Genomic DNA, 56,504 nt, shown 5'->3' with positions numbered 1-56,504 from the left:
GAATTATAAAGCAAACCCCTTCGGATTGGTTGGCCGCCGCGGCCAATGTTATCATCAGGGTTTAGGCCAACCAGGAAGGCGGAACATATGAGGCTCGAAGCCATCCCCCTGGGCGCCGACGCGCCCAATGAAGTCAACGTGATCATCGAAGTGCCCACCGGCGGCGAGCCGATCAAATACGAATTCGACGAGGAGACCGGGGCGCTGGTGGTCGACCGTTTCCTCTACACCCCCATGCGCTATCCGGGCAACTACGGCTTCATCCCCAAGACCCTCTCCGGCGACGGCGACCCCTGCGACGTGCTGGTCGCCAACACCCGCGCCCTGGTGCCCGGCTCCATCATTGCCGTGCGCCCCATTGGCGTGCTGCTGATGGAAGACGAGGCCGGCCTCGATGAGAAGATCATCGCCGTGCCCGCCACCCACGTCACCCGCCGCTACGAACGCATCCAGGAAACCAGCGACCTGCCGGAGATCACCATCCAGCAGATCGAACACTTCTTCGCCCACTACAAAGACCTGGAAGACAACAAATGGGTCAAGGTGGTGCGCTGGGGCGACGCTGCCGAGGCCCGCAGTATGATCCAGGCCAGCGCAGAGCGCTACCAGGCGGAGATGCAAAGCAAAAGCAAGTGAGAACGCTGAGGTCAGAACGCAGAAGTTCTTACTTCTCAGTTCACACCTCTGCAATCTAACCTTCCTTTGACTTTATCCGTCCGGCGGTCACCCATATGTTCTATAGGTCTTTCGCCTCTTGTGCAGAGCTCAAGGGATACAAAAGGCTATAGAATTTTGGCAGTAATTGCGTCATCTCGTCAGGAAAGACCTCACTAGACGAAGTAGACAGGAATAATTTCACATCATTCTTTTCAACTTCTTCAGGAACAGCAGCCAAATCTCTAAATAGCAATCTGTACCAACAATAAAACTTAAAGAAATTGATGTTTAGCTGGGCGCACAAATTACCAATACCCTCTTGGCTTGAGTAAAGCAGGTGAAGCGCAAAATTACCCGCTTCCTCTTGGGCTAACTGAAAAATTGTTTCTGGCTTGGCATGTGCAAAATTACTAAGATAGCCCCACAATTCTTGTCCGGCATCACCCAAACCAAGTACGTTGAGCTTCCTATTCAGTTTCAGTATTTGACTAACTTTTAACTTGCCAGCAAGATAGTTAGGCACATCTTTCTCATGGAAGCTCAAATAAAAACTAACTTGGATTGCTTCTTCAACCACTCTTGCAATACTCATTGCCTCCTGTGTATAACCGAACAGCGCTAGTCGCATAGCAGCTTGGGACATTGTTAATATACGGGCAGCCAGTTGACGTACGACAAATTTTGAACTATCAAAGTTCAAAAACAGCTTCTCTTCTAAGATGAGCCACAAGTTATCTTGGCAAAGGTTGAAAATCTTAAGCGAGTCCGCTTGCGTAGCGAAGGACACTTCAAAAATTTTTTCTTCATCGATAGCAAGTCTTTCAGCAAATCGACCATTTAGCTTCCTCATTTACATCCTCCACAGCCTAATACATTTTCGAAGTCTGTTTTATAAAAACATTTTGTAAAAACAGTTTAAGATAAACTTACTTTAGCATTGCCATGACCGCAAAACAAGTCACTTCCAAGCAGCGCGTCGTAGACCACGGTGAAGTTTTCACCAACCCGCGTGAAGTCAACGCCATGCTCGACCTGGTGAAACAGGAAACCGAGCGCATCGACGCGCGCTTCCTGGAACCCGCCTGCGGCACGGGCAACTTCCTCGCCGAAGTCCTCGAGCGCAAGATGGCCGTGGTCGAAAAAAATTATGCCCGCAACCAACTGGACTACGAGCGCTACGCCGTGCTGGCTGTGTCCTCGGTCTATGGCATTGACATCCTCGAAGACAACGTGGCAGCCTGCCGCGAGCGGCTCTTCGAGATCGTAGACGGGCATTACAACCGGCTCTACGCCGCCACTGCCAAAGAGGACTTTCGCGCCGCAGTGCGCTTTGTGCTCTCCAAGAACATCGTTTGGGGCGACGCGCTGACCCTAAAAACCGTATCCGACCCCCCGCAGCCCATCCTGTTCTCCGAGTGGTCGGCGGTGAATGGCAGCCTGTTCAAGCGCCGTGAGTTTTCCTTTAAAGAGCTGATCAGCCAGGCCAGCATGCAGGAGTTGCCCTTATTCTCTGACATGGGCGAAGAGGTCTTCATCCCCCTGCCGGTGCACGAATATCCCCTGGCCCATTTCCTGAGGCTGGCCGATGCTGGCTGAACACAGCTACAACCCCGATGTGCTCAGTTGCCTCGCCAACCTGAGCAACGACGAAGTCTTCACCCCGCCGGGGCTGGCCAACCAGATGCTGGATCTGCTGCCCGCCGAGATCTGGCAGGACAAGAACGCCACCTTCTTGGACCCGGCCTGCAAAACCGGCATCTTCCTGCGGGAAATTGCCAAACGCCTGATGGTCGGTCTGGAGAACCAGATACCAGATCGCCAGGCCCGCATCGACCACATCTTCAAGAACCAGCTCTTCGGCATCGCCATCACCGAACTCACCGGTCTGCTGGCCCGCCGCAGCCTGTATTGCTCCAAATTCGCCAACGGCAAATATTCTGTTTCATATGCCTTCATCGATGAGCAAGGCAACCTCCGCTACCAACGCACCGAGCACAGCTGGAAGAACGGGCGCTGTGCCTTTTGCGGTGCGAGCCAAGGAGAATACGCCCGCAGTGAGGAACTGGAAACCCATGCTTATACATTCATTCACACGCTTGAGCCCCAGGAGATTTTCACCATGAAGTTCGATGTCATTATTGGCAACCCGCCTTATCAGCTAAGCGATGGTGGCTTTGGAACAAGCGCAACCCCTATCTACCAAAATTTTGTTACGCAGGCGAAAAAGCTAAATCCTAGATATTTATCCATGATCATCCCTGCTCGCTGGTATTCCGGGGGCAAAGGATTGGATGATTTTCGCAACGAGATGCTCAACGACAGGCGGTTAAGAAAGATCGTGGATATACCGGAGGCTTCCGACAGTTTTCCGGGTGTGCAAATCAAAGGCGGCGTTTGCTATTTCCTATGGGATCGTGACAACGAAGGAGACTGCACAGTCATCACCTCAAGGAAGGGGGAGCATGTCTCCACGATGGAAAGGCCCCTGCTTGAGGACGGAAGTTTAGTATTTGTTCGGTGGAACGAAGGAATTTCCATTTTAAAGAAAGTGGAAAGCCTTAGAGAAACTTCCCTTTCTCGGCAAATCAGTTCTTCGAAACCCTTCGGGCTAAGAACTTTCTTTAAGGCACCTCGAAACCAACCAACCAACCAACCAACCAACCAACCAACCATAAGATTATAAAACTGTATCAAAACGGGGGTATAGGCCATATTGAACGCAGCCTGATTACCAAAGGCACAGAGCTAATTGATAAGTGGAAAGTACTAATACCAGCCGCAGGTAGTGGGAGCGACAGCTTTCCCCACTTTATCCTGGGAAAACCATTCATCGCTGAACCAGGAAGTGCCTGTACTGAAACTTATGTTGTACTTGGAACTTACAAAACAAAGACTGAATGTGAAAATCTATGTGCGTATGTGAGAACAAAGTTCTTTAGATTCTTGGTGCTTCTCCACAAATCAACCCAGCACGCCACCGCGAGAGTCTATACCTTCGTCCCAACACAAGACCTCAGCGAATCCTGGACGGATGAGAAACTCTACAAAAAATACAAGCTGACCAAAGACGAGATCGCTTTCATCGACTCAATGATCCGCCCTATGGAGAATGGGGATGGCGGCTAAGCAATTCTTCCCGCCCCGCCCGCCGGGCAACCCGCGCATCTATGCGTACGAAGAAACCCACCCGGACTTCAAGTGTCTGCTGAAGGTCGGCTACACCACCGGCAGCGTGGAACAACGCGTCGCCCAACAATACCCCATCGTCCGCCCGGAAAAGACCTGGCGCATTCTGCTGGATGAAAGCGCCATGCGGAACGATGGTACAGCCTTCTCCGACCGGGATGTGCACCGCTATTTACTAGACAAGGGTTTCAAGAATCCTGATGGCGAATGGTTCCGCTGCACCTTGCGCGATGTGAAGGCCGCGCTGCTGGCTTTGCGCACTGGCGTCCAAAACGAAGACAACCGCACCCTGGATTTCGCCATGCGCCCGGAGCAGGAAGAAGCTGTGGCCACAACCGCAGCCTACTTCAAAAAAGAGTCCAGGCGAAATTCCGGCAAAACCCCGCATTTCTTATGGAACGCCAAAATGCGCTTTGGCAAGACCTTCGCCGCCTACCAGTTAGCCCAACGTATGGGCTGGAAGCGCGTGCTGGTGCTCACTTTCAAGCCCGCCGTGCAGCACGCCTGGGAAGAAGACCTGAAAACGCATATTGATTTCAAAGGCTGGCAGTTCATTTCTCGCAATGGCCTGCGCTATGAAGAAGCAGACAAAAAGAAGCCCTTTGTCTGCTTCGGCTCTTTTCAGGATTATCTGGGCCGCGACCCCGCCACTGGCGGCATCAAGCCCAAGAACGAATGGGTGCACACCATTCAGTGGGATTGCGTCATCCTCGATGAATACCACTTCGGCGCCTGGCGCGAGCGCGCCAAGGGACTCTTCGAAGCCGAAGACGGCGATGAATACGAATACGAACAGCAGCTGGAGCGTCTGGAACAAAGCCGCGACACGGTGGACGAGTTCGAGCAAATCATGCCCGTCACTACCGGCGCGTATCTTTACCTCTCCGGTACGCCTTTCCGTGCCATCACCACCGGCGAATTTATCGAAGAGCAAATCTACAACTGGACCTACGCCGACGAGCAGCGCGCCAAGACGAGCTGGAAAAATGCGAATAATCCTTATGCGGCCCTGCCGCGCATCGTGCTGCTCACCTATCGCCTGCCGGACACCATTCGCGAAATCGCGCTGCAGGGCGAGTTTAACGAATTTGACCTCAACACCTTCTTCTCGGCCAAAGGGCATGGCCCGGGAGCCAAGTTCCTCTATCAAGACGAAGTGCAAAAATGGCTGGACCTGATCCGCGGTGGCCTGATGGAAACCACCATGGACGATCTGAAGCTGGGGGCCAAGAAGCCGCCCATGCCTTTCTCTGATGTGCGCCTGCTCAACCTGCTTTCGCATACCTTTTGGTTCCTGCCCAACGTGGCCGCCTGCCACGCCATGCGCAACCTGCTGCGCCAAAAGCAAAACCGCTTTTATCACGACTATGAAATCATTGTCGCTGCCGGCAAAGAAGCCGGCATGGGCATGGCTGCCCTGGGGCCGGTGCACCAGGCCATGGATGAGCCGCTGCACACCCGCACCATCACGCTCTCCTGCGGCAAGCTGGCCACCGGCGTCACCGTGCGGCCCTGGACGGGCATCTTCATGCTACGCAACTCCTCCACGCCGGAGACCTACTTTCAGGCCGCCTTCCGCGTCCAGTCTCCCTGGACGATGAAGGTGGAAGACCGCCCCGGCGAAGAAAAGATCCTCAAGGAAGAATGCTACATCTTCGACTTCGCCCCGGAACGCGCTCTGCGCCAGATCGCCGAATACAGCAACCGCCTCAACGTCAACGAAACCAATCCGGAAAAGAAGGTCGCAGAATTTATCAGCTTCCTGCCCATCCTGGCATACGACGGCAGCACGATGCGCGAGGTCGACGCCGCCGGTGTGCTGGAAATGGCGATGAGCGGCACCACCGCCACCCTGCTGGCCCGCCGCTGGGAAAGCGCTTTGCTGGTCAATGTGGACAACGGCACGCTGGCCCGCCTGATGAACAATCCCAAGGCCATGCAAGCCCTCATGAGCATCGAAGGCTTCCGCAGCCTCAATCAGGATATCGAGACCATCATCAGCAAGTCCGAGGCGGTGCAAAAGGTCAAACGCGAAGCCAAAGACCGGGAGCTAACCGACAAGCAGAAACGCGAGCTGACCGAGCAGGAAAAAGAATATAAGAGCAAGCGCAGGCAAATTCAAGAGAAGCTCATAAAATTTGCCACGCGTATCCCCGTCTTCATGTACCTGACCGATTATCGCGAACGAGCGCTCAAGGATGTCATCACCCAGCTTGAGCCGGGCTTGTTTAAAAAGGTCACCGGCCTCAGCGTGGCCGACTTCGAGATGTTGGTCAGTTTAGGGCTGTTCAACAACGCCTTGATGAACGATGCAATTTGGAAATTCAAACGCTACGAAGACGCCAGCCTGGAATACACCGGCATCAACAAGCATGCCGATGAAGATGTTGGCCTGTACGACACCGTGCTCAGCCGCAAAGACTACACAGGCCAAATCTTCGAAAACCTATCCGAATACGCGTAATTCGCAGTGAACCTTAAAAATTTGCTAATCATTGCTGGGCAATAACATGACCCATTTGTGCTACAATTTTGGAGAGATAAGTTATTAAGACAAGAGGATGATTCAGGGGAGTAAAAATGAACGATAAACGAAAATATCAAAAGACAGTTGAGGCATTGTTGTATCTATGCAACAAGGACACTCGCCTTTATTGGGTGTTGAAAATGCTATGGCGTGCAGAGCAGTTACACCTGTCGCGCTATGGGATGCCGCTAATAAATGATAAATATATTGCGATGAGCCACGGGCCAGTTCCCAGCCTTGCCTATGATATTGCTAAAGATGCGCGAGGCGGTGATACATATTCGTTTGATAATCCTGACCCTCAAAAAGTTCTTGATGCTCCGGACAATCGAACGTTGAGCCCCAAGCGCCGCGCAGACACGCAGCGCCTAAGCGAAAGCGATATTGAATGTTTGGAAGAAGCATTCAAAGAGTTATCACCACTGTCCTTTGGAGCCATAAAAACCCTAAGCCATACACAAGCCTACAAAAGCGCTCAAGAAGACGATGTTATCCCATTTGACGAGTTTGTTAGAGAGCTAGAGAATGGAGAACAGCTTCTGGAATTGCTTGTTGAATCCTAAATCATTGCAGCCGTCATAGAAAGAGAAAGAATTTGCTTTCGGGGAAATCCAGAGCCGAGCTCCAAAAAACGAAAATTGTTCCCGGTGCAATAGTGCATGTGTTTTGCGCGTATCTGCCTAATCCCAAAAACAAGTTTCTTGTTATCGTTCATGTAAACCACGCAGATAATCTGATTTTAGGCATCCTAATTAACTCTCGGATACACCCTCTCATAGAAGCCAACCCCGATAGGCGAATGTGTCAGCTTGAATTGGATGTAAAGGTTTACACCTTTCTGGATGGGAATTCTTATCTTGATTGTTCTTATATCTATGATGGCCTTGAATATCAGGAATTGGCCAACCATCTTGCAGCAAACAACGATTTCAAAGGAATGTTGCGCGAAGACGAGTTGGTCGAACTTATCCAGCTTGTTCAGGCGGCTCGAACAATTCCACAGTATGACAAGGACTTGATTATGAAGTCCTTTGAATGAGAAGCTTCCTAAGTAAGGAGTTTTCTATTATTGCTTACTTGTGACCAGCCACTTTCCCTTGTAGCCCATGAATGGCTCATCCAAGTATGCAAATACACCTTTCATTCCGTTCCTTGACATCTGCGCCTTTTTCCCTTCACACGCTTCAAACCGCATTTAATAGGCCCACAGACACTCTACGCCCAACCAGCCAAGGGGGCTCAGCCATGACTTCCAAAGATGTAACATGTAATATTGCCCGCTCCCCGCAATATTATTATTACAACTTGGGGCGCAAAAGATATATTAATAGTCCAAAAAAAGCCCGCCCCAAACCAATTAATATATCTTCGCAGGAATTGGTATCAAGCTTGGAGAAGCTACGCTTCTCCAAGCTGCGAAGCAGCGCAGCTGACCGCTGAAAGCTGAGCTTGCCGCGGTAAAATACCCCCAATGGCCAACCACTCCCCCACTCGCGACCGCATCAAGCTCGACGACATTCAGCTCAGCAACGTCACTCCCATGCGCCGGCCCGACTGGATCCGCGTGCGCGCCCCCATGGGCGAAAGCTACGAGAACATCAAGCGCCTGATGCGCAGCAAAGCCCTGCACACCGTCTGCGAAGAGGCCATGTGCCCCAACATCGGCGAATGCTGGGGAGACGGCACCGCCACCTTCCTGATGCTCGGCGACGTCTGCACCCGCTCCTGCGGCTTCTGCGACATCAAGCGCGGCATGCCCAACGAGATGGACTGGGCCGAACCCCTCAGGGTAGCCCAGGCCGTCAAAGACATGGGCCTGCAGCACGCCGTCATCACCAGCGTCAACCGCGACGAGCGCGCCGACGGCGGCGCGCCCATCTTCGCCATGGTCATCAAGCGCATCCGCGCCATCCACCCCGGCTGCTCCATCGAAGTGCTCATCCCCGACTTCAAGGGCAGCGCCGAGGCGCTCAAGATCGTCATGGACGCCCGGCCTGAGATCCTCAACCACAACGTGGAAACCGTGCCGCGGCTCTTCAAGCAGGTGCAGCCGCAGGACAACTACGAATGGGCCGCCGCCACGCTCAGCAACGCCAAGAAGATGGACCCCGAAGTACTGACCAAGAGCGGCATCATGCTCGGCCTGGGCGAAACCATGGACGAGGTCAAGGCGGTGATGCGCGACCAGCGCGACTGGGGCGTGGACATCCTCACCCTGGGCCAATACTTGCAGCCCAGCAAAAAGCACCTGCCCATCGCCCGCTACTACACGCCGGAAGAATTCATGCACCTCAAGGAATACGGCCTGGGCATCGGCTTCCAGTGGGTCGAAAGCGGCCCGCTGGTGCGCAGCAGCTACCACGCCGCTGACCAGGTGCGCGCGCTGAGTGCCGTGCATCGCAAACTGTATGGGGAAGCGTCGTCTCCCGACCCTCATGGAGAATCGTTACCCGGCGCAGCCGGGTAGATTCTCCCGCGCTGCGCAGCAGCGCACCTCAAGCTATACGGCTCTTCGTAGGGGCGGGGTAACCCCGCCCCTACCCAATTGACCGTCATTGCTCAGATTTTGGGGGTTCTACAATGATGCTAACCAAATAGCCGCGGCAGATCCTCGATTTGGGCCCAGCCCTCGCCCTCGCTGACCCGCTCCACGCGCAATTCGCTGAAGTAATCATCCAGCACGGCGGCGCGTTCCTGCGCCAACGGTGGGATGCAGTAGTCTTCCTCTTCCCACACGGCCAGGCCATCCGCCCGCAAGCGGGCGTTGTCCAGGCCGTGGTGCAGCGAGACGCCGAAGGGCCGCATCGCCTCGATCTCGCCGCTGTCCAGCCGGCCGCGCAGGTCGGCCATTAGGGCTTCATCCGGCTTGGCAGTCACCAGGTAATAGGCCATCTCAAGCCTCCACCGTCTTCAGCAGTTCAGCCAATGGCATCTCCGCCAGGCTGCCCAGGCGCAAGTCAGCGTGGTCCAGCTGCAGTTGGGCGGTCACTTGGTTGGGCACCGCCACGCAGAAAATGCCCGCCGCCCGCGCCGCGGTCACACCGTTGGGCGAATCTTCGAAGACGATGGCTTCATCGGCGGCCACGCCCAGCGCGGACAGCGCTGCCAGGTACAGTTCGGGGTTGGGCTTGATCTGCTGCACGTCGTCGGCGGTCTTGATGGCATCAAAGCGCTGGTACAAGCCCAGGCGCGCCAGGTGGCCGCGCACCCAGTTCTCCGGCGAGCTGCTCGCTACCGCCCGGCGCAGCCCCAGCCGCTCTGAATCTTCCAGCAAGCTCAGCACCCCAGGCAGCACCTCCTGCTGGTCCAGGTCTTCCAAATATTCCTTACGCCGGCTGATCCAGATCTCGTCGCGGTCAATCGTCTGGCCGCTCAGCGTCTCCAAATGCACATAGGGATCAAAGTCGGACTCGGCGTCTCCGCCGACGATCTGTCCCCAATCCTGCACCGCCAGCTCACAGCCGTATTGGCGATAGACCCGTTGCCAGGAAAGATAATCGGGCCATTCCGTGTCCAGGATCAAACCATCGAAATCGAAGATGAGCGCCTTGATCATAGGCGGCAGTATACCCGAAAGAAAAAGCGCCCCTCACTGAGGGGCGCCTGGCTTGAAACACAGCCCAGAGGCTTAGAAGATCTTGAGCAGCGCCTGCGCCGCCCAGCCGAACAGCGGCTGCGCGAACAGGAACAGCACCACTGTCGCCACTGCCGTCGCGCCCGCCGTCCAGGCCAAACTCTTGTCCTGGTGCACCTTGGGCGTGCCCGGCTGCATATACATCACCACCACCAGGCGCAGGTAATAGTAGGCGGAGATCAGCGAGGTCAGCACGCCCACCAGCGCCAGGCCCACCTGGCCGGCTTCCAGCACCGTGCGGAACAGGTAAAACTTGCCAGCAAAGCCCAGCGTAGGCGGCACGCCGGTGAACGAGAGCATGAAGACCACCATCGCCGCCGCCAGACCGGGCGCCTTGCGCCCCAGGCCGGCATAGTCGGCAAATTCCAGGCCCTTGCCCCCTGCATGCTCCAGGGCCATCACCACCGCCCAGGAGCCGAAGCTGGCGAAGGCGAAGGCCAGCAGGTAGAACAAGACCGAAGCGACCAGGTCGAAGCGCGCCGCGTCGCTGCCATAGGCGCTCACGGCCATCAGCACGAAGCCCGCGTGCGAAATGCTGGAATAAGCCAGCATGCGCTTGACGTTGCTCTGTCTGATCGCCAGCAGGTTGCCCACCAGCAGGGTGGCCACCGCCAGCCCGCTCAGCACCGGGGTCAATTGGTCGCTGATACCCGGGAACAGCACCAGCAGCACGCGCAGCAGGGCGGCAAAGCCCGCCGCCTTGGCGCCCAGCGCCATAAACGCCGTGACCGATGTGGGCGAACCCTGGTACACGTCGGGGGTCCACATATGGAAAGGCACTGCCGCCACTTTGAAGCCCAGGCCCACCAGAATCAGGCCAGCGCCAACCGTCAAATACAGTGGCTGGGCGCCGCCGCTGCCCAATGCGGCCACAATGTCCGAGAAGCCGGTGCTGCCCGTGGCGCCGTACACCAGGGCCACGCCGTACAGCAGAAAGCCGCTGGCAAATGCGCCCAGCAGAAAGTACTTGAGACCGGCTTCTTCCGAACGTTCGTCCGGGCGGGCAATCGCCGCCAGAATATACAGCGGGATGGAGAGCAGTTCCAAAGCCAGGAAGACCAGCATCAGGTCACTGGCCGAGCCCATCAGCATCATGCCGCTGATCGAGAACAGCATCAGCACATAATACTCAGGCTTGGCCCAACCCATGCGCTGCATGTAGTTGGTCGAAAGCGCAATGGTCAGCAAGCCGCCCATGATCAGCAGCAGGCTGAGGAACGCGGAAAAGCCGTCCGCCACCAGCATGCCGCCAAAGGCATCCGCCTCCAGGCTGAACTGGAAGGCCACGAAGATGCCCGTCACCAGCAGGCCCAGGGCGGTCAGCCCCGGCATCAGGCCGGGGCCGGCTTTGCGGGCAAACACCGAGACCAACAGCAAGGCGCAGGCCCACGCCACCAGAATGATCTGGGGCAGCAGGACCTGAAAGTCGAGTGGGGTAAGCGTCGGCATGGTTAGCGCAGGGCCATTCCGCCGTCTGCAAACAAGCCCAGCAAATGCTCCACGGTCGGGTGCATCAGGTCAAAGAAGGGCTTGGGATACAAACCGATCCAAAAGATCAGCACCAACAGCGGGATCATCACCGCCAGTTCACGCCAATCCAGGTCTTTCAATTTCTCGTTGGCCTTCTTGGTCACCGGGCCCAGGAACATCTTCTGGAACATATGCAAGATGTAAACCGCCGCCAAGATCACGCCCACCGCCGCCAGGGCGGTGTACCACACCGAGCCCAGCACGCCGCCAGCCTGGCCGGCGCCCCAAGCGCCCAGCAAGATGGTGAACTCGCCCACGAAGCCGTTCAGGCCGGGCAAGCCCATTGAGGACAAGCTGACGATCAGTGACAGCACGGCAAACACCGGCATGATCTTCCACAAGCCGCCGAACTCATCCAGTTCACGCGTGTGACGGCGCTCATAAATAAAGCCGACCAAAAGGAACAAGGCACCGGTGCTGATGCCGTGGTTGATCATCTGCAGAATGGCGCCTTCAATACCCTGTGCATTGATGGCGAAGATGCCCAGCACGACGAAACCCAAGTGGCTGATGGAGGAATAGGCCACCAGCTTCTTGACGTCTTTCTGCGAATACGAAACGATGGCGCCGTAGATGATGCCGATCACCGCCAGGGTGGCCATGGCCGGGGCCAACTGCACCGCCGCCTGCGGAAACAGCGGCAGGTTGAAGCGCAGGAAGCCGTAAGTGCCCATCTTGAGCAATACGCCAGCCAGGATCACCGAGCCGGCCGTGGGGGCCTGGACGTGCGCATCCGGCAGCCAGGAATGCAGCGGCCACATCGGCACCTTGATGGCGAAAGCGGCCGCAAAGGCCAGGAACAGCCAGAACTGCGTCTCGCCGGGAATGTTGCCCAGTGCGATCAATTCCGGCACATAGAAGCTACCTTGGTTGATGCCCAGCCACAAGATCGCCAGCAGCATCAAGATAGAACCGGCCATCGTATACAGGAAGAACTTGACCGCTGCATACATGCGCTGCGCCCCACCCCAAATGCCGATCAGGAAGTACATCGGCACCAGGGTGAATTCCCAGAAAATATAGAAAAGGAAAAGATCCTGCGCCAGGAAGACGCCCAGCATGCCGGTCTCCAGCATCAGGAAGAAGACCATGAAGTCACGGGCGCGTTCCTCCACCGCTTTCCAGGTGGAGAGGATGGCGATCGGCGCCAGGAAAGTGGTCAGCAGCACCAGCAGGATACTGATGCCGTCAATCCCCAGCGCATAGCGGATGTTCCAGCCCGCCACCTGGATCCAGCTGACGTTGACCTCCATCTGCAGGGTCGGGTCGGCCGGGTTGAACATCGCCAGCACCCACAGCGAGATGCCAAAGGTGACCAGGGAGATCCCCAGGGCCACCCGGCGGCTCAGCTCCTCACGCTCTTTGATGAAGAGCAAGGCCAGCGCGCCCAGCAGCGGGAAGAAGGTAAGCAGGTTCAGCGGTTCAAAAATAAAGTCCATATCCATCCTCAGCTAGAGAATACGAGGTATCCGATCATAATGACCACGCCCAGGAAGGTCACCAGGGCGTAATTGCGCACCAGGCCGTTCTGCAGCAGGCTCAACCCGCGGCCCAGCCCTTGGGCGGTCTTGGCCAGGCCATTGGCCAAGCCATCGATCACGCCCAGGTCGACCGGGTTGGCCAAGAAGTGGGCCAACCCGCGGAAGCCTTTGGCGATCAAGGTGTCGTGCACCCAATCATGCCAAAAGTCCCAGTCCACCTTGTCGGCCAGGAAAGCGGCCATGCGCTTGTACGGGTTGATGATGATGGCGAAATACAGCTCGTCCACCCACCACTTGTTTTCCATGGCCTTATACAGCCAGCCCAGGCGCTTCTTTAGTGGGTCAGCCTGGCGCTCCTTCAACGGCTGGCGGCCGTACAGCTGCCAGGACAGGTAGATGGCTAGGCCGGCCAGCAGGGTGGAGAAGGCCGCCACGCCGGGATTGAAGACCGTGGCGTGCGCCAGGTCGTGGCCCAGGGTGTGCTCCAGCCAGTCGGTCAGCGGGTGCCAGCCAGGGAAGTTGAGCAGGCCGCCGAAAGCGGACAGAGCGGCCAGCACCATCAGAGGCACAGTGACCACCGGCGGGCTTTCCACGGCGTGCGCCGCCGCGTCAGAGCGCGGCTGGCCGAAAAAGACCATTAGCATTTGGCGGCCCATATAAAAGGCGGTCAGGAAGGCGGCCGCGGTCAGCAGCACATATACGAACACATTGGCATGCAGCGCGTCCGTCAAAATTTCGTCTTTGGAGAAGAAGCCGGCCAGCGGCGGCAGGCCCGCCAGGGCCACTGCACCGATCATGTAAACCCAATACGTAACCGGGATCTGCTTGCGCAGGCCGCCCATAATGCGCATGTCCTGCGGATCCAAGTGGCCATGCGCGTGGTGTTCGTCGTGCTTCTTTTTCTTCTTCTTGGGCAGGTAAGGGTCATCCTCCAGCGGATGGTGTGCCCGTTCCAATGCCAGGATCACCGAGCCGGAGCCCATGAACAACAGCGCCTTGAAGAAGGCATGCGTCACCAGGTGGAACATGCCGGCCACGAAGGCGCCCATACCCACCGCCGCCACCATGAAGCCCAGCTGGCTGATGGTGGAATACGCCAGCACTTTCTTGATATCGGTTTGCGCCACAGCAATACTGGCGGCGAACAAGGCGGTCAGCCCGCCCACCACGGCCACTGTGGTCTGTGCCACCGGCGAGACGGCGAACAACGGGGCCGAACGCGCCACCAGATACACGCCGGCCGTCACCATCGTGGCCGCATGGATCAGCGCCGAGACCGGCGTGGGGCCAGCCATGGCGTCCGGCAGCCAGACGTACAGCGGCAGCTGGGCCGACTTGCCAGTCACGCCCAGCAGCAGCGCCAGGGTGATCAGCAAGATCACGGCCGGGGCCACCGTGCCTGCCAACGGCAGAACCTCGTCGAATTTCAGCGAGCCAAAGGCCCAGAAAATGGCGAAGACTGCGATCAGAAAACCAAAGTCGCCCACACGGTTGGCCACAAAAGCCTTTTTGGCCGCCTGTGAGTTGAGGAAACCCTTCTTGCCGTCCGGGTTGCGGTTGTACCAAAAGCCGATCAAGAGGAAGGAGCACAACCCCACACCTTCCCAGCCGACAAACAGCATTAAGTAGCTATTGCCGCTGACCAGCACCATCATGGCCGCGATGAACAGGTTCAAGTAGATGAAAAAGCGCGTGTAGCTGGCTGGGTCTTCTTTGTAGCGCACATCGTAAAACATATAGCCGGAGGCGTAGATGTGGATCAGAGTACCTACACCGGACACCACCAGCATCATCGTCACGGAGAGCGTATCGACCTGGAAGCCCCAGGGGACCTGCAGGCTGCCGATATTGATCCAGTCGGCCAGCGGCACGGCGGCGCCGTGCGGGTGCGCCGCCAGGCTCAGCGCCTGTAGCACCGCCACCACAAAGGCGCCGAACACCGCCGCGATCGCGATCAGGGCCGAGCCGCGCTCGCCCAGGCGGCGGCCGATCGCTATGTTCAACAGAAAGCCCGCGAGCGGCAGGAATACAACCAGGGGGACTAAATGAAAGCTGTCCACGGCTAACCCTTCATACTGGTGATGTCGTCAAGATTGACGGTTTGGCGGCTGCGGAAGATGGCCACGATCAGCGCCAGGCCCACGGCGACTTCAGCCGCGGCCACGGCGATGACGAAGAAGACGTAGATCTGGCCGTTGAGCGCGCCAAAGGAACGCGCAAAGGCCACAAACAGCAGATTGGCCGCATTCAGCATCAGCTCGATCGACATGAACACGATGATCGCATTGCGCCGCAGCAGCACGCCCAGAGCGCCCAGCGTGAACAGAATGGCGGACAGCGCGAAGTAATAAGAAACGGGCACCATGGCTATTCAGGCTTCTTTCTGTCTTCTTTGGTAATTACGATCACGCCCACCATGGCCGCCAGCAGCAGCACCGAGGTCACCTCAAACGGCAGAAGGAAGTCGCTGAACAAAGTCATGCCGATCGCCTGCGGGTTGCCGTAATCGCTGGCCGAGGGTTGCAGCATCTGGGTCACCTCGCCGCGGCCAAAAATGACCACAGCCGTTTCGGCGACCAGCGCCACCGCCAGCAGGATCGCCAGCGGGCGCTGCCAGCCGCCGCGGCCGGGCAGTTGGATCTGCTCGGCGCCGAGCAGCATGATCACGAACAGGAACAAGACCATGATGGCGCCGGCATACACGGTCACCTGTGCCATGGCGATGAATGGCGCGCCGAGCATCAGGAAAAAGACCGCGATGGTGGCGAAGTTGATGATCAGGAACAGCGCCGAATACACCGCGTTGCGGCTGACCAGCATGGCCACCGCCGCGCCCACCGCCACCAACGCCAGACCGAAGAAAAGCAACAGATCGCCGTTCATTAGTCTGGGTTCTCCATCATCGGGATGGAACGGTCAAACATGCCAGGTTCCACCTGCTGCGGGGTGGGGTTGCCTCCCGGCGGCACGGGCACCAACAGCTTCTCGCGCGTGTAAATCGACTGCGAGCGGTCGGTAAAGCTCATCTCATAGTTATCGCCCAGCACGATCGCTTCGGTCGGGCAGGCGTCTTCACAATAGCCGCAGAAGATGCAGCGCAGCATGTTGATCTCATAAGTGCTGGCATAGCGCTCGCCGGGGGAGAAGCGCTTCTCATCGGTGTTCTCAGACGCCTCGACGAAGATGGCGTCTGCCGGGCAGGCCGCCGCGCACAGCGCGCAGCCAATGCACTTCTCCAGCCCATTGTCATAGCGCCGCAGCTCGTGGCGGCCTTTGAAGCGCTGGCGCACCGGGCGCTTGGTCTCCGGATACTGGTAGGTTTGGGAACCACGCAGGATCTGGCGAGCCGTGATGCCCATTCCCTTTAAGATCTCGTAGAAGCTTTTGATGGCATTCAACATAACTGGCTCACAATCCCAACCACATGATCAGCACGGCTGTGAGGAAAACGTTCAGCAAGGCCAGGGGCAGCATGACTTTCCAGCCGAAACTCATCAGACGGTCATAGCGCAGGCGCGGCAGGGTAGCGCGGATCCAAATCATTACACCCAGGCTCAGGAAAACCTTGAACAATAAATACACAGGTCCCAGCAGCGGGTACTGATCCACAAAGGGTCCGCGGTAACCGCCCAGGAACAGAGTGGCGAAGATGGCGCTGACCGCCGCCATCTTGATGTACTCGCCCATGAAGAACAGGGCGAACTTCATGCCGGAATATTCGGTGTGGTAACCGGCCGTCAATTCCTGCTCGGCCTCGGGCATGTCGAACGGGGCGCGGTTGACTTCGGCCAGGCTGGCAATGTAGAAGATGATCGCGCCGATCGGCTGCCAGACCACAAACCACACATTGCGTTGGGCTTCGACGATGTCATTCATGCTCATCGAGCCCGCCAGCAAAATCGGGCCGACGAACGCCAGGCCCAGCGACAGCTCGTAGCTGATCATTTGCGCTGAGGAGCGCAGGCCGCCCAGCATGGCGTATTTATTGTTGGAGGACCAGCCCGCCAGCACGATGCCGTAGACCGAAATCGAGGCCACGGACAAGATATACAGCACAGCCACGTTCACATCGGCAATGCCCAGCGGGATCATGCGCCCGAACAGTTCGATCTCGGTGCCCCAGGGCACCACGGCGGTAATCACCAGGGCGGGCACAGCCGTCAGGATCGGCGCCAGGATGAACACCGTCTTGAAGGCCTTGGCCGGGATGAATTCTTCTTTGAAGATCAGCTTGATGCCGTCTGCCAGCGGCTGCAGCCAGCCGCCCGGCCCCACACGGTTGGGGCCGACGCGGATCTGGATCAGCGCCGCCAGCTTGCGCTCATAGAAGGTGGTGTAGGCAAAGCCCGTCAGCAGAACGAAGATGAGCACAAGGCTTTTAACCAGCCACTCCACAACCAACCAGATATCGATCATTAAGCTTCCACCTTCACCGCCGTGGGGCCGTTGATCGGCAAGCCCAGGCTGCGCGGGATCAGCGCCGTGCCTTGCGGCAGGCTGTTGTCGATCTTGGTCGTCACGGTGGCCTGCACGCCGTCCAGGGTCACCTTGGCCGGCTTGCCTTCGCTCAGGCCCAGGCCGGCGGCGTCCTGCGGGTTCAGCACCACTTGCGGCGCTTCGCGGCGCGGGTCCAGCAGCTTGGAGAACCTGATCGTGTTGCCGCGGTCATATTGGCGCGTCACCGGCACGGCCACCAGGCCGCTCGGCAATACTGTTTCGGCGGCGGCCTCCAAGCTCAAGGCTGGGGCTTCGCCGCGCTCGGCGGCGGTGTCCAGCTTCACGCCCAGGCCCTGGGTATTGTCGTAAGTCGTGCCGCCGTAGTACACATCGTCGCGGCCGATGATCGGCCACTGGGCCACCACTTCGGCCAGCCTGCCGTAATCCAGGCCACTGTAGGCCGGGTGCGTCTCGCTGGCCTGGCGGAAGATCTTGGCCGTGGAGCGCTGTTCCAGCTTCAGGCCCAGTGCTTCACCAATTTGGGCGGCGATGGCATAGTCGGCCCGGGCGCCTTCCAGCACCGGCACGGCCGGGTAAAAGCGCTGCACGCGGCGCTCGCCAGAGGTATAGCTGCCGTCGCGCTCGGTATAAGCGAGGGCGGGCAGCACCACATCGGCGGCGGCGGCGGTCTTGGTCATGGCCAGTTCCTGCACCACCACAAAGGCGGCCGCATCCACGGCGGCAGCCAATTGCGGGTCATCGCCCGCCGGGTCGGCGCCGGCGATGTACAGCAGGCCAGCCTCTTTCAATTGAGTCGCCAGGTCGGCGCTTGGGCGCAGGCCCATGTCCCAGGCGCCCTGGGCGTTGCCCTTGTCCCACACGGCCACCAGGCCGTTGTTGGCCCGGCCCACGTGGCCGGTGGCGATCAGTAAATTGGCGGCGGCCTGCGCCAGCGCCGTAGAACTGGCCAGGCTGGTGCCGTCGCTGCCGTAAAAGACCACCAGGTTCTCGGCGGCCTGCACAGCTTGGGCGGCAGCCTTCAGCGCATCTTCGCGCAGCAGTCCTTTGACCGCCTCGCTCTGCTGCGGGCTCTTGGGGGACAGGCTGTCCACCAGCGCCTGCAGTACGGCCGCTTCCTGGCCATAACTGTAGCGCACCACATGCTGGGCATAGCGTTCCAGCTTGGTGCTGCGTGGGTTGGCCACCACCAGGGTGGCGCCGCGCTCGGCAGCCTGCTTCAGGCGCAGCCACCACAGGCCGGCTTCTTCTTCCAGGTCGCTGGCAATCACCACGATGGTGGAACCGGGGCCTAAGTCAGCTAAATTGCTGCCAGCGCCCAGGCCCACCTGGGCGGTCAGGTCGCCGCCGGCCATCTGGCTGTACAGCAGCGCCGGGGCCTTGGCCGCGTCGCTCAGTTGTTTGATATTGAAATAGTCTTCGTTGCTCAGGCGTCCGCCGGCCAGGGTCACCATCTTGCCGGCGGCCTTCTTGACCTGCTCGCGCACCGCCGCCAAAGCCTCTTCCCAGCTCACCGGGGTCAGCTGGCCGCCTTTGCGCAGCAAAGGCTGCTGGATGCGGTTGGCGGCTTCCGTATAGTGGTAGCCAAAGCGGCCTTTGTCGCACATCCAGATCTCATTGACCCACTCGTTCTGGCGCGGCATGGCCCGTTTGATCACCGTCTGCCCGCCAGACTTGGCCTCACGGCGCGTGTTGAAGGTGATGTTGCAGCCCACCGAGCACTGGTTACAGATGGAGGCGGACTGCTGCATTTCCCACGGGCGGGCGCCAAAGCGGAAGTCCGCCGTGGTCAGCGCGCCCACCGGGCAAATGTCGGTGGTGTTGCCAGACCAGTATGAGTCAAAGCCCGGCTCCGAGAAGGTCACGATCTGCAGGGCGCGGCCGCGCTGCGAAAAGCCGATCACCGGGTCGTCCACAATCTCATCCTGGAAGCGCGTGCAGCGCGCACACTGGATGCAGCGCTCGCGGTCCAGGAAGATCAGGTCGCCCAGCGGCACGTGTTTTTCCAGGTGCTTCTTCTCGTCATAAATATAGCGGCTCTGGCCGGGGCCAAAGTTCATCGTCAGGTTTTGCAGGGGGCATTCGCCACCCTTGTCGCAAATCGGGCAGTCCAGCGGGTGCGAAGTCAGCAGGAACTCCAGCACTTCGTCGCGGGCTTCCTTTACATTGTCGGTGTAGCCGCGCACCACCATGCCCTCGGCCACCGGCACGGTGCAACCGGTTTCCAGCTTGGGGCCAAATTGAATGATCGGCTCGCCATTCTCATCCAGGGCGGGTTTGCCGGTCTCGCGGTCGATCTGCGGGCGGCCCACCTCCACCAGGCACATGCGGCACATGCCCACCGGTTCCATCTTGGGGTGGTAGCAAAACACGGGAATATCAATGCCGGCCTGCTTGGCCGCATCCACCAGTACCGTGCCGGCCTTCACCGCCACCGGCTGGCCATCGATAATTAACGTGACCAAGTTCTCGTCGATCTTCGGGGCTACTGCGTCGCTCATGGGTTGCTCACTTTGATGTCGACACTCACAGGCGCCTCAGACAGCACCTTGATTTCAAAATCATGGCGGAAGCGCTGGATGCTGGACATCACCGCTTCCGTGGAGAAGTCGCCCAGCGCGCACAGGCACTTGCCTTTGACGTTGCTGGCGACTTCATTCAACAGTTCGACATCCTCCCAGCGCGCCTGGCCGTGCTCAATGCGTTCGGTCAGGTGGCGCATCCAGAAGGTGCCCTCGCGGCAGGGCGTGCATTTGCCGCAGGATTCGTGCTGGAAGAAGTGCATGGTCTTGTTGATCAGCCAGGCCATGTTGACCGAGTCGTCCACCACGATCACCGAGGCGGAGCCCAGCATAGCGCCCACGCTGGGCACGCTCTCATAGTCCATCGGCGTGTCCAGCGCCTTCTCGTCGGCCACGATCAGCGAGGACGAGGCCCCCGCCGGCATGATGGCCTTGATACTGCGGCCGTTGGGGATGCCGCCACCGTGCTCAAAGATCAGCTCACGGAAAGTGGTGCCCAGGGGCAATTCGTAGTTGCCCGGTTTGGCGACATTGCCGGAGAGGCTGAAGACCTTGGTGCCCGGGCTTTTCTCGGTGCCGAAGCCCCGGAACCAGTCGGCGCCTTTCTCCAGGATCATGGGCACATTGGCCAGCGTCTCCACGTTGTTGACGATGGTCGGCTTGCCATACAGCCCGAAGCTGGGCGGGAACGGCGGGCGCAGCCGGGGCTGGCCCAGCTTGCCTTCCAGCGATTCGAGCAAGGCGGTCTCTTCGCCGCAGATGTAGGCGCCGGCGCCCAGGTGGGTGTACAGGCGCAGGCTGTAGTCCGTGCCGAACAGCTTTTCGCCCAGCAGGCCTTCGCGCTCCAGGTATTCGATATGCTTGTCCAGCTCGGCGGCCAGTTGCCAGAACTCGCCGCGCAGGTAAATGTAGGCTTCGTTGGCCCGCACCGCATAGGCGCACAACATCACGCCTTCCAGAAACTGGAAAGGATTGCTTTCCATGATCTCGCGGTCTTTGAAGGTGCCGGGCTCAGATTCGTCAGCGTTGACCACCACATAGTGTGGGAACACGTTCTTGTCAATAAAAGACCACTTCATGCCGGTGGGGAAGCCCGCCCCACCGCGGCCGCGCAGGCCGGAAGCCTTGACCAGGTCCGTGACCTCGTCCGGCTGCATGCTGGTCAGGGCGCGCTTAAAAGCTTCGAAACCACCGTTCTGGCGGTAGATCGGAAATTGGTCCAAGTTGGGGATCTGGCGATGGCGCAGCAGGATGTCGTTCATTCGACCTCCGTCGCGCGCCAGCTGTCCACCAGGCGGGCTGCGCTCTCCACTGTCTGATCTTCGTGATAGGCAATGCCCTCACTGCTTTGCACCTGGAACATCGGCGCTCGGTGGCAGGCGGCCAGGCACATGACGGCTTCGACCGTCACCAGGCCGTCTTGGGTGGTGCCGCCCGGCTTCACGCCCAGGTGGTCACACACGCCTTCCAGAAACTGGTCGGCCCCGCGCAGGGCGCACGGCAGGTCATTGCATACCTGAAGGCGGTACTTGCCTTCCGGCTTATCGTGATAGAGGGTGTAGAAGCCTAGGATCTCGGCCACATCCGTGGCGGAGATCTCCAGGATCTCAGCAATTTGGGCGAACTGCTCGCGGCTGACGTAGCCGTGCTCACGCTGGGCAATGTACAGCAGCGGCATCACCGCTGAGCGCTTCTGATCCGCAGGATACTTGGACAGGACCTGCGCAATTTCTTCGCTGTAGCGTTCCTGTAAAGGATTCACCGGTCGGTATCTCCCAAAACAATATCAATGCTGCCGATGATCGCCACCAGGTCGGCCACGTAATGGCCCTTGGAAAGCATGGGCAGCACCTGCAGGTTGACAAAGGACGGCGTGCGCCAGTAGCAACGATACGGCTTGGGGCCGCCATCGCCCTCCAGCAGCACGCCCAGCTCGCCGCGCGGCGATTCGACCGGCAGGTACACCGAATTCTTCGGCGCAGGGAACCCTTCCGTCCAGAGCTTGAAGTGGTGGATGACCGCCTCCATGCTCTCGCCCAGTTCAGCCCGCGGCGGGGGCACAAATTTGCGATTGTTGCTGCGGAACGGGCCGCTGGGCAGTTTGTCCAGCGCCTGGTGAACAATGCGCACCGATTCATACAGCTCTTTCATGCGCACCCAATAGCGCGCATACACGTCGCCTTCGGTGGCCAGAGGCACGTCGAATTCATAGCGCTCGTAACCGGAATACGGCTCGGCCTTGCGAATGTCATAATCCACGCCAGACCCACGCAGCGTGGAGCCGGTCACGCCCCAGGCCAGCCCGTCTTCGGCAGAAAGGATGCCAATATCCTTGGTGCGGTCCAGAAAGATCGGGTTCTTGCTGATCAGGGCTTCGAATTCCTTGAAGTGACGCGGCAGATCATCGATCAATTCGCGCACGCCCTCCACCCAACCGTCAGGCACATCACGCCACAGGCCGCCGGGGCGGAAATAGGTGGTCATCATGCGTTGGCCGCCGGCCATTTCCATCAGGTCCAGGATACGCTCGCGCTGGGTGAAGGTATAGAAGAAGACCGACATGGCGCCCAGATCCAGCATGTGCGTGCCCAACCAAACCATGTGCGAAGCAATCCGCTGCAGTTCGGCGAAGATCACGCGTACCGCCTGGGCTCGCTCCGGTACGTCCAAGTCCACCAGCTTTTCCACTGCCAGACAATAGGCCAGGTTGTTGCCCATCGTGTTCAAGTAGTCCAAGCGGTCGGTCATCACCTCGGACTTTTCGTAGCTCTTGGACTCGATGCTCTTCTCGATCCCGGTGTGCAGATAGCCGATATCCGGAATGCAGTTCACTACGATCTCGCCATCCAGCTCCAGCAGCAGGCGCAGCACGCCGTGCGTGCTGGGGTGCTGGGGACCCATGTTGAGCAGGATCGTATCGCCCTCGATCGCCCGCGGCGAAACCAGGTGGCGCAATTCCTCAGTCGTGATCTCGATCTGTTCTAGCGACGACATGGCAACCGGCTATTCCTTGGGACGCGGCTTGCGCGCCTCAATCTCTTCGAAGTTGAAGCTGAACTGCACTTCTTCGTAGCCCAGCGGATAGTCTTTACGCAAGGGGTGCCCAGTCCAGTCCGCTGGCATTAGGATGCGGCGCAAGTCCGGATGGTTCTGGATGCGCAGACCAAACATGTCCCACAGCTCGCGCTCGTGCCAATCCGCATTGGGATAGACAGAGGTGATGCTCTCCAGCTCTGGATCATCGCCGTCTAAGGGCACGCGCACTTCCAGGCGCAGGTTCTTGGCCAGGCTCTTGAACTCATACACGGCATGGAAGCGCGGCGTGCGCTCCGGCCAGTAGTCCACCGCGCTCAGGGCTGCCAGCATTTCAAAGCCGTGCTGGTCACGCAGCGCGTTGGCGGCGGCCAGGATGTGCTGCGGGGCCACCAGCAGCCTGGCCTGGCCGCGGAATTCGCTCTGGCTGGCGCCAAACTGCTGCTCCAGGTCGGTCAAGACAGGTTCGAGCTGTGCATGCATAAGGCTAGGCCCAATCCTTGAAAGTCTCGCCCTTCACTTTTTCGTGCAGGGTCATAATGCCGTGGATCAAGGCTTCCGGGCGCGGCGGGCAGCCGGCCACATACACGTCCACCGGCACGATCTCGTCCACGCCCTGAACAATGGCGTAGTTGTTGTAAACACCGCCGCACGAGGCGCAATCTCCCATGGAGACCACCCACTTGGGCGCAGGCATTTGGTCATACAGGCGGCGCAGCACCGGGGCCATCTTGCGGCTCAGGCGGCCGGCCACGATCATCAGATCGGACTGGCGAGGGCTGGCGCGCATCAGTTCCATCCCGAAGCGGCTCATGTCATATTGCGGAGCCTGCGAAGACATCATCTCGATGGCGCAGCAGGCCAGGCCAAACAGCATCGGCCACATGGCGCCGGTGCGGCCCCAGTTCACCACCTTCTCGAGCGAGGTGGTCACGATCCCCAAATTACCGAGTTTGCTCTCTACTCCCATTCCAACGCGCCTTTCTTCCAGGCGTACACATAGCCAACCAGCAGGATGAGGATGAAGACCACCATCTCGATCAGTCCGAACCAGCCCAGCTGGCGGAAGGTCACCGCCCAGGGCAGGAAAAAGATCACTTCAATGTCGAAGAGGATGAACAGCACCGCAATCAGGTAAAAGCGCACCGGCAAACGCCGTGTGCCCGGCCCGATCGGGCGCATGCCCGACTCGTAAGACTCCATCTTGCGCTCTGAAGGGCGGTTGGGCCCAAACAAATGCCCAATGCCCACGATCAGGGCGGCCAGCCCGGTGGAGAGGATCACGAGAATTGCGATGGGTAAGTAGTCTAAGAGCATATACACCTAAAACCCACAGACTTTAGGCAAAATCGGGCGACACCTAAGTTTTTGTAGGTTAGCAGGAGTCTATCATAGGGGGATTTAGGTGTCAAATTTCACAAACTCAGCGCCTATTAATCTAGTTCGCAAGCAGCCTGCCTAAGCAGAGAACGCACAGGGCAACCTCAACGCTGTTCATCCTGAGCAAGCGAGGGATGCTTAAATATCCAGTCGGGGGAACGGACCGCGATTACAGCGCCACTTCGCCGCCGGTTTCCAGCGCCCGCAGCGCGGCAAACCCGGCCCGCGCCCCACTGAAAATATGCTCATAGGGGATCGGCGGCGGGCCGCCGGCCTGCAGGCTGGCGGCAAAGGCGGCCCAGATCGCGGCATGGCCTTTGTCGCCGCCGCTGCGCAAGCGGCGCGTATTGCCGCCGCGGGTCAGCTCCAGACGGCGGAAGTCGTCCAGCACGGCCACGTCACCACCGCAAAAGACCTCCAGCCGCTCCTTGGAGACCGCCCGGTCGCCGTTGGACAGATAGCTCAACGTACCCAGTGAACCATCGGCGAAGCGCAGCGTCACCTGGAGATTGTCTTGCGGCTGGCCGCCCGGCTCCTCCAGGGCGGCGGCGGAGACCGCCAGCGGCGCCTGGCCTGCCAGGAAGATCAGAAAGTCGATGAAGTGGCAGCCTTCGCCCAGCAGGCGGCCGCCACCCTGCGCCGGGTCCTGCAGCCAGTGCCCGGCCGGCAGCGGCCCGGCATTCACTCGGAAGTGCGCCGCCAGCGGTTGACTGCGCCCGGCCAGGAAGCCGGCCAGTTCCTGCGCCAGCGGCGCAAAGCGCCGGTTGAAACCCACCGTCAGCTGCGGGGCATTCTTTTGCGCCAAGGCGCGCTCAATGCGGGCCAACTCGGCTTCATGCAAAGCCAGCGGCTTCTCGCAGAAGACATGCTTGCCCGCTTTCAGCCCGGCCAGCGTCTGGCTCGCGTGCAGATGGTGGCGGGTCAGCACCGCCAGGGCATCCACCTGCTTGTCGGCCAGCAGTTCTGCCGGGTCGCTGGCTGCGTAGCGGAAGCCGTAGCGCTGTGCCAGGTCGGCCGCCGCCCGGCCGCCTGCCGAGGCAATCCCCACCAGCTCCACGGTGCGCACGCCTTTCAGGGCGGGCAGCAGGGTATGGCGGGCAAAGTTGCCGGCCCCCAGCACACCCAGGCCTATTTTGTGCTTGGCCACGGGTTTGGAGGAAACCGCCAGCTTCTTGCTGGCACGGGTCTTAGACGCTGCCTGTGAATAGTTGAGCAGTACGCCCAGGAAATCTTCCAGGCTGCGGATCAGGTCATAGGCCTGCACCGCTTCTTCTATATCGTAGCGATGGCTGGTCAGGCTCTTCACCTCAAGTGCACCCCTGCCCAGCAGGTCGACAAAGGCCTGCAGGTTGCGGCCCTCGGTCCAGCGCACATAGCCGATCGGGTAATCCACCCCGACTTCTTCGTAGCCGGGGTCATAACGCCCCGGCCCATACGAGCGCGAGACGATCAGGTTCAATTCCTTGGCATAGTAGCTGCGCCGCGGCACGCTCAGTCCCACCGCCCCCACCGCCACCACCGTGGCGCGCTCGCGGGCGATTTCGCCGGCCAGCTCCACCGGGTCGTCGGATTTTGTATCGGCGCAGATCAGCACCGCATCGTAGCCGTGGCCGGCGCTGCGCGCCGCGGCGGTTTTCTCCGCCTTGTCGCGGACCACCGCGTCCAGGCCGCGGCGCTTGGCCAGCGCCACCCGGCGCGGGTCGGTATCCACGCCCAACACCTCGCAGCCGGCCGCGGCGGCCAGGCTGGCGGCCAGTTGGCCCAGCAGGCCCAGGCCGATCACGGCCACCCGCGCCCCCAACTGGACTTCGGCCAGGCGGAAGCCGTGCAGGGCGATCGCGCCCAGGGTGGCAAAGGCCGCAGAATCAAAGTCCACTTCATCTGGCAGGGCCGCCACCAGGTTCTGAGGAACGCACACGTATTCGGCGTGCACGGCGTAACCCCCGCCGGCGCAGGCCACGCGCTGGCCGGGGCGCAAGCCTTGCACGCCCTCGCCCAGTTCCACCACCGTGCCGGCACAGGAATAGCCCAGCGGCATGGCGTCGCCCAGGCGACCAAAGGCGGCCTGGGCTGCGTTGAGCAGGCCGTCCCGGCGGGCTTTTTCCAGCACCTGGCGCAGCAAATCCGGGCGGGAGCGGGCTTTGCCCAACAGCGAGCTCCCGGCAAACTCGACCAGGGTGCGTTCGGTGCCGGCCGAGACCAGCGAGGCCGCATTGCGCACCAGCAGCATGCCCGGGCCTGGGGTGGGCACGGGCACATCCGCCAAGTGCGGTTGTTTGGCGCGCATATCTTGCAGAAGTTGTTTCATGGAAACCTGCCGCATTCTATCATTTTCAGTTTTGGGCGGCCCGTAACCAGCCGCGGCTATATAATGCGGCCATGAGCGATCCACGCCTGATCAACTTTGCCCGTATCCTGGTGGACTACTCCACCAAAATCGCAGCGGGTGACCGCGTGTTCATTGAGGCCACCACCGAAGCGCTACCCGCCATCCGCGAGGTCTACAAGCTCGTCGTGGAGCGCGGCGGTCACCCGTATATCCAGATGGAGTTTCCTGAGCAACAGGAGCTTTTCTTCGAGCATATTCCCGAGGCCGAAGCCGCGCACAAGAACCAGCTTATGGCATACGCCTACGACAACTTCGAGGCGCGCATTCGCCTGTGGTCTGAAACCAGGTTGGACGCCCTGCAAAACGTCGACCCCAAGAAACAGGCCGCGCACTCGGCCGCCAATACGTCCATCCTGCGGGCGCAGATGGAGCGCGGCGCCCGGGAGGAATTCAAGTGGGTCACGACCCTCTTTCCCACCCAGGCCTACGCCGACCAGGCCAGCATGAGCCTGGCCGAATACCAGGATTTCTATTACAAAGCCGTGCACGCCGTGGCCGGCGACCCGGTGGCGCACTGGCTGGGCGTCAAGGCCGACCAGCAGCGCTATATCGACGCCATCCAAGGCCATGACAAAGTGCAGCTGCGCGGCCCGAATGTGGACCTGACCCTCTCTATTAAAGGCCGCACTTTCCGCAACTCGCACGGCATCCACAACATGCCTGATGGCGAAATTTTCACCGGCCCGGTGGAAGACTCGCTCAACGGGTGGGTGCGTTACACCTATCCGGCGCTCTACGAAGGCCATGTGGTCGAAGGCGCCGAACTGCACTTCGAGAACGGCAAGGTGGTGAAGGCTACTGCCCGCAGCGAGCAAGACTTCCTGCGCGCCCAACTCAACGTGGACCCCGGCGCCAGCTATGTGGGCGAATTCGCCATTGGCCTCAACACCGACATCGACCGTTTCACCGGCCACATCCTGCTGGATGAGAAGATCGGCGGTTCATTCCATATGGCGCTGGGGGCCGGCTACCCGGAAACCGGCAGCCAGAACAAAAGCGCCGTGCACTGGGACATGATTTGCGATTTGCGTGAAGATTCGGAAATTCTTGTGGACGGGGAACTGGTCTATAAGGATGGCGCGTTTACGATCTAGTACAAATAACCACAACACAAAGTTTGTTCTTCGTGCTCTTTGCCTCTGTGGTTAATTTTTTTTACTTGAAGCGCGTAGGGGCGTAGCATGCTACGCCCCTACACCAAATCCGCTTGAAGATGAAGGCTACTTCCTCTGCCGCCCCCAAAAGCCGCGCCACAGCGGGCGAATGTCCTCGCTGCTGATGAAGGCGTTCTCATCAATGTCCTGCGCCACCTGGTGGATGCGCTTGACATTGCGCCGCGGGGCACCGACTTCCAGCAGGCGCACTGCCCCGCTGCGGCCGCGGGCGGAAATTTCGGTGACGCCGTAGCCTTCCTTGCGCAGCGCTTTGGCGATCGCGGCGCCCTTCTTGCTGCTGACAATACGCACTTGCTGGTGCCCCACCGCCAGGCGCTCCTCCAGCATGATGCCGAAGGTGTTGCCCGTGGCGAAACCAGCCGAATAGGCCACGATGTAGAGGATGTTGTTGAGGTTGCTGAACACCGCGCTCAAAGTGATGACGAAGATGACCGTTTCGGTGAAGCCCAGCACCCAGGCGATCAGCTTGCGGCCGCGGATGGTCATCATGAACCGCAGCGTATCGATGGTCTGATTGATGGTGCGGGCGGTGAAGATACCCAGGGCGACCAGCAGCGATTCGGGGGTGACGATAAATTCCATTAGCTAGCCTTCCAAGAACTGGTCGGGGTTCTCGATCGCCGGCAGGTACATGCTATTCACATATTCTTTCAGCATGCGCCGGGCGCTGAACTGCGGGGCCAGGGTGCGGATGGATTCCTTGACCATCGCCAGCCAGGCTGGCGGCGGCTCGTGGGGCAGGCGATCCTGGTAGTACAGCGGCACGATCTGGTTTTCCAATACATCGTACAAGCTGGCTGCATCGCTGGCGTCCTGTTCGTTGGGGTCAATAATATCTTCGTCCTTGCCGATCACCCAGCCGTTTTTGCCGTTGTAGCCCTCGCGCCACCAGCCATCCAGCACAGAGAAGTTGAGCGCGCCGTTCAGCGCTGCCTTCTGCCCAGACGTCCCCGAGGCTTCCATCGGGCGCCGCGGCGTATTGAGCCACACATCCACACCCTGCACCAAGTAACGGGCCACGTTCATGTCGTAGTCTTCCAAGAACACCAGCCGCCCGCCGGTTTCGGCCTTCTTGACCACCCGGTAGACCTCTTGAATGAGCAGCTTGCCGCCCTCATCCGCCGGGTGGGCCTTGCCGGCGAAGATGATCTGCACCGGGCGATTGGGCCGGTTGAGTAGGCGCAGCAGGCGGTCAATATCGCTCAGCACCAGGTCGGCGCGTTTGTATGTGGCAAAGCGTCGCGCAAAGCCGATCGTCAGCGCGTAGGGGTCCAGCATCACGCCCGCGGCCAGGGTCTGCACCGGATGCACGCCATCGTGGATCCAATGCTTGCGGGCGCGTTCACGGATGAACGCCCCCATACGGCGCTTGAGGTGACGCCGCACTCTCCACAATTCGGCGTCGGGGATATCCAGCACTCCATCCCACATTTTGGGGTCGTCCAAGCGCTCATGCCATTGTTTGCCCAGGTGCTTGCGCAGCAATTGCGCCAGACGCTGTGACAACCAGGTATCGGTATGCACTCCATTGGTCACATAGCGAATTTTGACTTCGTCTTCCTTCACCTCAGGCCACAAGAAGTTCCACATGCGCCGCGCCACCCGGCCGTGCAGTTCGGAGACGCCATTGTGCTGGGCGGAGAAACGCAAGGCCAATATTGGCATGCTGAAGGTGGTCTGGTCAGCAGCCACGCGTCCGGCCAAGTCAATGAAGCCCTGCTGATCCAGGCCCAGTTCAGGCCAATAATGCGAAAAGTATTGATCCACCAACCACAGCGGGAATTCATCGTTGCCTGCTGGAACCGGGGTGTGGGTGGTGAAGAGGTTTTGATTGCGCAGTTGCTGCACAGCCTGTTCCAGCGGCATGCCGGTCGCCACCAGCTCGCGGGCCTGCTCCAGGCTGAGGAAGGCGGAGTGGCCCTCGTTCATGTGCCAGACATTGGGTTGGTAACCCAGCTTGCGCAGGGCACGCACGCCGCCAATGCCCAGCACGATCTCCTGCGAGATGCGCAGGTCCATTTCGCTGCTGTACAAGCGGGCGGTCAGGTGGCGGTCCGTGTCTGTATTGCTCTCCACGTTGCTATCCAACAAATACAGCGGCACGCGTCCCACACGCACTTCCCACACCTGAGCGTGCAGCGTGCGGCCGGGAAGCTGCACCTCAACCGTCAGGCGCCGGCCATCCGCATCCACAAGTGGCATGACGGGCATGTCTTCAAAGCGCAGCGTGACCCGCCGGGCTTCCTGCCAGCCATCTTCGCTGATGTGTTGGAAGAAGTACCCCTGGGTGTAGATAAAGCCCATCGCCACCATGGGCAAGCCCAGGTCACTGGCTTCTTTTAGATGGTCGCCAGCCAGAACCCCCAGGCCGCCGGCATACATGGGCAGGGTTTCATGCAAGCCAAACTCCGTGGAGAAATAGGCGATCTTTGCCTCGTCATGCTGGGCGCAATTCTGCTGAAACCATGTGTCGGTGGCATGGATATAGGCGTCAAAACGTGCCAGGGTGGCATCGTACAAGTCCACATAATTCAGGTCCCGGGCCGCGGCTTCCAGTCGCTTCAGGGGTACATTGCGCAGAAAGAGCACGGGGTTGTGCCCCACCTGCTCCCAGAGTACATTGTCAATCAGGTCAAATAAATCGCGTGCGTTCTGGCTCCAGGTCCACCACAGGTTGTAAGAAAGCTCTCCCAAGCGGCGGATGCGTTCTGGAATGTTGAAGTGGTTGGGCTGGCGCGCATGAAAATCGGACATAAAGGCTCTCTTCCTGAATGTGAAGATTAAATAGTACCATGCACACTTCGCCCAAAAGGCGCGGGTATAATCCGCCCTCTGACGCGCCTGCCCCAACCCTGGCGCTCTCTGGAGCTTATGAGCAGCATTGAGGAAATCAAAGCTCGCATAGACATCGCTGACCTGGTCTCCGAGACCGTCCAACTGCGCCGGGCCGGCAAGAATTTCACAGGGCTGTGCCCCTTCCATAGCAATACACGCACTCCATCCTTTGTCGTCTTCCCAGACTCCGGCACCTGGCGCTGCTTTGGCCAGTGCAATGAGGGCGGAGACGTATTCAAGTTTGTGATGAAAAAAGAGGGCTGGGATTTCCCCGAGGCCTTGCGCCGCCTGGCGGAACGCGCCGGCGTGCAGCTGCGCGCCCCCAGCCCCATGGAGCAAGCCGCCAAAGAACAGCACACACGCCTGCGTGAGCTGCTGGAGGCGACCACCACCTTCTTTCGCCAGCAGCTGCTGAGCAGCGAGGCGGGCAAAGCTGCCCTGGGTTACATTCGCGGCCGCGGCCTGAGCGACGCCACCATCGAGGCTTTTGGTCTGGGCTACGCGCCTGACTCGTTCAACGCGCTCAGCGACTACCTGGCAGACAAGGGCTACAGCCCTGCAGAAATGCTGGAGGCCGGAGTAGCCAGCGAACGCGATGGGCGCCAGTACGACCGCTTCCGCAACCGGCTCATCTTTCCCATTCGCGACAGCGGCGGCCGCATGGCGGGTTTTGGCGCCCGCGCCCTGCGGGATGGCGACCAGCCAAAGTATCTGAATTCCCCGCAGACGCCGCTGTTTGACAAGGGCGCCCTGCTTTACGGCCTGGACCGTGCCCGCAAAACCATCCGCGACGAAGACCAGGCCGTGCTGGTGGAAGGCTACATGGATGTGATCGGCCTGCATCAGGCCGGCTTCAGCAATGCGGTTTCCCCGATGGGCACAGCCATCAACGAGGGCCAGCTGCGCGTGCTGAAAAGACTGAGCAAGCGCATCGTCCTGGCGCTGGACGCGGATGCGGCGGGCAACCAGGCCACGCTGCGCGGTCTGCAAGTGGCCCGCCAGGCGCTGGACCGCGAAGAGGAGATCGTCTTTGACGCCCGCGGCTTGCTGCGCCACGAGGCCCGCCTGCAAGCAGACATCCGGGTGATCACCCTGCCGCCGGACACAGACCCGGACGAGCTGGTGCAAAGCGACCCGGAGGAATGGCCGCGCTTGCTGGCCGCCGCCCGCCCGGTGGTGGAACACGTGATGCTCAGCCTGGCGGCCGGACAAGACCTGAACGACCCTAAAGCCAAACGCTCTCTGGCAGAGCAGGTCATGCCGCTGATCGGCGACCTGCCCAGCCCGATCGAACGCGACACCTACACACAAAAGCTGGCTCGCCTGCTGCAGGTGGACGAGCGCAGCCTGGTCAGCGAGCGGCCGGCGCGGCGGCCGGCCAGCCGCCCAAGGCCGCGCCGCCCGGCCGCGGAAGCCACCCAAGCCTCCCCGGCGCCGGCTGAGGCAACCAACTCCGACCCCAACTTCAAGCTGGAGAAGCACATTCTGGCGGTGATCATCCGCACCCCGGAACTGCTCTACCGCGTCAATCGTTCTCTGCAACAAGCCAAGCTGCCGCGGCTTTCTTCGGGTGACTTTCAACATTCCGAAATGCAGGAGATGTTCCGTTTGTCTCTGGAGTCCCTGGAGCAGGATTTGCTGGAACCTTCCAGCTATGCTTTGCAAAACCTGCCGCTGCCGCTGCTGGACCGCGCCGATGAAATGTTGATGAACAGCCAGGAGATGGACCCCAACGCGGAACGTGTGTTTGAAGACCTGCTGCGCAGCATTTTGATGCTGCGCCGGCGCAACCTGTACGCCACCAACGAGCAAATGCGCTACTTGCAAGCCGCGGCGCAAGAGGAGGGCGACTTGAAAGCCAGCGAATACGCCCAAGTAATGCTACAAAATACTCTGACGCTGCAGCGCCTGGATAAGGCGCTGGCCGGCGACCGCAAACTGGCCTCCACCCGCTAAGGCAACCATGAGCCCAAAAACCGACGATATTAACGACCAGAATGACTTTGAGGACGAAGGCGTAGAGGAAGATTTTGGTCTGGAGCCTCTGGATGAAACAGAAAACCGCCTGGAAGCCGGCGAGCTAAGCCCCGCCATCGAAGACGACGAGGATGACGAAAGCCTTGGCGGGGAGTTGCAAGCCGCCTGGGCCCAGACCCGCGCCGCCCAAAATCTGGCGAGAGAGAGCATTGTGGATGCCGGCGACGACCCCGTGCGCCTTTATCTAAAAGAGATCGGCCTGGTCAGCCTGCTGAACATTGACCGCGAGCATTGGCTGGCTACGCGAGTGGAGGCGGCGCACCGCCTGCACCAGGCGCAGGCCGATCCGCAAGTGCAGCGCGCCGAGGGCGAACCGCGCAGTTTATACAAGCAGATCTATAACGGCATGCTGCAAGCCCACCAGGACCTGGAAACGGAAGCCGCGGCGCAGGGATACCCTGCCGCTGACCTGCTGTTGACCATGGAAGAGGCGCGCCGGCTGCAGAGCACTTGGGAAAGCGAAGTGCCTTCCTATCTGCGCGGCTATCTGGATAATGGCCTGTGGGGCAAGGATGCCCGCTGGGACAGCGTGGCCAAGCATGCCTTCACGCAATTGATCGGCTTCTATCTAATGCCTGATGAACTGCTGGACAAGCTGGGCAAACACATCGTGGGGCATGGCCAGTTGCCTTCGGCGCGCAGTTTCGCCAATATGCTGCCATCCAATGAAGAGCTCAAAGTCGCCATGGCCGATACGGAAACACGCTCGATGGAAGCGCAGATCGCCATCATCAACGCCAACCTGCGCTTGGTGGTCAGCATTGCCAAGCGCTACGTCGGCCGTGGGTCCACCTTTGAGGATCTGATCCAAGAAGGCAACATCGGCCTGCTGCGCGCCGTCAGCAAGTTCGACCCCACGCGCGGTTTTAAGTTCAGCACCTACGCCACCTGGTGGATCCGCCAGGCGATCACGCGCTCGATCGCCGACCAGGCCCGCACCATCCGCATCCCGGTGCACCTGCTCGAGTCGATCCAGCGCTTGATGCGTATCCAGCGTGAACTGACCCAGCAGCTCGGCCGTGACCCCAACCCAGATGAGATCGCCCTGGAAAGCGACCTGATCGACGAAGCTGACAGCCGCGAGATCAAAACGCTGCTCAAGAACGAACAAGCCATCCCCACCGAACTCAAGCGGCGCTGGGTGCGCGCCACCACCAAGGTGGAGCAAACCCTGCGCAGCGCGGAAGAGCCGATGTCGCTGGAAAGCCCAGTGGGCGCCGGAGATGGCAGCGAACTGGCCGACTTTATCCAGGACGAAGACGCCCTGGCGCCGATGGACGCCGCTGCCCGCGAGATGCTGCGCGAGCAGGTGCAGAGCGCGCTGGCGGCGCTGACCGACCGCGAGCGTGAAGTGCTGGAGCTGCGTTACGGCCTGGTGGACGGCAAGGACCACACCCTGGAAGAAGTCGGCCAGCATTTTAGCGTGACGCGTGAGCGCATCCGCCAGATCGAAGCCAAGGCCCTGCGCAAACTGCGCCACCCCACCCGCAGCCACCAACTGCGCGAATACCTGGGCGGAAGCTAAGGTTTGTGACATAAAAAGAGCCGGGAAATCCCGGCTCTTTTTTATGGCTTAGTCTTCGTCGTAGCCTGCATCATCATATTCATCTTCAAAGTCGTCCACCGGCCAATCCAGCTGCAGCGGGCTTAACCAAACCACTTCAAACTCCGCGTCACAAGCCGGGCACTGCACGCGTGCGCCGATCTTGGGGGTGTTTTTCACGCTGATCTTGCCATCACAAGAGAGACAAACCGTATCGCTCATGCATTCAAGGTTCCTTTCGCAAAGACGCCGGAAAATTCCGCGCTTGATTTTAGTGAAATACCTCTAGCCTGAAACTGTGGTGCTGTGGACCGTATCCAAAATCTCCAGGGCGGACTGCAAAGTCCCTTCGCTGACTTCCCCCAGCATATGGGCCAGCTCCACCACGCGCGGCTCGCCTTGCAGCAAGCTCACCTGGGTGCTGGTGCGACCGCCCTGGACGACCTTCTCCACTTTGAAATGCTGGTCGCCGTAGGCGGCCAGCTGCGGCAGATGCGTGACGCACAGCACCTGGTGCTGGCGCGCCAGACGCCACAGCTTCTCGCCGACCACACTGCCCACGCGGCCGCCAATGCCCTGGTCGATCTCATCAAAGATCAGGGTGGGCGTTTGGTCGGCGCGGGCCAGCACGTTCTTGAGCGCCAACATCAGCCGGGCGGTTTCGCCGCCAGAGGCCACCTTGACCAGGGGCTTGAGGCCTTCCCCGGGGTTGGGGGCCACCATGAATTCCGCAGTTTCATGGCCGTATGGGTCGAAAGCATAATGCTTGCCATCCAACGGCAACCCGGCGGGGTCTTCACGGTGGGCAAAGTCCACGCCGAAGCGGGCGGCTTCCATCTTCAGGTCGTCCAACTCGACTTCCACAGCTTCACTGAGCGTCTTGGCAGCCGCATGGCGCTTGGCGGAGAGCGCCGCCGCCGCGGCAGCCAGCTGCAGCAGCAGCTCAGCTTCCTGAGCCTCCAACTGCGCCAGGCGCTCTTCGGCGTTGGAAATATTGTCCAGGTCCTTGCGGGCGCGCTCGGCGAACGCCAGGATGGCGGGGATGTCCTCACCGTATTTGCGCTTGAGGTTCTGCAGGAGGCCCAGGCGCTCTTCCACCTCTTCCAGTCTGCGCGGGTTGAACTCGATCTGTTCCAGATAGTCACGCAGATCACGGGTCAGCTCACTCAGTTCGTCGAACAAGCCCTCCGCCCGGGTGTGCAGCTCGGCCCGCGAGGGGTCCACTTTGGCCAGCTGGGCCAGGGCGCCCTGGGCGGCGCCCAGGCGATCATTTGCGGAGGGCGCCTCGCCCTCGCCTTCATCCAGCGCGGCCAGCGCCTGATTGGCGTTGGCCGCCAGCGCTTCGGCATTGGCCAGGCGGGTGCGTTCTTCCTTTAAGGACTGTTCTTCGTCCACCTGCAAGCGGGCGGCATCAATCTCCTGCACCTGGAAGCTGAGCAGCTCAATCCGCCGGGCAGCATCCGCTTCCGCCTCGCGCAGGTTGCCCAGCTCACGGCGTACATCCTGCAAGCTGGCATAGACGCTTTGGTAGGCGGCCAGCTCGCGCTCTACGCCTGCATAGCGATCCAGCAGGCCGCGGTGGGCAGGTACGCGCAGCAGAGAGAGGTGCTCCGACTGGCCGTGCAGGTCGATCAACAGTTCGCCCAATTCTTTGACCAAAGCCACCGTGGCCGGGCGGCCGTTGACGCGCGCCAGATTGCGGCCCTCGCGGCGAAACTCGCGTTGGATGCTGAGGTAGTCCGGGTCGTCCAGCAGCTCTTCACGCTGCAAAATGGCATGGATCTGGCCTTTGAGCGCCTCCGGGATCTTAAAGGTGCCCTCCACGCTGGCACGGTCTTCACCGGCGCGGATCAAGTTGGTGTCGGCGCGCACCCCCAGCAGGGTTTCCACCGCGTCCAGCACAATGGATTTGCCCGCGCCGGTCTCACCGCTGAGCATGATCAGGCCCGGACCCCATTCCAGGGTCAGGTCCTCGATAATGGCGATATTGTGAATGCGCAGCTCGGTGAGCATGGGCTAGCGCCCCCCAATTTGAATGCCTGACAGGCGGTAGTAAGCCGAGGAGGTGGCCAACACAGTGTAGAGAACCGGCCACAGCAGGGCCATCAAATTCATCAGCCCGCCGCCCGCCAGGATGGAAAACCCCACGGGCAACACAAACCACAGGCCGCCCAAAGCCACGGCAATCGCCACCAGGCGAAACAAGCGCAGTGAGCGCCGCCGGCCGGTGATGGCGCGCACGACCTCGGCGATGATGGAACCCGCCGCGGGCGCCAGCAGGATGATGAAAAAGCCAATCCGGCTGGCGATTAGACCGGCAATAAATGAAAGTACCAAAGCCACACCAAAACCCAGCACGAAATCCAGGGGTCGGGCGGTCTCAAAGACTTTGCTTTGGCCGCGCACACATTCCTTGCAGCGGTAGCCCGTGGGCGTGTGTACCGCACATTGTATGCAAATGTATTTGTCACAGTTGTTGCAACGCAGGCCGGTCTCCCGGTCAGGATGGTTGGCGCAATAGGTGGCAGTGCTCATCGCGTCTCCGTGTCAGTTGCCTGGGCGGCCGGATTGTTGTCCATAATATGCAAGAGGCGGGCGTAAAAGTCGCCGGGGTCTTTGAAACGCAGGAAATTAAGGCTGTGCGAGCTGGCGCGCAGTTCTACCCAGTCGCCCAGCTGCACCTCGATCGGCTGCTGGCCGTCGATGGTCAGCACCGGCTCCACGCCGCGCTTCATCTCCACGCGAATGACCGACCCTTCAGCCAGCACAATGGCGCGTTCCATGCTGAGGTGGGCGGCCACAGGCACCAGCACCATATTTCGCAGCTCAGGCGGCAGTACCGGGCCGCCGGCGGCCAGGGCGTAGGCCGTGGAGCCGGTGGCGGTGGCGATGATCAGCCCATCAGCCACGTAGGTGGTCAGCGGCTGGCCGTCCAGGCTGGCGGCCAGGTGCACCGGCCGCGCCAGGCGGCCGCGGCCGATCATGGCTTCGTTCAGCGCCTCCCAGGCGCCGATCTGCTTGCCTTCCCGCCACAGCTCGGCATGAATCAACATGCGTTTTTCGAGGCGATATTCGCCGCTGAGCAAGCGCGGCAGCATCTCGCGCCAGGTGTGCCGCTCCAGTTCGATCAGGAAGCCAAAGTTGCCTTCATTGATGCCTAACAGCGGGATGCCTGCTGGGGCGCAAAAATGGCCGGCGCGCAGCATGGTGCCGTCGCCGCCCAGAGCAATAATCAGATCGAATTCGCCAGCAGCCACGCGTTCCGGCACTTCCACGGCATGCATATACAGAGGAGTAGCCTGCAAACCCAGTTCCCCAAGAAAGGCGGCCACCTGCAAGGTTTGCGCCATCGGCTCCCCTTCCAAACTGCGCGAGAGTACCGCGGCATGCTGAAACTGCGGAGAGCGGGCGGGATTGGGCATGGCGACTATCTTAACCGTTTGCGTCCGTGTCTAGAGCTGTTCTACGCACACGTCTCGGTAACCGCAGGCCCGGCAGCGCGCCGCCATGGTATGGGAACGGTGTTGCTCCACCCCTGTCGCCAGGGCGGTGTGCATTTCACTCAGCACGGCGATTAAACGAGCCTCCAACTCTGTCGTGAAAGGCACGTTGAAGCTGCGCTCCGGGTAACGGATGATGCCATAGGGCGGGCGCTGGTTGTAGTTGCGCTGCACCAGCGCGCAGTAGGCGGCCAGCTGCAGGATGTGCGTCTCGAACGGTCGCTGAGGGGTGCGCCCGCTCTTGACCTCAACCGGCACCAAACCTTCCTTGGCCTGCACCAGGTAATCCGGCCGGCCCAGCAAGCCCAGGTCCTCGGCCAGGAGCACGTCTTGCAGCTGCTCCTGCGCGCCGCTGTCTTCATAAAGCAGGCGGCCGCTGGGCAGGCCCAGGCGACGCTGCTGGCGGCTGGCCCACCAAAAGAGCAGACCGGCCGCCAGCAGCAACAACAAAGCGAAAACGGCTGGGTTCACGGCGTACCCCACTGCGCCCAAAGCAAGCCCAGGGCCAGCAACGCCAGCGCGAGGGCCAACCAGCGCAACCAGCCGGTCAGGCGCAGGCTGCGGCCGTGGGCCGCATGGGCCTGGCCGCCGGCTTGCAAGGCTGCCTGGTTGGCGCTGGCTTGCCCCTGCTGGCGGAACCACCAGGCGCGCCGGCAGTACAAGTATTCGCCGATCTCCGAGGCTTTGATCCACTGGCGCTGCATGCTTACGAAGCTTCGCCCCCCAGGCGCTCCTCCAGCCTGCGCAAGCTGGCCTCCAAGCCCTGCTGGCGCAGGCTGATGGTCATATCGCCGCGGGTGCGTTCCACCAGGCTGCGGCAGATGTCCGTCAGGCGCCGCAGGCCGCGCGTGACCGCGTCAGGATAATCCATGGTGACCAAGGCAGCGTAGATGTCGTCCATCTGCTCCAGCAGCCGTTCAGCTTCATCTGAATGGCCGTGGCGCAGGATGTCCAGGCAGCGGCGGCGCAGTTCTCCGGCGGCTTCCGCCAGGCCCTGCATGTAGGTGGCCGGCTCCACCTGCAGCTCTCCGGGAGAAGGCAGTTCTTTGCCAGCCACCAGGGCATCCACAATCACCGCTTCGGCAAACTCTTTGAGCGCATCCTGTGTATAGCCGGCAAAGTACAAGTCGGGGAAGCCCGCCAGGCCATTGCGCAACTGGGCGGCCAGCTGACTGGCGGCTGCCAGCTCGGTCTGGGCGGTGGCGGCTTCATCGCGATGGATGGCGCGGATGGCGTGGGCACAATGCCGGGTCAGTTGGCGGGTCTGTGCCAGGGCCGCGTCGCGCGCGGCGGTCTGCGCCTCAAAGCTGGCATGGATCGATTTGGTGATCTCGTCCAAACGGCTCATTCGCTCTCCGGTTTCGGGGTCTCTGGGGAGCGAAACAAGTCATCGGCCAAAGATTTTCCTTGCGGCACATTTACAACGCCGAAGGCCGTTTCATATTTGGCCAGGCTGTCCGCCAGGGCGCGCTGCAGTAACTTGGCGCTGAGCGGCGAAAGCACCACCCGCGCCTTGATCGGCACGTCCAGCTCGCCGGGCAAAGAATGGGCGAAGTCGAAAACCAGTTCAGAGGGCGCATGCGAGATGCGCACCACATTGGCATACACCGCTTCTCCCGCCAGGCCCGGCCGCGGCACCAGCCGCGGGCGCAGGGCGCCGGGAACGCCCGGCCCTTTTTCTTGTTCCGGTTTGGGCTTGGGATCAGGCATGCTCACCGCCTAGAAGGGGATTTCGTCTTCAAAGCCGTCATCCATCATCGGCGCGGACTGGTAATTGTCCGGTCCGCCGCCTGGGGCGCTGCCATCGCCGCGGCCACCCAGGAAGACCACGCGTTCGGCGGTGATCTCGAAGGAAGAGGCCGGGGTGCCGTCCTGGCGAGTCCAAATACGCGGTCCGCCGCTGGCTTTGTCCGGGGTTAGGCGGCCCTCCACCAGCACCTGGCTGCCCGTCTTAAGGAACTGGTTGACGGTTTCGGCCTGGCGACCCCAGGCAGATACGCGGAACCAGACGGTTTCCTTCACTTTTTCACCGGTGGAACTGGTGTATTGGCGATTGGAGGCCACCGAAAAATTGGTGACGGCCTGGCCGCCCGGGGTGTAGCGCATTTCGGGATCACGACCCAGGTTTCCGACAATGGTGATCTTTTGGTATGACATGTTCTCTCCTCAGGTTCAGAATGGACGCGGCAACAGACCCAGATGGTGCAGGGTCGAACAAGCTTGAGCTGTATGCGATTGGCTGGGAATGGGGCTCCTTTCGGGTGAGCGGCTTGGTTAAGTTCCACGGCGTAACTCGCCGCGGTCAGGGAAAATTCACTCACCGGCTTAGGTTTAGAGTATAGACCAAATGTGCGAAGAGAGTCAACCCTGCGCTTGACTCTCGCCCAGAAGCGCGATATAAAGTTTTGTCTATCGGATTAGTCAATTTTTTATTTGCCTCTTAAACTGACTAATTCCATTGACAAAATACTTGAACTTGGAGGTTGTATGAGCACCCCTGCAATTCCTGAAGTATTGGTAAACACTCACTGGGTGGTGGAGCGTCTGAACGACCCGGCCATCCGGCTGCTGGAATCCAACGAGGATGTCACCTTGTATGACAAAGGCCACATCCCCGGCGCCCAGGCGATCAACTGGCACACTGAGCTGAACGACCCGCTGGTGCGCGACTACCTGAACGCAGAGCAGTTCGCCGCCCTACTGGAGTCCAAAGGCATCTCGAACGACACCACTGTAGTGCTGTACGGCGACAAGAACAACTGGTGGGCCACCTACACGTTCTGGGTCTTCAAACTCTTCGGCCATCCGGATGTGCGCATCCTGGACGGCGGCCGCCAGAAGTGGGAGGCCGAAGGCCGCCCTTACACCAGCGAGGTGCCCAGCTTCCCCAAAGGCAGCTATACCGCCCCGGCCCGCGACGACGTCAGCATCCGCGCCTTCCGCGACCAGGTGCTTACACACCAGGACCAGGGCCTACCCTTGGTGGATGTGCGCTCTGCCGCCGAGTTCTCCGGCGAAAAACTGCACATGCCGGAATACCCGCAGGAGGGTTCGCTGCGCGGCGGGCACATCCCCGGTGCCAAGAACATCCCCTGGGCCAGTGCCGTGCGTGAGGACGGCACCTTCAAGTCCGTCGAGGAGCTGAAAACCCTTTACGAAGCCCAGGGCTTTACCCCCGACAAAGACATCATCACCTACTGCCGCATCGGGGAACGCTCCAGCCACACCTGGTTCGTGCTGACCCAGCTGCTGGGGTATCCCCAAGTGCGCAATTACGATGGCTCGTGGACCGAATGGGGCAATCTGGTCAACTCGCCCATTGAAAAATAACCGAAATTGAGGGAAGCATTATGAGCAAACTGCTTGTCAAACAGTTCGTAAATCCTGAGCTGGGCAATTCTTCTTTCATCATTGCCTCTGCGGAGAGCGGCAAAGCCGCCGTGATCGACCCGGAGCGGGATGTGGAAAAGTACCTGCAGGCGGCCCAGGAGCGCGGTTTGCAAATCGTCTACGGCCTGGAAACCCACCTGCACGCGGATTTCATCTCCGGCGTGCACGAGTTGGGCCACGCCTTGCAGCAAAGCGGCTCAACTGACTATCAGATCGCTGTCAGCGCGGCAGGCGGTTCACTGTTCCCACACCTGCCGCTGGCCGAAGGCGACCGCATCTCCCTCGGTGATGTGGAATTGGAAGTGCTGGCCACGCCCGGCCACAGCAAAGAGCACATCAGCTTCCTGGCCTATCTGAACGACCAGCCGGAACCGTTGATGCTGTTCAGCGGTGGCTCGCTGATCGTCGGCGGCACCGGCCGCACTGACCTGCACGGCGAGCACAATACGCGCCCCCTGGCCCAGGATCTCTTCAACACCCTGCATCACAAGCTGGCCGGCCTGCCGGACGCGGTTGTGGTGTACCCCACCCACGGAGCCGGCTCCTTCTGCAATACCACCACCAGCTCGGAACGCGTCTCGACCATAGCCAAAGAGCGCCAGGAGAATCCCTTCTTCAAGTATGACCAGGAAGACTTGTTCGTGACGGAAGCGCTGGCGCACCTCTCCAGCTTTCCCAGCCACTACGAGCGCCTGCCGGCCGTGAACCTGACCGGTGCGCGGGTGCTGGGTGGCGTGCCGGAACTCACGCCGCTCAGCGCCCAACAAGTGGCCCAGGCCCTGGAAGAAGGCGCCTTGTTGCTGGATGTACGCGACAGCGAAAGCTATCTGGCCAAACACATCCCCAATTCGTACGGCATCCCGGTCTTCACCCCCTTATGCGCCTGGGCCGGCTGGGTCATCCCGCCAGATGCCAAACTGATCATTGTGGGAGAGGCGCCGACAGAACGCCGTGAGGCGGTGCTGCAGTTGATCCGCATCGGCTACGACAACTTCGTGGGGTTCCTGGAGAACGGCGTGACTGCCTGGGAAGCCGCCGGCTACCCCGTCAACCGCGTCGAGAACCTGGACGCCGAACGCTTGAAGGACTGGCTGGAGCAAACCAGCCCGCCGGAGATCCTGGACGTGCGTTTCAAACATGAATTCCAAGCCAACCGTCTGGCGGGAGCGCAGCACCTGGAAGCAGGCTGGCTACCCCACGCCAGCCCCGAGCAGCTGCCCGCCAAGGACAGCCCCCTGGTGGTGCACTGCAAGGCGGGCTCGCGCTCCACGGTGGCCATCTCGCTGCTGGAGCGCCAGGGATACGAAAACCTCTACATGCTGCGCGACGGCATCCAGGCCTGGATGATGGCCGGCTACGAAACCGTCAAAGGCAGCGACAACTAACACGGAGCGGAAAGATGACAAACAAACTTCAAAAAGTGGACCACGCCGCATTAAAAGCCAACCAGCTCACCATCATCACCCTGAGCATATTGGCTTTCATCCTCAACCAGCCCTGGCTGGCGGCCTTTGTGGCGGCGGTGATGGGGATTGGCAGCCTGCTCAAGGTGCCGGGCTTCCTGCTCCTGTACCAAAAGGTGCTCAAGCCCGCCGGGCTGCTGAAGCCGGATGTGCTGGATGACAACCCTGAGCCGCACCGCTTCGCCCAGACGATCGGCTTCTTCGTCTTGGGGGTTGGGGCTGTGCTGCTGTTCAGCGGCTCAGCCACCGGCTGGGTGCTGGTGTGGCTGGTGGTGGGTCTGGCGGCGCTGAACGCTTTCGGCGGCTTTTGCGTCGGCTGCGCCATCTACTACTGGTTGGCTCGCCTCCAGATACCTGGGTTCAGCAAACAGCCGCCGGCTGGCGTGACCCCAGGCATGAAACCCAAGGCCAGTTAGTATGCCAGACTGGCTGTGGCGCGCCCTGTTGGCGGCGGCGATCATCGCCGTCAGCTGGGCCGCGCTGCGTGTACTGACCCAGCAGGCGTCCCGCCGCGGTGCAGCTCGACTCTCCGAATTGCGCCGGGCGGGACGACGGGCCGGCAAGGTGCTAGTCTACTTCACCACGCCCACCTGCATACCCTGCAAGACCATCCAACGCCCGGCGATCGAAGACGCCAAACAAAGCTTGGGGACTGAGCTTGAGGTGATCGAGATCGACGCCCAGGCCCAGCCGGAGCTGGCCTCGCGCTGGGGAGTGCTGAGTGTGCCTACGACCTATCTGTTTAATCGTCAAGGGGAAATGAAACACGCCAATTACGGCGTGGTTCGTTTGGAAAAACTGCTGGAACAACTGCAGCAGTTATGACACAACTACATCTGCCAGGGAAGTAGTTTCCATCTTGTTCGAGGTGTAATCGCGAATATCGCGGAACACGCGCAGCAATCCCTCTTCTTTTTCCACGGGCGTGGCTTCGTAAAAGTTCTTGCTCACCGATTCGGTGGGCGCCAGTGCGCCATCAAAGACGCGGATGATATCTGCGAGGAAGATCTCGTTGGCCGGGCGGGCCAGGCTGTACCCGCCGCGCTGGCCTTTCACACTGCGCACCACATGTGCGCGCTTCAGCGAAAGCAAAATCTGCTCCAAAAAACGCGGCGGGATACCCTGCGCTTTAGCGATGGTCTCCACAGGGATGTGTGAGATCTCGCTGTTGCGCGCCAGGTACACCAAAGCCAGCAAAGCGTATTCACTACGGGCGGTCAGTTTCATAGAAAGGTGATAACTCCGATAGGAGTGTAGCCCAAAGAGTTACAAAGTCAAGCCCGCGCCATACGGCGCGGGCTTTGACTTGAATTCTGAATTAGCGATAGGAAGCCAGACGCTTGGCGTAGTCTTCACCACGCCGATTGCGCTGGGCGCGGCGCGGGCCGCGGGGAAATGCGGGTTCCGGCCCGGCAGCGGCCAGCTGCGGCTCGCTGCCGTAGTCAAAACCTTCCAGTTTGCGGCGCTCGATGGGCTTGCCCAGCACGCGCTCCAAGCTGCGCAGGGCTGATTTGTCCTCCGGGGTCACCAGGGTATAAGCGTCGCCGCTGCGTTCCGCGCGGCCGGTGCGCCCAATGCGGTGGATGTAAGCGTCCGTGGTATCCGGCATGTCGTAGTTGATCACATGCGAAATGGACTGAATGTCCAGGCCGCGGGCGGCAATGTCGGTAGCCACCATGATCTGGAAGCGGCCCTCGCGGAAGCCCTTGATGGCCGCTTGGCGCTGGCCCTGGGTGCGGTTGCCGTGCAGGCTGGTGACTCGATAGCCAGACGTCTCCAGCTGGCGGGCTACCTTCTGAGCGCGGTGCTTGGTGCGGGTAAAGATCAGCACCGAGTTGGTGGCCGACTGCGTCAGCAGTTCCACCAGGAAACGCGTCTTGGCGCCGTTGGAAACCGGGTAGAGCGCGTGTGAAACGGTGTGAGCCGGAGCGCTAATGCCGACTGCCACCCGCTGCGGGTCGTGCAGGGCCTGTTCGGCCAGCTCACGCACTTCTTTGGGGAAGGTGGCGGAAAAGAACAGCGTCTGGCGCTGGTCTGGGACCAGGTTGAGGATGCGGCGCACATCAGGCAGGAAGCCCATGTCAAACATGCGGTCGGCCTCGTCCAGCACCAGCACTTCGACCTTGTTAAGGCGCGCGGCGCCCTGCCCTGCCAGGTCGAGCAAACGACCGGGGCAGGCCACGATGATCTCGGTGCCGTTGCGCAGCGCCTGGGCCTGCGGGCGGGCGCCCACGCCACCGTAGACGGTGACGGAACGCAGACCCGTGCCGGTAGCCAGCAGCTTCACGGTTTCGTGGATCTGCTCGGCCAGCTCACGGGTCGGGGTGACGATAAGGGCGCGCGTTTGGCGGCGCGGACCGTCCAGCAGTTTGTTGAGCAAAGGCAGCACGAAAGCTGCAGTCTTGCCTGTGCCGGTTTGGGCCGTGCCGATGATGTCTGCGCCTTGCAAGGCCAATGGAATGGCCTGGGCCTGGATCGGCGTGGGTTGCACGAAACCGGCGCGTTGGATGCCCACTTGAAGGCGAGCATCAAGGTTGAACTCAGTGAATTGCATATATTCCTTTGTTATTCAGAAGTCAAGCGGGTGTTTGGGAATGAACAGAGAAATAAGACTAAGTTCAGACAAGAACAGCGGCGACTGCCGAATAAAGTTGCTAGTGGATAAGACCGGACTAGGATACAGGGTACGCGCTTGAAAGTCAAGCGCCTGGCCAGATTGCTATTCCAGGCCCCAGACCTGAAGATTGGAAAAACTCACCGAGACATCCCCTTCGCCCGTGGTGTGCACGAAGACACCCAGAGTGCCTTGGTAAAGCTGGGTATCGCTCACGCTGAAGAAATACATGTCGTTGATAAAGAAGTGCATTTGGCTGCCGCGCGCCCACACCCCCAGGCGTACGCTGCTGGGGGCCAGGCTGGGGATGATGCGGTTGCTGGCCCAGCCTGCGTGACGGGTCAGGCTGCCGCCCAGGTAGCGGTCCACCTTGGCGCTCCCATCGCAGCTCAGGGCGAAACGGTAATGGTCACCATTCTGGACGCGCAGCAGCAGGCCGTACTCATCGCTGCCGCGGCACAGGCTGGGTTCAGCGGTGATCTCAGTATAGAAATTGCCCAGAACCGGCTGGGAGCGCGTGCTAAACAGATAATTGCGGGCCAGGTTGAGCGTAAGATGCACCGTATTGTTGGAGACGGCCACAACCGCATCCCGGTCGCCCCCAGTGGTCCACAGCGCCGCGTCGCTAAAGTCGTCTTCCAGCAGCAGGTCGCCAATGCCCGGACGCATGTCCGCCGTGGGTTGCAGCTGCGGCGTGGGGAAACTAGTGGGCTGCGCGGTGGGGGGGAACCACACCGGGGTGGGCGTGGCGCTAGGCAGCGGCGTTGGCGCCTCGGTGGGCGACGGCGGCGCAAAAGTGACCCGGCAGCCGGTCAGCCACAGCAACGTCAGCAGGCCAAGGGTCTTGAGCAGACGGGCATTCACAAGGCGCAATTATAGCGATGCTGGCCGAGCTGAATGGCGCAGACTCATGCTGCGCCCATCTGCTGAGCCGAGTAGAATAACCGCCCAAGGAGAACGCAATGCGCATTCTGGCACGCTCTAAGATCCACAAAGCCATCGTCACCGACGCGGATGTGAACTACGTCGGCAGCATCACAATTGATGAAGACCTGATCGAGAAGGCCGGTCTGTGGCCAGGCGAAAAAGTGCTGGTGGTCAGCAACACTAGTGGGGCGCGCCTGGAAACCTATGTGATCGTGGGCAAACGAGGCAGCGGAGAGATCACGATGAATGGCGCCGCCGCGCATCTGATCAAGCCTGGCGAAGAGATCATCATCATCGCCTTCGAAATTACAGATACCCCCGTGGAAACCCATTTCATCCTGGTGGATGAGAACAATAAGTTTGTGCAATATCTGTAGTTCAGCTACAAAAAGCTCGCAAAGAAAGCATCCGTAAGCTCAGGATCAAAGTGCTTACCACGTTGCTCCAGAATGTATTCGCGGACTTTTCCCACTGGCCAAGCTTTACGATAGGGCCGATCAGACGTTAATGCATCCCAAACATCAACCAGCGCAAACATTCTGGCAAAATACGGGATGTCTTGTCCGCGCAGACCGTTCGGGTAGCCGCTTCCATCCCATTTCTCATGATGAGAATAGGGGATATCCAAGGCAGGCACCAGATACGGGATCTGTTTGAGAAATTCATAAGCGTATACGGGGTGCCGCTTCATCACCGCCCACTCTTTATGGTCTAAAGGTCCTGGCTTTTGCAGGATTTGGTCTGGGATGCCAATTTTGCCAATATCGTGAAGCAGGGCGCCACGATACAAGTGCACCTGCTCGTCTTCTGGAACGCCTAACGCTTCAGCCAAACGCAGTGCCGCATCGGCCACCCTCTGCGTATGTCCTTCAGTTTCATTGTCACGCAGATCCAATGCAGCAGTCCATCCGCGCAATGTTTCGTCATAAGCTATGGCCAATTGGTCACGCGAATCTTTGAGCTGCTGATACGCCTCTTTGACCTCAGTAAGATCACGAATGATTGCAGAGAACCCCTGGTCCCTTCCAATATTAATAGGCACCAAAAAGACATCCACCGGGAATCTGCTTCCATCTTTGCGCAGCATCTCAAGCTCTGTACGCTCACGGTTTAGGAAAGCCTGAGGGTTCCGGCGTGTCTCTTCGAGTTGGTGCAAGTAAAACTGCTGGTTTTCTTTAGGAAGAATCAGATGAGCAATTTCTTTGAAAAGCACCTCCTCTTTTTTGCGTCCAAAAATATGCTCTGCCTCTGCATTCCATGCTGTGATTTGATTTAAAGAATTGAATGAAAGAATTGCCTCCCGCGCACCTTCAACAGTCAACTCGTAGCGCGCTTTTTCCAGTTGCTCTTTTTGATCAGCCAGGCTGGAAACAACCACAGAGCCTACCAAGGCCAGGCCCGAAAGCAGACCCAGAGAAAGTAAAGCCAGCCTTACTGATTCTACATTGGAGAATGATTCATCCCAATCCGTCTCTGTGATGATCCCAAAATTGTATTCCTCGTTCCAGATCCAGGCGCCCACCACCTCTACCCCGCGGTAATCACGATAACCGCTCACATCCATCCCGGACTGGCCTAATACAAGACTTCCTGCCGCACGCGTCAAAGGTCGCTGGTCAACTGAAACGGGACTCTGGCTGGTCAGCAAGTTAGCTCCCGGATCCCTGACTTGAATGCTGAGGATGGAGGCATCCTCCGGGCCAATTAAACCAATATCTCTGAGTGCTTCTCCAAAGCGACTCTCGCTGACCAAAACCCCGTCACTATCAATTGCGTACGTCTCCCCAGAATTCAGCAACCTGCCGCGTTGAAGGATCGTGGAAAAATCCTGTGAGGGATCAATAAAAAAGACCAGTGCCGCGATCACAACCTGATCGCTGCCTCGAACCGGTGCCGCAGCTAAGATAACCGGCACAGCCTCTTCAGAATCAGTTCTTTTGATTGGTGTTGTGACCAAACTTATGCCAGAACGCACACGGTCCAAACGCCCTGTATTTTGGCCCAGTAGACTCGATGTTCCGATCTCTTCCACCCCTGAGGAAGCGAGGACAATATTTTCCGGACTGATAATGGCATAACCAAAGAAATGAGTATCAGCCGTAATTGGGCTGAGGCTGGCTTGCAGAAAAGCATGAGACGAGGACTGTGAAACTTCAGAATTACTGGTTAACTGTTCAACTTGGGCAACAATCGCCCTCGATTCGGCCCAAGCATTTACATGCTCTTTGGCGCCATCCATCCAATCCAATAAACCCACCAAAGTACTGTTTTGAACAGTGGTCAGAACAGCCGCGACTCTTTCCTCTGTTACTCTAGTTAGAACCTGAATCGCGACGGAATAGATTGCTAGGATCAGAAGCAATCCAAGCCCAGTTATGAGAATCAACCTTCTGGTTCTGCCGGCAATATTCATTTTCTGACTACAAAAGTCTAAGGCAAACCGCTAAATCTCCACTTAACAATTTCCTAACCAAAAAGTCCAGCCTTATGCCTGATACCGCTGGCGAATATTCGGCACCAAGTACTCATCAAAACAACGCTGCAAGTCATACTGGGACGCCCAGCCCCAGTCGGCGCGGGCGGCGCGGTCATCCACATCCAGCGGCCAGGTATCCACAATACCCTGGCGAGGCGCATTGGGCGCATAGCTGATCTCAGCCCTGGGGAAGGCGGCCTGCACCTGGCCGGCAAAGGCTTCGGCCGACAGGCTAAAGGCGCCCACATTGTAGGCGCGGCGGCTAAGCGCGGCAGCCGGCGCGGCGGCCAACCCCAGCAGGGCGCGCACGGCGTCTGGCATGGCCATGAAGGGAATCGTCGTATCCGGCCGCACGAAGCAGGCATAGGCCTGGCCCTGGGCGGCGGCATGCAGCATCTCCGGGCCGTAGTCGCTGGTGCCGCCCGTGGGCGCGGTGTGGGCGCTGATCAGTCCCGGGAAACGCAGGGAGCGAAAGTCCAGCCGGGTGGGAATCTCCGCCTGCAGCTGCCCGTACTGGCTGGAGTAGTAGGCCCCCAATTTTTCCACGGCCAATTTGTTGCAGCCGTACATGGTGGTCGGGTCATTAAAGTCGCCCTCGCCTACTTTGGCGTGCGCGGCTTTGGTTGCCAGGTCAGGCATTCCGTAGACGGCGATTGAGCTGGGGAAAATAACCTGCACCGGTTGGCCACCCTCCATGGACTGGCGGGCGGCCAGTTCCAGCAGAAGCACACTGGCATCCACATTGACCTGGTGGGCCAAGGACGGTTTGCGCTCTGCGCTGGTGGAAAGCAGGGCGGCCAAATGAAAGATCTGGGCAAACTGGTACTGCTCAGCCAAACCTGCCAATAGGGCTTGATCCGCCACGCTGCCCTGCACATGCTGGCTCAGCTGTGCCCCGGCCGGCATGGCTTGCAAGTCCAGGGTCACCAGAGGGCCTTTGCCCCCGGCCGCCAGATCGGCCAGTAGAGCCTGGCCAATTTCTCCGGCGGCGCCAGTGATCAGAATGGCATTTTTCTGCATCTTGCTCCTGAGAATAGGCTGTAGATGATGGGGAACGCGTATTATTGCACAGCTTGTCGGAAAACAATAGGCCGGGCAAACAACTTGACGTAGAACGGACGTTCGTGTATAGTTTTAGCACAAATGAACGAATTTTGCGAGGAGAGCCAAAATGATGATGGCCAAACGCCGCAAGGGGCTAAGCGAACGACATAAGAAGATCCTGGAGGTGCTGGAGAAGTACCAGACCGAGACCGGCTACCCACCCTCCATCCGCGAGATTGGCAAACAAACCGGCATCTCCTCGACCTCCGTGGTTAATTACTATTTAAACCAGCTGGAAGAAGAAGGCTACATTGAGCGCGACCGCAAGATCTCTCGCGGTGTGCGCCTGGTGAAAGGCCTCACCGGGCAGCTGGAAGAGGCCGCAGAGAAGGTGCGCAGCGCCATCGAGGACCTGATCCGCGTGCCCGTGATCGGCCGCATTGTCGCCGGCGAACCCATGCCGGTGCCCACCTCTGACTTCGGTTACTACGACCCGGAAAGCGGCGTGGAAATTGCCCGCAGTCTGCTGGCTCCTGGCGACAAAGAAGAAGACCTGTTTGCTCTGGAAGTACAGGGTGACTCGATGATCGACGCCATGGTCAATGATGGCGACATCGTGGTGATGAAACGCTCGCAAGACGCCCGCAACGGCGAGATGGTGGCCGTGTGGCTGACCGACCGCGACGAGACCACTTTGAAGTACTTCTACAAAGAGAACGGCGGCATTCGGTTGCAGCCTGCCAACCCCACCATGCAGCCCATCTTTGTGGATAACCCCCGTGCGGTGCAAGTGCAAGGCAAAGTGGTGATGGTCATCCGCCAGATGGACGCATCTCCCAACTAATCGTGTTCGCTCCTCCTCCGTGGAGCAGAAAAGCCCGCCGTCTGGCGGGCTTTTCTCTTTCCGCTTGCCGTTACAATCAGCCGTATGACAGAAGCCAACAGCCAACGCGTCCTGGTCGAGCTGATCAAAGAGATCGCCGCAGACCAAGGATACGGCCTGACCCGTTTCTCACATGACTGGATCTTGCGCTTGGAAAAGAACGGGGCCACCCGGCATATTTTTGGCTACAACTTCGAGATCAACTCAGCCACGGCCGAATTACTGGCCGCAGACAAAGCCGCCATCGCCGACCTGTTGGCCCACCAGGGCATTGCCAACGTTCCGCATCGCTTGTTTTTGCACCCGCGGCTGAGCGGCTATGTCCCTGCCAAAGGCAACTGGCCTGCCATGTTAGCTTCTGCAGAGGAATTCGGCTATCCGCTGGTGTGCAAGCCTAACGGAGGCACGGGCGGCTTAGGGGTAACCCTGGTGAACAACGTGGCCGAGCTGGAGTTGGCCGTGTACACCTTGTTTCAAAAACACCGCAGCATCAGCTTTTCGCCTTATCTGGAGATCGACCAGGAGTTCCGCGCCATCATGCTGGACGGGGAACTGCAGCTGCTCTACACCAAGCGCCGCCCCCACGTGGTGGGTGACGGGCAAGCCAGCCTGATGCAGCTCATTCAGGCTGCGCAGGCTGGCGGGCAGCTGTCGGCGGAGGCAGCCGGGCAAGCCATCGAAGGCAAACAGAACGACCTGCAAACGGTGCCTGCCGCGGGGGAAGAAGTGGTACTGGGGTGGAAGCACAATCTGGGCGCCGGTTCCACCCCGCAGCAGCTGAGCGACGGCCCCTTAGCCAGCCAATTGAGCCGCCTAGCGCGCCAAGCGCAGCAAGCGATCAACATCCGTTTTGCTTCGGTGGATGTTGTGGAAGTGCAGGGCGAGCACCGCGTGCTGGAGATCAACTCCGGTGTGATGATGGAGCATTTTGTGCGGAGCCAGCCGGAACACCGCGCCACCGCCAAGGCGATCTATGCCAGAGCGATTGAGCGCATGTTCGACGCCTGAGCGGCAGGCGCCTGCCTGATAGAATTTGAATGTGGCGCCGACCAAGCTGCCTGCGGGCATCCCCCGCAGCAAACGCATCTTAGACATCAGCCTGACCCTGCTGGCGCTGCCTTTCGCATTGCCCCTGGCCGGGTTGGTGGCTCTGGTGGTGCGCCTCTTTCTGGGGCGGCCGGTGCTCTTTCGGCAGGAACGCCCTGGCTACCGCGGCCTGCCCTTCACCCTCTACAAATTCCGCACGATGAAAGACCTGCGCGGGCCGGACGGCGAACTACGCCCGGATGCCGAGCGACTGACGGCGCTGGGCCGCCTGCTGCGCGCCTCCAGCCTGGATGAGCTGCCCGAGCTATACAATGTACTGCGCGGCGAAATGAGCCTGGTGGGGCCGCGGCCGCTGCTAATGCGCTACCTGGACCGCTACACTGCCGAGCAGGCACGGCGCATGCAGGCACTGCCCGGGCTGACCGGCTGGGCGCAGGTCAACGGGCGCAACAACGTTTCCTGGGAGGACAAGTTCGCCTTGGACGTGTGGTACGTGGACCACTGGTCGCTGTGGCTGGACCTCAAGATCTTGCTGCTCACCCCGTTGAAGGTGCTGCGCCGCGAGGGCATCAACCAGCCGGGCAACGCCACAGCCGTGGAATTTATGGGCAGCCAGGGCCAGGAAGGGCGGCGAGTATAATGCCGCCCATGCCAGACCAGGTCGGCCTGTACCGGCAGATGTATCGCATCCGCCGCTTCGAAGAAACCGTGCTGGACGCGTTCCCCAAGGGCCTCTTCTACGGCACGACGCATACATATATCGGGCAGGAGGCCAACGCGGCCGGCGTGCTGGCCCACCTGGGCGCGCAAGACATCGTCTTCAGCAACCACCGCTGCCACGGGCACTTCATTGCCTACGGTGGCGACCTGCGGGCCCTGTTCGCCGAACTGATGGGCAAGGCCACCGGTGTGTGCGGCGGCCTGGGCGGCTCGCAGCACCTGCACTGGCGCAACTTCTATTCCAACGGGGTGCTGGGCAGCACGGCGCCTATCGCCGTGGGTACCGCCCTGGCCGAGAAGGCCAAAGGCAACCCGGCCGTGGCGATCCTCTTCCTGGGCGATGGGGCCTTGGGCGAGGGCACGGTCTACGAGAGCCTCAATATGGCCAGCCTGTGGGGCGCGCCGATCCTGTTTGTGGTGGAAAACAACCACATCGCCCAAACCACACCCATTGAGCTGGCCCTGGCCGGCGACATCGCCGCTCGTTTCAGCGCCTTCGGCATCCCCTGCCAGCGACTGGACAGCAGCGACGCCCTCGAGATCCACACGCTGGCCGGCGCTGAGCTGGCTGCGCTGCGGGCGGCCCCAGGGCCGCGAGCGCTGGTGCTGGACACCCAGCGCTTTGGCCCGCATTCCAAAGGCGACGATACGCGCGATGAGGCCACCATGGCCGAAATTCGGACGCGGCGGGACCCGCTGGCGCTGCTGGCCCCCGCACTGGCCGACGCCGAGCGCGCCGCCCTGGAGGCCGAGGTGGAGGCCGAAGTGGCCGCCGCTTTTGGCCAGGCCGAGGCCGACCCATTCCCGGAGGCGCTCCCGTGACCAGCGTGCTGCAAGCGCTCAACCGCGGGCTGCACGCCGCCTTCCAGGACTCGCGCGTCTACCTGCTGGGCGAGGATGTGCTGGACCCCTACGGCGGCGCTTTCAAGGTCAGTCAGGGGCTTTCGACCGCCTACCCCGAACGCGTCTGGACCAGCCCAGTCTCTGAGGCCGGGCTGGCCGGCGTGGCGGCGGGCATGGCGCTGCGCGGCCTGCGCCCGGTGGTCGAGATCATGTTCGGCGACTTCAGCACGTTGATCGCCGACCAGATGATCAACAGCATCAGCAAATTTGGCAGCATGTATGGCGGGGCAGTGCAGGTGCCGCTGGTGGTGCGCACGCCGATGGGCGGTCGGCGCGGCTACGGCCCGACCCACAGCCAAACGCTGGAGAAGCTCTTTTTGGGGGTGCCTGGCCTGCGCACCCTGGCGGCCAACGCACTCAGCGACCCCGGTGAACTGCTGCGCCAGGCGATCCTCGAAGACGACGGCCCGGTCTTCTTTATAGAGAACAAGCTGCTGTATTTACAGCCGGTTCTGACGGCTGAGGATTTGCAAGATTTCGAAATGGAATTACATACCCCGCCTGGAGCCTATGCGACCACGCACACGCTGCGGCTCAAAGGCGCCCCGGCCCCGGCGCTGACCCTGACCGCCTATGGCTACATGGCGGAACTGGCCCGTCAGGCGCAGCTGCGCCTGGCCTTTGAACACGAGGTCTTCTGCGAGCTGGTGGTGCCGACCCAGCTGGCCCCCCTGGCGGCAGGCGGCGCGCTGGACGCGGCCCTGGCCGCCTCGCTGAGCAAGAGCGGCCGGCTGCTGGCCATAGAAGAAGGCAGCTACACCCTGGGCTGGGGCGCCGAGGTGCTGGCCCGCGCCGCGCAGGCCCTGCCAGGCAGGCTGAAAACCGCCGCGCGCTTGGCTGCCGCCGACGCGCCGATCCCGGCCTCACGCCCGTTGGAAGAAGCCGCCCTGCCGGATGTTGAGGACATCCTGGCAACCGCGCAAAAAATGGTATAACCGCGCCAGATATGAGCGCAGCCCTGGCGATCACCATTCCGCTGATCAACCCCAACGAAAATGAAGCCCGTGTGGCCGCATTGCACGTTAAAGACGGCCAGGCGGTAAAAACGGGAGCGCTGCTGGCTACCCTGGAGACCACCAAGTCGACCTTTGAGCTGATCGCCGAGGCGGACGGCTTTGTGGCCGGCTTACAGGCCCAACCCGGCGGCAAGCTGCGCGCCGGGGCCTTGTTCTGCTACCTGGCCCCGACCTCGGACTGGGAAGCCCCCAAGACCGAACAGAAGAGCAGCCAGCCCGGTGAAGTTCCGGAAGGGCTGCGTATTACCCAGCCCGCCTTGCTGCTGGCGCAGCAAGAAGGCCTGGACCTGAGCCAATTGCCGATCGGGCCGATCATCACCGAGGCGCAGGTGCGGGGCGCGCTGGGCGGGGCCACAGTTGCAGATATTGAAATTCCGCCCAGTGTGGCCGCCAGCAACGCCGTATTGGTCTACGGCGGCGGCGGCCACGGCAAAGCGGTGATCGACCTGATACGCGCCACCGGAAGCTACACCCCGGCAGGGGTATTGGATGACGGCCGCCAGCCCGGCGAGCAGGTGTTGGATGTGCTGGTGCTGGGCGGCCAGGGCTTGCTGAGCGCGCTGCGCGCGGCAGGCAGCCGGCTGGCCGCCAATGCCGTGGGCGGTATTGGCGCGATGAGCAGCCGCATACACGTATTCGAAATCCTACGCGGCGCCGGGTTTGAATTCCCCAGCCTGGTGCACCCCAGCGCCGTGCTGGAACCCAGCGTCCAGCTCAATGACGGCGGGCAAATCTTCCCGCACGCCTACATTGGCTCAGATGCGCAAATCGGCTTTGGCGGCATCATCAACACCGGCGCCATCGTCTCGCACGATTGCGTGCTGGCAGATATGGTTAACCTGGCGCCTGGCGTCATCCTAGCGGGCGGGGTGCAAGTGGGCGAAGGCGCGCTGATTGGCATGGGCGTCACCGTCAATCTGGGGGTGACGATTGGCGCCGGCGCCCGGGTGGGCAACGGCGCCACGGTCAAGAGCGATGTGCCTCCCGGCGGCGTGGTGCGCGCCGGGGCCGTCTGGCCTGGCTGAGTTAGGCTGGCTCTGCCAGCCTGCTCAAGCCTTAAAACTTGCCGCGCCGCGCGCTTTGGGTTACAGTGAAGCCGTGGCCGGGAAGAAGACAGACCGTAAAGGCACACGCAGTTCCGCGTTTGGCACGGCTGGGCGCGTCAACCACGACGCCAGCACTTTTTACAACAGCGCCCTATACAGCCAGCAGAACGCCGCAACTCCCGATAGCCTGAGCGACAACCCTCTCCCCGAAGCAGCGCACAACCGTATTTTCGGCCACAGCAGCGAGCAGATGCCGGAACTGCCTGACGGCAGTGTGCATCTGATGGTCACCTCACCCCCCTACAACGCCGGCAAGGAATACGACCAGGACCTAAACCTGGAGGACTACCTGGGTCTGCTGCGCCGGGTATGGGCCGAGACCTACCGGACCCTGGCCCCGGGCGGGCGGGCCTGCATCAACGTGGCGAACTTAGGTCGCAAGCCCTACATCCCGCTGCATGCCTTCATCATCCAGGATATGTTGGCCCTGGGTTACCTGATGCGCGGCGAGATCATCTGGGACAAGGGCTCCAGCGCCAGCGCTTCCACTGCCTGGGGATCCTGGCTGTCGGCCAGCAACCCCACCCTGCGCGATGTGCATGAATACATCCTGGTCTTCAGCAAGGGCGCATTTGGCCGGGCCAAACCGGCCGGCGGCGAGGATACGATCGCCAAGGAAGATTTTCTGCAAAACAGCAAAAGCGTATGGAGCTTTCCGGCAGTGTCCGCCCGGCGGGTGGGCCACCCGGCCCCCTTCCCCGAAGAACTACCCGCCCGCCTGATCCAGCTGTACAGCTTTACAGGCGATGTGGTGCTGGACCCGTTTATGGGCAGCGGCACCACGGCGCTAGCGGCTCGCAAAGCAGGCCGCAGCTATGTGGGCTACGAAACCAGCCGGGATTACATCCAGCTGGCCGAGGCTCGCATCGCTAAAGGCAGCTAAGTCCCAAACTGCAAACGCACGATCTTGTCGTCTGAAGTGGGCACATGGTGATAGCTGACCCAAACATCGCCGTTGCCGCTGTCAATGGCCATATGCCGGATCAGGGCATACGGCGTGGGCAGCGGATATTCCACAAAAGTTTCGGTCA

General features: G+C 60.4%; 57 protein-coding genes (1 of these 57 running past the window's edge). 22 read left to right on the top strand and 35 right to left on the bottom strand.

Translation table 11 applies throughout. The features are described 5' to 3' along the window. Positions 1–87 precede the first annotated feature (87 nt). Positions 88–636: an inorganic diphosphatase gene (gene ppa, locus KF885_05510; protein ID MBX3048615.1), complete on the top strand. Its 549-nt coding sequence runs from the start codon at positions 88–90 to the stop codon at positions 634–636. Between the two features lie 100 nt (positions 637–736). Here ppa and KF885_05505 read toward each other — a convergent pair whose 3' ends face one another. Beyond that, positions 737–1,507, bottom strand: a complete 771-nt coding sequence (locus KF885_05505) for a hypothetical protein (GenBank protein MBX3048614.1) — start codon at positions 1,505–1,507, stop codon at positions 737–739. Between the two features lie 92 nt (positions 1,508–1,599). Between KF885_05505 and KF885_05500 the strand changes: the two genes are divergently transcribed. The 6 genes from KF885_05500 to lipA all read left to right on the top strand — a co-directional run bounded on the left by KF885_05500 (position 1,600) and on the right by lipA (position 8,837). Further along, positions 1,600–2,253 (top strand): SAM-dependent DNA methyltransferase, encoded by a 654-nt coding sequence (locus KF885_05500; protein MBX3048613.1) that lies wholly within the window; start codon positions 1,600–1,602, stop codon positions 2,251–2,253. Continuing rightward, positions 2,243–3,340: an Eco57I restriction-modification methylase domain-containing protein gene (locus KF885_05495; GenBank protein ID MBX3048612.1), complete on the top strand. Its 1,098-nt coding sequence runs from the start codon at positions 2,243–2,245 to the stop codon at positions 3,338–3,340. The genes KF885_05500 and KF885_05495 overlap by 11 nt, the downstream gene beginning before the upstream one ends. Positions 3,341–3,772: 432 nt before the next feature. Further along, positions 3,773–6,307, top strand: a complete 2,535-nt coding sequence (locus KF885_05490) for a GIY-YIG nuclease family protein (GenBank protein MBX3048611.1) — start codon at positions 3,773–3,775, stop codon at positions 6,305–6,307. A gap of 116 nt (positions 6,308–6,423) precedes the next feature. Next, positions 6,424–6,933, top strand: a complete 510-nt coding sequence (locus tag KF885_05485) for a SocA family protein (GenBank protein ID MBX3048610.1) — start codon at positions 6,424–6,426, stop codon at positions 6,931–6,933. Positions 6,934–7,169: 236 nt separating this feature from the next. Further along, the gene (locus tag KF885_05480; protein MBX3048609.1) at positions 7,170–7,409 is read left to right on the top strand and encodes a hypothetical protein; all 240 of its coding nucleotides are present in this window, start codon (positions 7,170–7,172) and stop codon (positions 7,407–7,409) included. Positions 7,410–7,841: 432 nt separating this feature from the next. Then, complete coding sequence (lipA, locus tag KF885_05475; protein ID MBX3048608.1) at positions 7,842–8,837, top strand: lipoyl synthase; 996 nt, start codon at positions 7,842–7,844, stop codon at positions 8,835–8,837. A gap of 119 nt (positions 8,838–8,956) precedes the next feature. Here the strand turns inward: lipA and KF885_05470 are convergent, their stop codons facing one another. The 17 genes from KF885_05470 to KF885_05390 all read right to left on the bottom strand — a co-directional run bounded on the left by KF885_05470 (position 8,957) and on the right by KF885_05390 (position 26,713). Next, entirely contained in the window at positions 8,957–9,262 is a 306-nt protein-coding gene (locus tag KF885_05470; GenBank protein MBX3048607.1) for a hypothetical protein, read from the bottom strand. Between the two features lies 1 nt (position 9,263). Continuing rightward, complete coding sequence (locus tag KF885_05465; GenBank protein ID MBX3048606.1) at positions 9,264–9,926, bottom strand: HAD family hydrolase; 663 nt, start codon at positions 9,924–9,926, stop codon at positions 9,264–9,266. Positions 9,927–9,998: 72 nt separating this feature from the next. Then, positions 9,999–11,453, bottom strand: a complete 1,455-nt coding sequence (locus KF885_05460; protein MBX3048605.1) for an NADH-quinone oxidoreductase subunit N — start codon at positions 11,451–11,453, stop codon at positions 9,999–10,001. Between the two features lie 2 nt (positions 11,454–11,455). Continuing rightward, positions 11,456–12,973: an NADH-quinone oxidoreductase subunit M gene (locus KF885_05455; protein MBX3048604.1), complete on the bottom strand. Its 1,518-nt coding sequence runs from the start codon at positions 12,971–12,973 to the stop codon at positions 11,456–11,458. A gap of 8 nt (positions 12,974–12,981) precedes the next feature. Next, complete coding sequence (locus KF885_05450) at positions 12,982–15,075, bottom strand: NADH-quinone oxidoreductase subunit L (GenBank protein ID MBX3048603.1); 2,094 nt, start codon at positions 15,073–15,075, stop codon at positions 12,982–12,984. A 2-nt stretch (positions 15,076–15,077) separates the two neighbouring features. Next, a complete protein-coding gene (gene nuoK, locus KF885_05445) occupies positions 15,078–15,380 on the bottom strand; it encodes an NADH-quinone oxidoreductase subunit NuoK (protein ID MBX3048602.1) in 303 nt (100 codons plus the stop codon). A 2-nt stretch (positions 15,381–15,382) separates the two neighbouring features. Next, on the bottom strand, positions 15,383–15,898 hold the full coding sequence (locus KF885_05440) for an NADH-quinone oxidoreductase subunit J (GenBank protein MBX3048601.1): 516 nt from the start codon (positions 15,896–15,898) through the stop codon (positions 15,383–15,385). Next, positions 15,898–16,416 carry an NADH-quinone oxidoreductase subunit NuoI gene (gene nuoI / locus KF885_05435; GenBank protein ID MBX3048600.1) on the bottom strand — a complete coding sequence of 173 codons (519 nt, stop codon included), beginning with the start codon at positions 16,414–16,416 and terminating at the stop codon, positions 15,898–15,900. The genes KF885_05440 and nuoI overlap by 1 nt, the downstream gene beginning before the upstream one ends. A gap of 7 nt (positions 16,417–16,423) precedes the next feature. After that, the gene (gene nuoH / locus KF885_05430; GenBank protein MBX3048599.1) at positions 16,424–17,431 is read right to left on the bottom strand and encodes an NADH-quinone oxidoreductase subunit NuoH; all 1,008 of its coding nucleotides are present in this window, start codon (positions 17,429–17,431) and stop codon (positions 16,424–16,426) included. Beyond that, positions 17,431–19,971, bottom strand: coding sequence for an NADH-quinone oxidoreductase subunit NuoG (gene nuoG, locus KF885_05425; protein MBX3048598.1), 2,541 nt, complete (start codon positions 19,969–19,971; stop codon positions 17,431–17,433). Before nuoG ends, nuoH begins: the two co-directional genes overlap by 1 nt. Further along, complete coding sequence (nuoF, locus tag KF885_05420; GenBank protein MBX3048597.1) at positions 19,968–21,254, bottom strand: NADH-quinone oxidoreductase subunit NuoF; 1,287 nt, start codon at positions 21,252–21,254, stop codon at positions 19,968–19,970. Before nuoF ends, nuoG begins: the two co-directional genes overlap by 4 nt. After that, positions 21,251–21,754 (bottom strand): NAD(P)H-dependent oxidoreductase subunit E, encoded by a 504-nt coding sequence (locus tag KF885_05415; protein MBX3048596.1) that lies wholly within the window; start codon positions 21,752–21,754, stop codon positions 21,251–21,253. The genes nuoF and KF885_05415 overlap by 4 nt, the downstream gene beginning before the upstream one ends. Continuing rightward, positions 21,751–22,986, bottom strand: coding sequence for an NADH dehydrogenase (quinone) subunit D (gene nuoD, locus KF885_05410; GenBank protein ID MBX3048595.1), 1,236 nt, complete (start codon positions 22,984–22,986; stop codon positions 21,751–21,753). Before nuoD ends, KF885_05415 begins: the two co-directional genes overlap by 4 nt. Positions 22,987–22,995: 9 nt before the next feature. Continuing rightward, positions 22,996–23,508, bottom strand: coding sequence for an NADH-quinone oxidoreductase subunit C (locus KF885_05405; GenBank protein ID MBX3048594.1), 513 nt, complete (start codon positions 23,506–23,508; stop codon positions 22,996–22,998). A 4-nt stretch (positions 23,509–23,512) separates the two neighbouring features. Beyond that, complete coding sequence (locus tag KF885_05400) at positions 23,513–23,995, bottom strand: NADH-quinone oxidoreductase subunit B (GenBank protein ID MBX3048593.1); 483 nt, start codon at positions 23,993–23,995, stop codon at positions 23,513–23,515. After that, the gene (gene ndhC, locus KF885_05395) at positions 23,986–24,342 is read right to left on the bottom strand and encodes an NADH-quinone oxidoreductase subunit A (GenBank protein MBX3048592.1); all 357 of its coding nucleotides are present in this window, start codon (positions 24,340–24,342) and stop codon (positions 23,986–23,988) included. Before ndhC ends, KF885_05400 begins: the two co-directional genes overlap by 10 nt. A 232-nt stretch (positions 24,343–24,574) precedes the next feature. Continuing rightward, a complete protein-coding gene (locus KF885_05390; protein MBX3048591.1) occupies positions 24,575–26,713 on the bottom strand; it encodes a bi-domain-containing oxidoreductase in 2,139 nt (712 codons plus the stop codon). A gap of 71 nt (positions 26,714–26,784) precedes the next feature. Between KF885_05390 and KF885_05385 the strand changes: the two genes are divergently transcribed. After that, positions 26,785–27,888, top strand: a complete 1,104-nt coding sequence (locus tag KF885_05385) for an aminopeptidase (protein MBX3048590.1) — start codon at positions 26,785–26,787, stop codon at positions 27,886–27,888. A 126-nt stretch (positions 27,889–28,014) separates the two neighbouring features. Here KF885_05385 and KF885_05380 read toward each other — a convergent pair whose 3' ends face one another. Then, complete coding sequence (locus KF885_05380; GenBank protein MBX3048589.1) at positions 28,015–28,551, bottom strand: DUF2179 domain-containing protein; 537 nt, start codon at positions 28,549–28,551, stop codon at positions 28,015–28,017. 3 nt (positions 28,552–28,554) lie between these two features. Beyond that, entirely contained in the window at positions 28,555–30,723 is a 2,169-nt protein-coding gene (gene glgP / locus KF885_05375) for an alpha-glucan family phosphorylase (GenBank protein MBX3048588.1), read from the bottom strand. Positions 30,724–30,840: 117 nt separating this feature from the next. Between glgP and dnaG the strand changes: the two genes are divergently transcribed. Together dnaG and KF885_05365 are read left to right on the top strand one after the other, a co-directional pair. Beyond that, positions 30,841–32,760: a DNA primase gene (gene dnaG / locus KF885_05370; GenBank protein ID MBX3048587.1), complete on the top strand. Its 1,920-nt coding sequence runs from the start codon at positions 30,841–30,843 to the stop codon at positions 32,758–32,760. A 7-nt stretch (positions 32,761–32,767) separates the two neighbouring features. Continuing rightward, positions 32,768–34,366, top strand: a complete 1,599-nt coding sequence (locus tag KF885_05365; GenBank protein ID MBX3048586.1) for a sigma-70 family RNA polymerase sigma factor — start codon at positions 32,768–32,770, stop codon at positions 34,364–34,366. A gap of 48 nt (positions 34,367–34,414) precedes the next feature. Here the strand turns inward: KF885_05365 and KF885_05360 are convergent, their stop codons facing one another. The 9 genes from KF885_05360 to ssb all read right to left on the bottom strand — a co-directional run bounded on the left by KF885_05360 (position 34,415) and on the right by ssb (position 40,041). Then, a complete protein-coding gene (locus tag KF885_05360; protein MBX3048585.1) occupies positions 34,415–34,606 on the bottom strand; it encodes a hypothetical protein in 192 nt (63 codons plus the stop codon). 63 nt (positions 34,607–34,669) lie between these two features. Continuing rightward, positions 34,670–36,397 carry a DNA repair protein RecN gene (gene recN / locus KF885_05355; protein ID MBX3048584.1) on the bottom strand — a complete coding sequence of 576 codons (1,728 nt, stop codon included), beginning with the start codon at positions 36,395–36,397 and terminating at the stop codon, positions 34,670–34,672. Between the two features lie 3 nt (positions 36,398–36,400). After that, the gene (locus tag KF885_05350) at positions 36,401–36,919 is read right to left on the bottom strand and encodes a hypothetical protein (protein MBX3048583.1); all 519 of its coding nucleotides are present in this window, start codon (positions 36,917–36,919) and stop codon (positions 36,401–36,403) included. Next, positions 36,916–37,806, bottom strand: a complete 891-nt coding sequence (locus tag KF885_05345; GenBank protein ID MBX3048582.1) for an NAD(+)/NADH kinase — start codon at positions 37,804–37,806, stop codon at positions 36,916–36,918. The genes KF885_05350 and KF885_05345 overlap by 4 nt, the downstream gene beginning before the upstream one ends. 30 nt (positions 37,807–37,836) lie before the next feature. After that, entirely contained in the window at positions 37,837–38,355 is a 519-nt protein-coding gene (cas4, locus tag KF885_05340) for a CRISPR-associated protein Cas4 (protein ID MBX3048581.1), read from the bottom strand. After that, positions 38,352–38,588: a hypothetical protein gene (locus tag KF885_05335; protein MBX3048580.1), complete on the bottom strand. Its 237-nt coding sequence runs from the start codon at positions 38,586–38,588 to the stop codon at positions 38,352–38,354. Before KF885_05335 ends, cas4 begins: the two co-directional genes overlap by 4 nt. A gap of 2 nt (positions 38,589–38,590) precedes the next feature. Continuing rightward, positions 38,591–39,232 carry a haloacid dehalogenase gene (locus KF885_05330; GenBank protein MBX3048579.1) on the bottom strand — a complete coding sequence of 214 codons (642 nt, stop codon included), beginning with the start codon at positions 39,230–39,232 and terminating at the stop codon, positions 38,591–38,593. Then, positions 39,229–39,594 (bottom strand): DUF3467 domain-containing protein, encoded by a 366-nt coding sequence (locus KF885_05325; protein MBX3048578.1) that lies wholly within the window; start codon positions 39,592–39,594, stop codon positions 39,229–39,231. Before KF885_05325 ends, KF885_05330 begins: the two co-directional genes overlap by 4 nt. Before the next feature lie 9 nt (positions 39,595–39,603). Further along, positions 39,604–40,041, bottom strand: coding sequence for a single-stranded DNA-binding protein (gene ssb, locus KF885_05320; GenBank protein MBX3048577.1), 438 nt, complete (start codon positions 40,039–40,041; stop codon positions 39,604–39,606). Between the two features lie 330 nt (positions 40,042–40,371). Here ssb and KF885_05315 point away from each other — a divergent pair, with 330 nt between their 5' ends. The 4 genes from KF885_05315 to KF885_05300 are packed head-to-tail and all read left to right on the top strand — an operon-like array spanning position 40,372 to position 43,562. Continuing rightward, on the top strand, positions 40,372–41,214 hold the full coding sequence (locus tag KF885_05315) for a sulfurtransferase (GenBank protein MBX3048576.1): 843 nt from the start codon (positions 40,372–40,374) through the stop codon (positions 41,212–41,214). 20 nt (positions 41,215–41,234) lie between these two features. Continuing rightward, positions 41,235–42,659, top strand: coding sequence for an MBL fold metallo-hydrolase (locus KF885_05310; protein MBX3048575.1), 1,425 nt, complete (start codon positions 41,235–41,237; stop codon positions 42,657–42,659). Between the two features lie 14 nt (positions 42,660–42,673). Further along, complete coding sequence (locus KF885_05305) at positions 42,674–43,153, top strand: DUF4395 domain-containing protein (GenBank protein MBX3048574.1); 480 nt, start codon at positions 42,674–42,676, stop codon at positions 43,151–43,153. A 1-nt stretch (position 43,154) separates the two neighbouring features. After that, positions 43,155–43,562, top strand: coding sequence for a thioredoxin family protein (locus KF885_05300; GenBank protein MBX3048573.1), 408 nt, complete (start codon positions 43,155–43,157; stop codon positions 43,560–43,562). Here KF885_05300 and KF885_05295 read toward each other — a convergent pair. The 3 genes from KF885_05295 to KF885_05285 form a co-directional block, all read right to left on the bottom strand. Then, positions 43,557–43,964 (bottom strand): Rrf2 family transcriptional regulator, encoded by a 408-nt coding sequence (locus tag KF885_05295; protein ID MBX3048572.1) that lies wholly within the window; start codon positions 43,962–43,964, stop codon positions 43,557–43,559. The two genes, KF885_05300 and KF885_05295, sit on opposite strands and share 6 nt — an antisense overlap. A 91-nt stretch (positions 43,965–44,055) precedes the next feature. Next, positions 44,056–45,291, bottom strand: coding sequence for a DEAD/DEAH box helicase (locus KF885_05290; GenBank protein MBX3048571.1), 1,236 nt, complete (start codon positions 45,289–45,291; stop codon positions 44,056–44,058). A gap of 165 nt (positions 45,292–45,456) precedes the next feature. Continuing rightward, the gene (locus tag KF885_05285; GenBank protein ID MBX3048570.1) at positions 45,457–46,215 is read right to left on the bottom strand and encodes a hypothetical protein; all 759 of its coding nucleotides are present in this window, start codon (positions 46,213–46,215) and stop codon (positions 45,457–45,459) included. Positions 46,216–46,313: 98 nt separating this feature from the next. On the opposite strand from KF885_05285, the gene KF885_05280 reads away from it, so the two are divergent. After that, positions 46,314–46,655, top strand: a complete 342-nt coding sequence (locus KF885_05280) for an aspartate 1-decarboxylase (protein ID MBX3048569.1) — start codon at positions 46,314–46,316, stop codon at positions 46,653–46,655. 5 nt (positions 46,656–46,660) lie between these two features. Here the strand turns inward: KF885_05280 and KF885_05275 are convergent, their stop codons facing one another. Both KF885_05275 and KF885_05270 read right to left on the bottom strand, forming a co-directional pair. Continuing rightward, a complete protein-coding gene (locus KF885_05275; GenBank protein ID MBX3048568.1) occupies positions 46,661–48,691 on the bottom strand; it encodes a PAS domain S-box protein in 2,031 nt (676 codons plus the stop codon). 72 nt (positions 48,692–48,763) lie between these two features. Further along, entirely contained in the window at positions 48,764–49,774 is a 1,011-nt protein-coding gene (locus KF885_05270) for an NAD-dependent epimerase/dehydratase family protein (protein ID MBX3048567.1), read from the bottom strand. Positions 49,775–49,925: 151 nt separating this feature from the next. On the opposite strand from KF885_05270, the gene lexA reads away from it, so the two are divergent. The 7 genes from lexA (at position 49,926) to KF885_05235 (ending at position 56,356) form a co-directional block, all read left to right on the top strand. After that, positions 49,926–50,642 carry a transcriptional repressor LexA gene (gene lexA / locus KF885_05265; GenBank protein MBX3048566.1) on the top strand — a complete coding sequence of 239 codons (717 nt, stop codon included), beginning with the start codon at positions 49,926–49,928 and terminating at the stop codon, positions 50,640–50,642. 84 nt (positions 50,643–50,726) lie between these two features. Then, positions 50,727–51,689 (top strand): hypothetical protein, encoded by a 963-nt coding sequence (locus KF885_05260; protein MBX3048565.1) that lies wholly within the window; start codon positions 50,727–50,729, stop codon positions 51,687–51,689. 58 nt (positions 51,690–51,747) lie between these two features. Beyond that, positions 51,748–52,368, top strand: a complete 621-nt coding sequence (locus KF885_05255; protein MBX3048564.1) for a sugar transferase — start codon at positions 51,748–51,750, stop codon at positions 52,366–52,368. Between the two features lie 8 nt (positions 52,369–52,376). After that, positions 52,377–53,270, top strand: a complete 894-nt coding sequence (locus KF885_05250) for a thiamine pyrophosphate-dependent dehydrogenase E1 component subunit alpha (GenBank protein MBX3048563.1) — start codon at positions 52,377–52,379, stop codon at positions 53,268–53,270. Next, a complete protein-coding gene (locus KF885_05245) occupies positions 53,267–54,286 on the top strand; it encodes a hypothetical protein (protein MBX3048562.1) in 1,020 nt (339 codons plus the stop codon). The genes KF885_05250 and KF885_05245 overlap by 4 nt, the downstream gene beginning before the upstream one ends. Positions 54,287–54,297: 11 nt before the next feature. Further along, positions 54,298–55,392 carry a NeuD/PglB/VioB family sugar acetyltransferase gene (locus KF885_05240; protein MBX3048561.1) on the top strand — a complete coding sequence of 365 codons (1,095 nt, stop codon included), beginning with the start codon at positions 54,298–54,300 and terminating at the stop codon, positions 55,390–55,392. A 73-nt stretch (positions 55,393–55,465) separates the two neighbouring features. Beyond that, positions 55,466–56,356, top strand: coding sequence for a site-specific DNA-methyltransferase (locus tag KF885_05235; protein ID MBX3048560.1), 891 nt, complete (start codon positions 55,466–55,468; stop codon positions 56,354–56,356). Here KF885_05235 and KF885_05230 read toward each other — a convergent pair. Beyond that, positions 56,353–56,504, bottom strand: the 3' end of a protein-coding gene (locus KF885_05230) for a carboxypeptidase regulatory-like domain-containing protein (protein ID MBX3048559.1). 1,375 nt of this gene lie beyond the right edge of the window; 152 of the gene's 1,527 nt are visible here — the last part of the coding sequence; its start codon lies off the right edge, out of view; the stop codon is at positions 56,353–56,355. The two genes, KF885_05235 and KF885_05230, sit on opposite strands and share 4 nt — an antisense overlap.

The organism is Anaerolineales bacterium, assembly GCA_019637805.1.
Lineage (GTDB): Bacteria > Chloroflexota > Anaerolineae > Anaerolineales > UBA11579 > JAMCZK01.
The sequence above is the reverse complement of the archived record's forward strand: the minus strand, read 5'-3'. Positions and strand labels throughout refer to the sequence as shown.

What these genes read in the sequence shown, in the direction of transcription:
- KF885_05325 (MBX3048578.1), bottom strand. Translation starts at nt 39,594, where the DNA reads ATGCCTGATCCCAAGCCCAAACCGGAACAAGAAAAAGGGCCGGGCGTT.
- KF885_05380 (MBX3048589.1), bottom strand. Translation starts at nt 28,551, where the DNA reads ATGGAATTTATCGTCACCCCCGAATCGCTGCTGGTCGCCCTGGGTATC.
- nuoI (MBX3048600.1), bottom strand. Translation starts at nt 16,416, where the DNA reads ATGTTGAATGCCATCAAAAGCTTCTACGAGATCTTAAAGGGAATGGGC.
- glgP (MBX3048588.1), bottom strand. Translation starts at nt 30,723, where the DNA reads ATGTCCGATTTTCATGCGCGCCAGCCCAACCACTTCAACATTCCAGAA.
- KF885_05335 (MBX3048580.1), bottom strand. Translation starts at nt 38,588, where the DNA reads ATGCAGCGCCAGTGGATCAAAGCCTCGGAGATCGGCGAATACTTGTAC.
- KF885_05505 (MBX3048614.1), bottom strand. Translation starts at nt 1,507, where the DNA reads ATGAGGAAGCTAAATGGTCGATTTGCTGAAAGACTTGCTATCGATGAA.
- KF885_05405 (MBX3048594.1), bottom strand. Translation starts at nt 23,508, where the DNA reads ATGCATGCACAGCTCGAACCTGTCTTGACCGACCTGGAGCAGCAGTTT.
- KF885_05485 (MBX3048610.1), top strand. Translation starts at nt 6,424, where the DNA reads ATGAACGATAAACGAAAATATCAAAAGACAGTTGAGGCATTGTTGTAT.
- KF885_05305 (MBX3048574.1), top strand. Translation starts at nt 42,674, where the DNA reads ATGACAAACAAACTTCAAAAAGTGGACCACGCCGCATTAAAAGCCAAC.
- KF885_05315 (MBX3048576.1), top strand. Translation starts at nt 40,372, where the DNA reads ATGAGCACCCCTGCAATTCCTGAAGTATTGGTAAACACTCACTGGGTG.
- ssb (MBX3048577.1), bottom strand. Translation starts at nt 40,041, where the DNA reads ATGTCATACCAAAAGATCACCATTGTCGGAAACCTGGGTCGTGATCCC.
- ppa (MBX3048615.1), top strand. Translation starts at nt 88, where the DNA reads ATGAGGCTCGAAGCCATCCCCCTGGGCGCCGACGCGCCCAATGAAGTC.
- KF885_05470 (MBX3048607.1), bottom strand. Translation starts at nt 9,262, where the DNA reads ATGGCCTATTACCTGGTGACTGCCAAGCCGGATGAAGCCCTAATGGCC.
- dnaG (MBX3048587.1), top strand. Translation starts at nt 30,841, where the DNA reads ATGAGCAGCATTGAGGAAATCAAAGCTCGCATAGACATCGCTGACCTG.
- KF885_05400 (MBX3048593.1), bottom strand. Translation starts at nt 23,995, where the DNA reads ATGGGAGTAGAGAGCAAACTCGGTAATTTGGGGATCGTGACCACCTCG.
- KF885_05385 (MBX3048590.1), top strand. Translation starts at nt 26,785, where the DNA reads ATGAGCGATCCACGCCTGATCAACTTTGCCCGTATCCTGGTGGACTAC.
- KF885_05440 (MBX3048601.1), bottom strand. Translation starts at nt 15,898, where the DNA reads ATGAACGGCGATCTGTTGCTTTTCTTCGGTCTGGCGTTGGTGGCGGTG.
- nuoD (MBX3048595.1), bottom strand. Translation starts at nt 22,986, where the DNA reads ATGTCGTCGCTAGAACAGATCGAGATCACGACTGAGGAATTGCGCCAC.
- ndhC (MBX3048592.1), bottom strand. Translation starts at nt 24,342, where the DNA reads ATGCTCTTAGACTACTTACCCATCGCAATTCTCGTGATCCTCTCCACC.
- lipA (MBX3048608.1), top strand. Translation starts at nt 7,842, where the DNA reads ATGGCCAACCACTCCCCCACTCGCGACCGCATCAAGCTCGACGACATT.
- KF885_05300 (MBX3048573.1), top strand. Translation starts at nt 43,155, where the DNA reads ATGCCAGACTGGCTGTGGCGCGCCCTGTTGGCGGCGGCGATCATCGCC.
- KF885_05455 (MBX3048604.1), bottom strand. Translation starts at nt 12,973, where the DNA reads ATGGACTTTATTTTTGAACCGCTGAACCTGCTTACCTTCTTCCCGCTG.
- KF885_05275 (MBX3048568.1), bottom strand. Translation starts at nt 48,691, where the DNA reads ATGAATATTGCCGGCAGAACCAGAAGGTTGATTCTCATAACTGGGCTT.
- KF885_05250 (MBX3048563.1), top strand. Translation starts at nt 52,377, where the DNA reads ATGCCAGACCAGGTCGGCCTGTACCGGCAGATGTATCGCATCCGCCGC.
- KF885_05460 (MBX3048605.1), bottom strand. Translation starts at nt 11,453, where the DNA reads ATGCCGACGCTTACCCCACTCGACTTTCAGGTCCTGCTGCCCCAGATC.
- KF885_05480 (MBX3048609.1), top strand. Translation starts at nt 7,170, where the DNA reads ATGTGTCAGCTTGAATTGGATGTAAAGGTTTACACCTTTCTGGATGGG.
- nuoH (MBX3048599.1), bottom strand. Translation starts at nt 17,431, where the DNA reads ATGATCGATATCTGGTTGGTTGTGGAGTGGCTGGTTAAAAGCCTTGTG.
- nuoG (MBX3048598.1), bottom strand. Translation starts at nt 19,971, where the DNA reads ATGAGCGACGCAGTAGCCCCGAAGATCGACGAGAACTTGGTCACGTTA.
- KF885_05390 (MBX3048591.1), bottom strand. Translation starts at nt 26,713, where the DNA reads ATGAAACAACTTCTGCAAGATATGCGCGCCAAACAACCGCACTTGGCG.
- nuoF (MBX3048597.1), bottom strand. Translation starts at nt 21,254, where the DNA reads ATGAACGACATCCTGCTGCGCCATCGCCAGATCCCCAACTTGGACCAA.
- KF885_05295 (MBX3048572.1), bottom strand. Translation starts at nt 43,964, where the DNA reads ATGAAACTGACCGCCCGTAGTGAATACGCTTTGCTGGCTTTGGTGTAC.
- KF885_05360 (MBX3048585.1), bottom strand. Translation starts at nt 34,606, where the DNA reads ATGAGCGATACGGTTTGTCTCTCTTGTGATGGCAAGATCAGCGTGAAA.
- KF885_05490 (MBX3048611.1), top strand. Translation starts at nt 3,773, where the DNA reads ATGGCGGCTAAGCAATTCTTCCCGCCCCGCCCGCCGGGCAACCCGCGC.
- lexA (MBX3048566.1), top strand. Translation starts at nt 49,926, where the DNA reads ATGATGATGGCCAAACGCCGCAAGGGGCTAAGCGAACGACATAAGAAG.
- KF885_05280 (MBX3048569.1), top strand. Translation starts at nt 46,314, where the DNA reads ATGCGCATTCTGGCACGCTCTAAGATCCACAAAGCCATCGTCACCGAC.
- KF885_05350 (MBX3048583.1), bottom strand. Translation starts at nt 36,919, where the DNA reads ATGAGCACTGCCACCTATTGCGCCAACCATCCTGACCGGGAGACCGGC.
- KF885_05260 (MBX3048565.1), top strand. Translation starts at nt 50,727, where the DNA reads ATGACAGAAGCCAACAGCCAACGCGTCCTGGTCGAGCTGATCAAAGAG.
- KF885_05465 (MBX3048606.1), bottom strand. Translation starts at nt 9,926, where the DNA reads ATGATCAAGGCGCTCATCTTCGATTTCGATGGTTTGATCCTGGACACG.
- KF885_05270 (MBX3048567.1), bottom strand. Translation starts at nt 49,774, where the DNA reads ATGCAGAAAAATGCCATTCTGATCACTGGCGCCGCCGGAGAAATTGGC.
- KF885_05495 (MBX3048612.1), top strand. Translation starts at nt 2,243, where the DNA reads ATGCTGGCTGAACACAGCTACAACCCCGATGTGCTCAGTTGCCTCGCC.
- KF885_05290 (MBX3048571.1), bottom strand. Translation starts at nt 45,291, where the DNA reads ATGCAATTCACTGAGTTCAACCTTGATGCTCGCCTTCAAGTGGGCATC.
- KF885_05500 (MBX3048613.1), top strand. Translation starts at nt 1,600, where the DNA reads ATGACCGCAAAACAAGTCACTTCCAAGCAGCGCGTCGTAGACCACGGT.
- recN (MBX3048584.1), bottom strand. Translation starts at nt 36,397, where the DNA reads ATGCTCACCGAGCTGCGCATTCACAATATCGCCATTATCGAGGACCTG.
- KF885_05365 (MBX3048586.1), top strand. Translation starts at nt 32,768, where the DNA reads ATGAGCCCAAAAACCGACGATATTAACGACCAGAATGACTTTGAGGAC.
- KF885_05310 (MBX3048575.1), top strand. Translation starts at nt 41,235, where the DNA reads ATGAGCAAACTGCTTGTCAAACAGTTCGTAAATCCTGAGCTGGGCAAT.
- KF885_05240 (MBX3048561.1), top strand. Translation starts at nt 54,298, where the DNA reads ATGAGCGCAGCCCTGGCGATCACCATTCCGCTGATCAACCCCAACGAA.
- KF885_05345 (MBX3048582.1), bottom strand. Translation starts at nt 37,806, where the DNA reads ATGCCCAATCCCGCCCGCTCTCCGCAGTTTCAGCATGCCGCGGTACTC.
- nuoK (MBX3048602.1), bottom strand. Translation starts at nt 15,380, where the DNA reads ATGGTGCCCGTTTCTTATTACTTCGCGCTGTCCGCCATTCTGTTCACG.
- KF885_05330 (MBX3048579.1), bottom strand. Translation starts at nt 39,232, where the DNA reads ATGAGCCGTTTGGACGAGATCACCAAATCGATCCATGCCAGCTTTGAG.